Origin of the sequence: Christensenella hongkongensis, from assembly GCF_000981035.1 — a bacterium.
Lineage (GTDB): Bacteria > Bacillota > Clostridia > Christensenellales > Christensenellaceae > Christensenella > Christensenella hongkongensis.
Genome location: NZ_LAYJ01000033.1, coordinates 1 through 57,671, shown reverse-complemented (window position 1 = coordinate 57,671; position 57,671 = coordinate 1). Strand labels below are relative to the sequence as shown.

Annotated in this window: 50 protein-coding genes, 2 tRNA genes and 1 riboswitch; of the genes, 43 read left to right on the top strand and 9 right to left on the bottom strand. The window is 45.9% G+C overall.

The genetic code is table 11. The features are described 5' to 3' along the window. Nucleotides 1–34: 34 nt before the first annotated feature. Nucleotides 35–979: a sugar kinase gene (locus tag CHK_RS01430; protein ID WP_046442297.1), complete on the bottom strand. Its 945-nt coding sequence runs from the start codon at nucleotides 977–979 to the stop codon at nucleotides 35–37. A gap of 418 nt (nucleotides 980–1,397) precedes the next feature. Here CHK_RS01430 and CHK_RS01425 point away from each other — a divergent pair, with 418 nt between their 5' ends. From CHK_RS01425 to CHK_RS01375, 11 genes are all read left to right on the top strand, one after another. Beyond that, nucleotides 1,398–2,348: a glycosyltransferase family 2 protein gene (locus CHK_RS01425; RefSeq protein ID WP_046442296.1), complete on the top strand. Its 951-nt coding sequence runs from the start codon at nucleotides 1,398–1,400 to the stop codon at nucleotides 2,346–2,348. Continuing rightward, nucleotides 2,329–3,690, top strand: a complete 1,362-nt coding sequence (locus tag CHK_RS01420; protein ID WP_046442204.1) for an ArnT family glycosyltransferase — start codon at nucleotides 2,329–2,331, stop codon at nucleotides 3,688–3,690. Before CHK_RS01425 ends, CHK_RS01420 begins: the two co-directional genes overlap by 20 nt. 15 nt (nucleotides 3,691–3,705) lie before the next feature. Beyond that, complete coding sequence (gene rffA / locus CHK_RS01415; RefSeq protein WP_046442202.1) at nucleotides 3,706–4,851, top strand: dTDP-4-amino-4,6-dideoxygalactose transaminase; 1,146 nt, start codon at nucleotides 3,706–3,708, stop codon at nucleotides 4,849–4,851. Next, nucleotides 4,848–5,999, top strand: a complete 1,152-nt coding sequence (locus tag CHK_RS01410; protein WP_046442201.1) for an ATP-grasp domain-containing protein — start codon at nucleotides 4,848–4,850, stop codon at nucleotides 5,997–5,999. The genes rffA and CHK_RS01410 overlap by 4 nt, the downstream gene beginning before the upstream one ends. A 144-nt stretch (nucleotides 6,000–6,143) precedes the next feature. Then, nucleotides 6,144–6,512 carry a CidA/LrgA family protein gene (locus tag CHK_RS01405; RefSeq protein WP_046442293.1) on the top strand — a complete coding sequence of 123 codons (369 nt, stop codon included), beginning with the start codon at nucleotides 6,144–6,146 and terminating at the stop codon, nucleotides 6,510–6,512. Further along, the gene (locus CHK_RS01400; RefSeq protein WP_046442199.1) at nucleotides 6,505–7,185 is read left to right on the top strand and encodes an LrgB family protein; all 681 of its coding nucleotides are present in this window, start codon (nucleotides 6,505–6,507) and stop codon (nucleotides 7,183–7,185) included. Before CHK_RS01405 ends, CHK_RS01400 begins: the two co-directional genes overlap by 8 nt. A gap of 152 nt (nucleotides 7,186–7,337) precedes the next feature. Continuing rightward, nucleotides 7,338–9,860: a DNA polymerase I gene (gene polA, locus CHK_RS01395; protein WP_046442292.1), complete on the top strand. Its 2,523-nt coding sequence runs from the start codon at nucleotides 7,338–7,340 to the stop codon at nucleotides 9,858–9,860. Continuing rightward, nucleotides 9,857–10,456: a dephospho-CoA kinase gene (coaE, locus tag CHK_RS01390; RefSeq protein ID WP_131924902.1), complete on the top strand. Its 600-nt coding sequence runs from the start codon at nucleotides 9,857–9,859 to the stop codon at nucleotides 10,454–10,456. The genes polA and coaE overlap by 4 nt, the downstream gene beginning before the upstream one ends. Beyond that, nucleotides 10,428–11,024, top strand: coding sequence for a lytic transglycosylase domain-containing protein (locus tag CHK_RS01385; protein WP_046442198.1), 597 nt, complete (start codon nucleotides 10,428–10,430; stop codon nucleotides 11,022–11,024). The genes coaE and CHK_RS01385 overlap by 29 nt, the downstream gene beginning before the upstream one ends. Continuing rightward, nucleotides 10,990–12,813 (top strand): ABC transporter substrate-binding protein, encoded by a 1,824-nt coding sequence (locus CHK_RS01380; protein WP_046442197.1) that lies wholly within the window; start codon nucleotides 10,990–10,992, stop codon nucleotides 12,811–12,813. Before CHK_RS01385 ends, CHK_RS01380 begins: the two co-directional genes overlap by 35 nt. A gap of 110 nt (nucleotides 12,814–12,923) precedes the next feature. Next, entirely contained in the window at nucleotides 12,924–14,375 is a 1,452-nt protein-coding gene (locus CHK_RS01375) for an alpha-amylase (protein WP_046442196.1), read from the top strand. Between the two features lie 51 nt (nucleotides 14,376–14,426). On the opposite strand, the gene CHK_RS01370 is transcribed toward CHK_RS01375, so the two are convergent. Next, on the bottom strand, nucleotides 14,427–15,173 hold the full coding sequence (locus tag CHK_RS01370) for a peptidoglycan-binding domain-containing protein (RefSeq protein WP_160295566.1): 747 nt from the start codon (nucleotides 15,171–15,173) through the stop codon (nucleotides 14,427–14,429). Between the two features lie 76 nt (nucleotides 15,174–15,249). Here CHK_RS01370 and CHK_RS01365 point away from each other — a divergent pair, with 76 nt between their 5' ends. The 6 genes from CHK_RS01365 (at nucleotide 15,250) to CHK_RS01340 (ending at nucleotide 20,672) form a co-directional block, all read left to right on the top strand. Then, a complete protein-coding gene (locus CHK_RS01365; protein ID WP_160295565.1) occupies nucleotides 15,250–15,861 on the top strand; it encodes a RecX family transcriptional regulator in 612 nt (203 codons plus the stop codon). Next, complete coding sequence (locus CHK_RS01360) at nucleotides 15,858–16,832, top strand: biotin--[acetyl-CoA-carboxylase] ligase (protein ID WP_046442193.1); 975 nt, start codon at nucleotides 15,858–15,860, stop codon at nucleotides 16,830–16,832. Before CHK_RS01365 ends, CHK_RS01360 begins: the two co-directional genes overlap by 4 nt. A 20-nt stretch (nucleotides 16,833–16,852) precedes the next feature. Further along, nucleotides 16,853–17,866, top strand: coding sequence for a P1 family peptidase (locus CHK_RS01355; protein WP_082103335.1), 1,014 nt, complete (start codon nucleotides 16,853–16,855; stop codon nucleotides 17,864–17,866). After that, complete coding sequence (gene acpS / locus CHK_RS01350; RefSeq protein WP_046442192.1) at nucleotides 17,772–18,134, top strand: holo-ACP synthase; 363 nt, start codon at nucleotides 17,772–17,774, stop codon at nucleotides 18,132–18,134. The genes CHK_RS01355 and acpS overlap by 95 nt, the downstream gene beginning before the upstream one ends. Continuing rightward, nucleotides 18,131–20,152: a bifunctional ADP-dependent NAD(P)H-hydrate dehydratase/NAD(P)H-hydrate epimerase gene (locus tag CHK_RS01345; protein ID WP_052740136.1), complete on the top strand. Its 2,022-nt coding sequence runs from the start codon at nucleotides 18,131–18,133 to the stop codon at nucleotides 20,150–20,152. The genes acpS and CHK_RS01345 overlap by 4 nt, the downstream gene beginning before the upstream one ends. 13 nt (nucleotides 20,153–20,165) lie before the next feature. Then, nucleotides 20,166–20,672 carry a flavin reductase family protein gene (locus CHK_RS01340; protein WP_046442191.1) on the top strand — a complete coding sequence of 169 codons (507 nt, stop codon included), beginning with the start codon at nucleotides 20,166–20,168 and terminating at the stop codon, nucleotides 20,670–20,672. A 44-nt stretch (nucleotides 20,673–20,716) separates the two neighbouring features. Here the strand turns inward: CHK_RS01340 and CHK_RS01335 are convergent, their stop codons facing one another. The 4 genes from CHK_RS01335 to CHK_RS01320 form a co-directional block, all read right to left on the bottom strand. Next, nucleotides 20,717–21,598: a GGDEF domain-containing protein gene (locus CHK_RS01335; RefSeq protein ID WP_160295564.1), complete on the bottom strand. Its 882-nt coding sequence runs from the start codon at nucleotides 21,596–21,598 to the stop codon at nucleotides 20,717–20,719. Nucleotides 21,599–22,085: 487 nt separating this feature from the next. Continuing rightward, a tRNA-Leu gene (locus CHK_RS01330) sits at nucleotides 22,086–22,169 on the bottom strand. Between the two features lie 57 nt (nucleotides 22,170–22,226). Continuing rightward, nucleotides 22,227–23,483, bottom strand: a complete 1,257-nt coding sequence (locus tag CHK_RS01325) for a hypothetical protein (RefSeq protein WP_046442190.1) — start codon at nucleotides 23,481–23,483, stop codon at nucleotides 22,227–22,229. A 153-nt stretch (nucleotides 23,484–23,636) separates the two neighbouring features. Continuing rightward, nucleotides 23,637–25,058, bottom strand: a complete 1,422-nt coding sequence (locus tag CHK_RS01320) for an alanine/glycine:cation symporter family protein (RefSeq protein ID WP_046442188.1) — start codon at nucleotides 25,056–25,058, stop codon at nucleotides 23,637–23,639. A 130-nt stretch (nucleotides 25,059–25,188) separates the two neighbouring features. Beyond that, nucleotides 25,189–25,309: riboswitch (FMN riboswitch) on the top strand. Between the two features lie 63 nt (nucleotides 25,310–25,372). Here CHK_RS01320 and CHK_RS01315 point away from each other — a divergent pair. The 20 genes from CHK_RS01315 (at nucleotide 25,373) to CHK_RS01220 (ending at nucleotide 48,666) form a co-directional block, all read left to right on the top strand. Next, nucleotides 25,373–25,963 (top strand): ECF transporter S component, encoded by a 591-nt coding sequence (locus CHK_RS01315; RefSeq protein ID WP_046442282.1) that lies wholly within the window; start codon nucleotides 25,373–25,375, stop codon nucleotides 25,961–25,963. A 134-nt stretch (nucleotides 25,964–26,097) separates the two neighbouring features. Next, nucleotides 26,098–26,523, top strand: coding sequence for a tRNA (adenosine(37)-N6)-threonylcarbamoyltransferase complex ATPase subunit type 1 TsaE (gene tsaE, locus CHK_RS01310; protein WP_046442187.1), 426 nt, complete (start codon nucleotides 26,098–26,100; stop codon nucleotides 26,521–26,523). After that, nucleotides 26,520–27,200 (top strand): tRNA (adenosine(37)-N6)-threonylcarbamoyltransferase complex dimerization subunit type 1 TsaB, encoded by a 681-nt coding sequence (gene tsaB, locus CHK_RS01305; RefSeq protein WP_046442186.1) that lies wholly within the window; start codon nucleotides 26,520–26,522, stop codon nucleotides 27,198–27,200. Before tsaE ends, tsaB begins: the two co-directional genes overlap by 4 nt. Continuing rightward, nucleotides 27,197–27,682, top strand: a complete 486-nt coding sequence (rimI, locus tag CHK_RS01300; RefSeq protein WP_200896511.1) for a ribosomal protein S18-alanine N-acetyltransferase — start codon at nucleotides 27,197–27,199, stop codon at nucleotides 27,680–27,682. Before tsaB ends, rimI begins: the two co-directional genes overlap by 4 nt. Before the next feature lie 67 nt (nucleotides 27,683–27,749). Next, nucleotides 27,750–28,967 carry an NADP-dependent isocitrate dehydrogenase gene (locus CHK_RS01295; RefSeq protein WP_046442185.1) on the top strand — a complete coding sequence of 406 codons (1,218 nt, stop codon included), beginning with the start codon at nucleotides 27,750–27,752 and terminating at the stop codon, nucleotides 28,965–28,967. 1 nt (nucleotide 28,968) lies between these two features. Continuing rightward, nucleotides 28,969–29,472, top strand: coding sequence for an SEC-C metal-binding domain-containing protein (locus CHK_RS01290; protein ID WP_046442184.1), 504 nt, complete (start codon nucleotides 28,969–28,971; stop codon nucleotides 29,470–29,472). A gap of 339 nt (nucleotides 29,473–29,811) precedes the next feature. Further along, complete coding sequence (locus CHK_RS01285) at nucleotides 29,812–32,184, top strand: diguanylate cyclase domain-containing protein (RefSeq protein ID WP_160295563.1); 2,373 nt, start codon at nucleotides 29,812–29,814, stop codon at nucleotides 32,182–32,184. A gap of 199 nt (nucleotides 32,185–32,383) precedes the next feature. Continuing rightward, nucleotides 32,384–33,859, top strand: a complete 1,476-nt coding sequence (gene malQ / locus CHK_RS01280; RefSeq protein WP_046442183.1) for a 4-alpha-glucanotransferase — start codon at nucleotides 32,384–32,386, stop codon at nucleotides 33,857–33,859. After that, complete coding sequence (locus CHK_RS01275) at nucleotides 33,853–34,734, top strand: hypothetical protein (protein WP_046442181.1); 882 nt, start codon at nucleotides 33,853–33,855, stop codon at nucleotides 34,732–34,734. The genes malQ and CHK_RS01275 overlap by 7 nt, the downstream gene beginning before the upstream one ends. A gap of 58 nt (nucleotides 34,735–34,792) precedes the next feature. Continuing rightward, on the top strand, nucleotides 34,793–36,181 hold the full coding sequence (locus CHK_RS01270) for a glucose-6-phosphate isomerase (RefSeq protein ID WP_046442180.1): 1,389 nt from the start codon (nucleotides 34,793–34,795) through the stop codon (nucleotides 36,179–36,181). 39 nt (nucleotides 36,182–36,220) lie between these two features. Further along, nucleotides 36,221–38,110, top strand: a complete 1,890-nt coding sequence (glgB, locus tag CHK_RS01265; protein WP_052740129.1) for a 1,4-alpha-glucan branching protein GlgB — start codon at nucleotides 36,221–36,223, stop codon at nucleotides 38,108–38,110. A 14-nt stretch (nucleotides 38,111–38,124) separates the two neighbouring features. Then, nucleotides 38,125–39,327: a glucose-1-phosphate adenylyltransferase gene (locus CHK_RS01260; protein ID WP_046442179.1), complete on the top strand. Its 1,203-nt coding sequence runs from the start codon at nucleotides 38,125–38,127 to the stop codon at nucleotides 39,325–39,327. A 2-nt stretch (nucleotides 39,328–39,329) separates the two neighbouring features. Beyond that, nucleotides 39,330–40,457, top strand: a complete 1,128-nt coding sequence (glgD, locus tag CHK_RS01255) for a glucose-1-phosphate adenylyltransferase subunit GlgD (RefSeq protein ID WP_046442177.1) — start codon at nucleotides 39,330–39,332, stop codon at nucleotides 40,455–40,457. Next, complete coding sequence (glgA, locus tag CHK_RS01250) at nucleotides 40,454–41,893, top strand: glycogen synthase GlgA (protein WP_046442176.1); 1,440 nt, start codon at nucleotides 40,454–40,456, stop codon at nucleotides 41,891–41,893. Before glgD ends, glgA begins: the two co-directional genes overlap by 4 nt. An 83-nt stretch (nucleotides 41,894–41,976) precedes the next feature. Then, the gene (locus tag CHK_RS01245) at nucleotides 41,977–42,321 is read left to right on the top strand and encodes a hypothetical protein (protein WP_131924889.1); all 345 of its coding nucleotides are present in this window, start codon (nucleotides 41,977–41,979) and stop codon (nucleotides 42,319–42,321) included. A 177-nt stretch (nucleotides 42,322–42,498) separates the two neighbouring features. Then, nucleotides 42,499–44,949 (top strand): glycogen/starch/alpha-glucan phosphorylase, encoded by a 2,451-nt coding sequence (locus CHK_RS01240; RefSeq protein ID WP_046442172.1) that lies wholly within the window; start codon nucleotides 42,499–42,501, stop codon nucleotides 44,947–44,949. Nucleotides 44,950–44,968: 19 nt separating this feature from the next. Then, nucleotides 44,969–46,978, top strand: coding sequence for a glycoside hydrolase family 13 protein (locus CHK_RS01235; RefSeq protein WP_046442171.1), 2,010 nt, complete (start codon nucleotides 44,969–44,971; stop codon nucleotides 46,976–46,978). Beyond that, on the top strand, nucleotides 46,975–47,628 hold the full coding sequence (locus CHK_RS01230; RefSeq protein WP_052740127.1) for an HAD hydrolase-like protein: 654 nt from the start codon (nucleotides 46,975–46,977) through the stop codon (nucleotides 47,626–47,628). Before CHK_RS01235 ends, CHK_RS01230 begins: the two co-directional genes overlap by 4 nt. Nucleotides 47,629–47,786: 158 nt before the next feature. Continuing rightward, nucleotides 47,787–48,233 (top strand): LytTR family DNA-binding domain-containing protein, encoded by a 447-nt coding sequence (locus CHK_RS01225; RefSeq protein ID WP_160295562.1) that lies wholly within the window; start codon nucleotides 47,787–47,789, stop codon nucleotides 48,231–48,233. A gap of 4 nt (nucleotides 48,234–48,237) precedes the next feature. Further along, complete coding sequence (locus CHK_RS01220) at nucleotides 48,238–48,666, top strand: DUF3021 domain-containing protein (RefSeq protein ID WP_046442170.1); 429 nt, start codon at nucleotides 48,238–48,240, stop codon at nucleotides 48,664–48,666. 74 nt (nucleotides 48,667–48,740) lie between these two features. Here the strand turns inward: CHK_RS01220 and CHK_RS01215 are convergent, their stop codons facing one another. Both CHK_RS01215 and ppk1 read right to left on the bottom strand, forming a co-directional pair. Continuing rightward, nucleotides 48,741–49,163 (bottom strand): PPC domain-containing DNA-binding protein, encoded by a 423-nt coding sequence (locus CHK_RS01215; RefSeq protein WP_046442168.1) that lies wholly within the window; start codon nucleotides 49,161–49,163, stop codon nucleotides 48,741–48,743. A 24-nt stretch (nucleotides 49,164–49,187) separates the two neighbouring features. Beyond that, the gene (gene ppk1, locus CHK_RS01210; RefSeq protein WP_082103332.1) at nucleotides 49,188–51,326 is read right to left on the bottom strand and encodes a polyphosphate kinase 1; all 2,139 of its coding nucleotides are present in this window, start codon (nucleotides 51,324–51,326) and stop codon (nucleotides 49,188–49,190) included. A gap of 127 nt (nucleotides 51,327–51,453) precedes the next feature. Between ppk1 and CHK_RS01205 the strand changes: the two genes are divergently transcribed. Genes CHK_RS01205 through CHK_RS01195 form a run of 3 tightly spaced genes read left to right on the top strand, consistent with a single transcriptional unit; the run spans nucleotide 51,454 to nucleotide 55,409 of the window. Further along, nucleotides 51,454–51,639, top strand: coding sequence for a hypothetical protein (locus CHK_RS01205; protein ID WP_046442166.1), 186 nt, complete (start codon nucleotides 51,454–51,456; stop codon nucleotides 51,637–51,639). 21 nt (nucleotides 51,640–51,660) lie between these two features. Next, a complete protein-coding gene (locus CHK_RS01200; protein ID WP_046442165.1) occupies nucleotides 51,661–54,297 on the top strand; it encodes a valine--tRNA ligase in 2,637 nt (878 codons plus the stop codon). Then, nucleotides 54,297–55,409: a bifunctional folylpolyglutamate synthase/dihydrofolate synthase gene (locus CHK_RS01195; RefSeq protein ID WP_046442164.1), complete on the top strand. Its 1,113-nt coding sequence runs from the start codon at nucleotides 54,297–54,299 to the stop codon at nucleotides 55,407–55,409. Before CHK_RS01200 ends, CHK_RS01195 begins: the two co-directional genes overlap by 1 nt. Here the strand turns inward: CHK_RS01195 and CHK_RS01190 are convergent. After that, nucleotides 55,392–55,919: a DUF4364 family protein gene (locus tag CHK_RS01190; RefSeq protein ID WP_131924886.1), complete on the bottom strand. Its 528-nt coding sequence runs from the start codon at nucleotides 55,917–55,919 to the stop codon at nucleotides 55,392–55,394. The two genes, CHK_RS01195 and CHK_RS01190, sit on opposite strands and share 18 nt — an antisense overlap. A 208-nt stretch (nucleotides 55,920–56,127) precedes the next feature. Here CHK_RS01190 and CHK_RS01185 point away from each other — a divergent pair. From CHK_RS01185 to CHK_RS01175, 3 genes are all read left to right on the top strand, one after another. Further along, nucleotides 56,128–56,205 (top strand) — tRNA-Val (locus CHK_RS01185). 393 nt (nucleotides 56,206–56,598) lie between these two features. Beyond that, nucleotides 56,599–57,480, top strand: a complete 882-nt coding sequence (locus CHK_RS01180; protein WP_052740122.1) for a ParA family protein — start codon at nucleotides 56,599–56,601, stop codon at nucleotides 57,478–57,480. After that, a partial coding sequence (locus tag CHK_RS01175; RefSeq protein WP_046442160.1) for a ParB N-terminal domain-containing protein occupies nucleotides 57,467–57,671 on the top strand: 205 nt, incomplete at its 3' end. The genes CHK_RS01180 and CHK_RS01175, both read left to right, overlap by 14 nt.

The following is a 57,671-nucleotide window of genomic DNA, read 5'->3' as shown; positions in this document are numbered from 1 at the left end:
TGTTCCTCTTTCCCGAAATAATGTATTCCGTAACTTAATTTGTCGTTGGGTTGGACTGGATCATATCGCGTACGGTCTCGATGGAGATATTTCCCTCCATAGGACCAAATGCGCTTGTATTAAGCGCCGCAGCAGCGGAAGCAACCTTTGCGCACTCAAGCAACGGCTTTCCTTCGAGCAGCGAGCATATAAATCCAGCGTCAAATGAATCTCCGGCGCCGGTCGGATCAACCGGCGAGATTTTATAAACGCCGAAATCAAATGGCGCTTCATCGCGTGAATATACGGTGCAGCCGCGTGATCCGCGTTTTAATGCAAGAATTTCCAGTTTTTCGTTTTCAAACATTTTTTTGACTGCCAGATCAAGATCTTGCTCCTGAGCTATAATCTGGAGCTCTTCTTCGCCGGGGAACAGGACAGAACAGTTATCTATGATCGGCTTAAGCACCGCGGAAGCTGCCCGGCTGCGCAGCATTTCAGGACGGATATTTGGATCAAGCGATAATTTTGCCCCGTTTTTCAGGAAAAGATCTACAGTTTTCAGCACCTCTTTGGTAAAATTCTCGTCATAGCTCACAGCGGTTCCCATCAAATGGAAATACTTTGGAGCCCCGCCCGGGATAGCCGAAGGCGCTTTCGTTTTTATAACGGGAGACAAATGATAAATAAACTGGCGTCCTCCGTCGCTGAAATTCGTGTTGAAGGCAACGGCGGTTGCCAATTCATCATCAACTCCAATCAGGTCGCAATTCACGTCGTGTGAACGCAATCTGTCTATAATGCACCTTCCAAAATCATCAGGGCCGACTTTGCTGATAATGCCGGTCGAGTGCCCAAGCCTTGCCGCCGTATCGATAAAGATTGCAGGCGCGCCGCTGGGATAAGGGCCCAAAAATTCAGCGGGATCATAAAAGTTCTGGTCAATTTCAGGACGCATGATCTCTACGAGAACCTCGCCCATTGTCCAAATTTCAGCCATTTGTAGTGTTCCTCCGTAAAATTTTTTTATTATTTGCAGAAAATAGTAATCTTCCGCAATCATAGATACATTTCAGATACAAGTGTATCATATAATACATTATGACAAAATAAAATGTCATAAACAATACAATTTAACAATAAATAAAATTGCGAAAAAAGTCAATGTTTGATGGAAAATTAGAGATTGTGAAAACAAATGTTAAATTTTTCTTAAAAAGGGGAGAGCAACCATATTTTTTGGGGGAAATGCAGTAAAATTAAATTGATCATATGCCGGGTATGTGATATCGTTAAACGCGTGTGAAAAAATAGCTGTTTTACAAAAAATGGTTGGTTTTATCTTATGGACATCAGAAATTTTTACAAGGAAGGGCGGAGAGCTTCTTAAGTTGCATGAAACAAAAAAGCCTTATTATATGAAGAAATTATCGATTATTATACCAATTTATTTTAATGAAGAAAATCTGGACGCCATGTATGCGGAACTGAAAGAAAAAGTACTGGATCAACTGGCGCAGCGGGATTACGAGTATGAAATTATCATGGTGGACGACGGCTCTGGAGACGGATCTTATACCCTGATGGAAAAATTTGCCAGAGATAATCCACATATTATACTTGTTAAGTTATCCCGTAACTTTGGGGAGCACGCGGCGCTTCTGGCGGGGCTTAATGTGTGCAGCGGTGATTGTGCCGTCAAAAAATCGGCAGATGCACAGGAGCCTGCGGAGCTGATTCTGGCAATGCTTGAAAAATACGGGGAAGGCGACGACGTTGTGCTTGCGGTAAGGCAGGACAGGAACGAGCCTGCTCTGCAGAAATTTTTATCGAAACGGTATGCCTGCATGATGCGCAAGGTTGCCCTGCATAATATGCCGGACGGAGGCTTCGACAGCTTTCTCATTGACCGGAAGGTGATCGATGTCCTTGTGTCTATGGACGAACTCAATACCTCGCTCATGGGCCAAATTTTGTGGAGTGGTTTTAAGACAGGGCAGGTTCCATATACACGGCTTGAACGGACGGCAGGCAAATCAATGTGGAGTTTTTCCAAAAAAACAAAACTTGCGGTGGATTCTTTGCTGGGCTTTTCTTCCTTTCCGATCAAGTTGGTTTGGATTACAGGAAGCATCTCATTCGCCGTATCGCTTGTGTGGCTTGTATGCTATCTGGTTTACAATGCGGTAACCGCCCAGCAGCCGGGGCAGTTTGCCATTATCATGCTTGTGCTCTTTTTATTGTTTGGAATTCTGATGATTACAGCCGGCATTCTCGGAGGTTACATTTGGCGCGCTTTTGAAGCGGCGAGAAAACGGCCTGTATTTATCATAGAAAAGGTTCGGAAAAATGACGAAAATAAAGACTGATAAAAGGTCGGTATGGGAGTTTGTGAAGCAGGAGCACATCCTGCTGATTCTTGTAATATTTATTTGTTATTATATATGGAGCCTTTTGTTGCCGCCGAATGTTGCGCCGGATGAAGGAATGCGGTATCAAATCCCCGCTTTTATTTATCAAAACGGTTATTTGCCCCATGGGGCGGATCCGGCGGTCAGAGATCCGCTGTGGGGAATATCGTATGGCTTTGCGCCGTATCTTGCGCAGATCATTGGCGCGGGTTTTATGAAGATTACGAGCGCTTTTACGATAGATGGATTTGCGCTTCTGATGGCGGCCAGAATGGTAAATGTATTAAGCGCGACAACTACGGTTTGGTTTGCGATTAAGATTTCGCAAAGAATATTCCGCGGCGTACACCGCTGGGTATTTGTAATACTGATTGCCGCGCTGCCGCAATTTATTTTTCTTGGGAGCTATGTGAATAACGATTGCTTCGCTATTTTTGCAAGCTCGATCATTTTTTATGCGTGGATTATTGGGCTGCAGGAAAACTGGCCGGTAAAAAGCTGTGTGATGCTTGGTATTGGAATGGGCCTGTGCGCGATGTCTTATTATAATGCCTACGCATGGCTTCTTACGAGTGTTATTTTGTTTTTCTTTTCAGCGCTCATCATCGACAGGGAGCATTGGCGGGATCGGAAATTTCGTATTAAAATATACGTGATTGCGGGCATCTTTGTTGCGATTGCCGCGTGGTGGTTTATCCGCAGTTATATTATTTACGACGGTGATTTTCTGGGGCTGAATATAACAGAACATTATAAAGAGCTGTATGCGGTCGACGATCTCAAGCCATCCAACGTACAGACGGTTCAGCAACAGGGAATTTCTGTTCCTAGTATGCTGATCAGCATGAAATGGCTTCTGTTGACCTTTTGCAGCGCAATCGGCTGTTTTGGATCGATGGATATGTGGATTCCATATTGGATTTACGTTGTTTATGGAATTATTTTCGTTTTGGGATTTATTGGAATGCTCATGCGCTTCGTTGCGTTTGTCAGGAGTAAAGGAGAAAGAGATAAAGCTAAAAAATGGCTGCTTGGTATTTGTATGCTGCTGACAATGGCAATACCGGTTGCGCTGAGCATATACTATTCTTACACAAGCGATTTTCAGCCGCAGGGCAGATATGTCCTGTCTATGCTGCTACCATTTATGGCGTTCGTAACACTTGGACTGAAAACATTGAGCGAAAAAATAATACGAAAACAAAAAGCGCAAAGAAATGCAGCGGTTTGTTTTTGTGTGGGAATGATACTGATTACAGCATATGTGTTTGTTGGGACATACCTGCCTGCATATATATGATTAAAAGGAGTAAACATGATTGATTTTAATATTCCGCCATGCGGACCGAAAAGCATGAAATATATACAGAAGGCTATTGCAAACCACCAGATTTGCGGAGACGGCGAGTTTACGCAAAAGTGCAGTCAATGGCTGAAATTAAATTGTTCCATCTCAAACGCTTTCCTGACCACGTCATGCACGCATGCACTGGAAATGGCGGCGCTGCTCTGCAATATTGAACCGGGTGATGAAATTATCATGCCGTCCTATACTTTCGTATCCACGGCGGATGCGTTTGTCATGCGCGGCGCAAAGATCGTATTCGTGGATATACGGCCGGATACAATGAATATCGATGAAAATTTGATTGAGGACGCAATTACTGAGAAAACAAAGGCGATCGTTCCCGTTCATTATGCGGGCGTTTCGTGTGAAATGGATCAGATACTCGAAATTGCGAAAAAGTATGACCTGAAAGTAATTGAGGACGCAGCGCAGGGAATAAAATCCTTTTATCATGGAAAGGCGCTTGGTACGCTGGGCCATTTTGGCTGCTTCAGTTTTCATGAGACAAAAAATTACAGCATGGGCGAAGGCGGGGCGCTCCTGTTCCACGGAGCCAAGTATACGGAACGCGCTGAAATCATTCGGGAAAAGGGAACGAACCGCAGTAAATTTTTTCGTGGACAGATCGATAAATACACATGGGTAGACTGCGGATCGTCTTACCTGCCAAGCGATCTGAACGCTGCGTATCTTTTGGGCCAGCTTAAAATTGCAGATCAGATTTTTGACGACAGGATGGCAAGCTGGGAACGTTACTACAGCGGGCTTTCAGACCTAAAGGAACAGGGCTTGCTAGAGCTTCCGGTTGTGCCGGAAGGGTGCGGCCATAACGCCCATATGTTCTATATTAAAGCAAGGAATCTCGAAGAGCGTACGGATATCGCTTCGTTTTTGAAAAGCCGCTATATTGAAACGGCGTTCCACTATATTCCGCTGCACACTTCTCCGGCAGGAAAGCGGTTTGGCAGGTTCCATGGTGAGGATCACTATACAACGGCGGAAAGCGAACGGCTGCTCAGGTTACCGATGTACTACCAATTATCACGCAACGATATCGATTATGTAGTCTCAACGATTCACGAGTATTTCAGGCATAAAGAGGAAGCGCAGTGAAAAAAATTGTAATTATCGGCGCGGGGGAATTCCAGAACCCGCTGATCGAGAAGGCAAAGAAGCTTGGTTATGAAACGCATGTCTTCGCATGGAAATGCGGGGATATAGGAGAGCGCACAGCGGATTATTTTTATCCTGTAAGTATTACGGAGAAGGAAGTGATACTGCGGGAATGTGAACAGATCAGGCCGGATGCGGTTGTGTCGATCGCTTCAGATCTCGCCACCCTTACCGTAGGGTATATTGCGCAGCGCCTTGGACTGCCGCATAACAGCGAAGCCTGCATCCAGTGCTCCACTGATAAATTTAAGATGCGTAAGGCATTTCGCGCAGCAGGAATTTTAACGCCGGAGTTTGCACAGGTCAGCGGGCAACAGGGCGCTTTGAAATTGGAGGGGATGTCTTATCCGCTTATTGTTAAGCCTACAGACCGTTCCGGCAGCAGGGGAATCACAAAGGTGTGGGAAGAAAGCGAGGCTGCCGAAGCGGTGAAGCGTGCGATTGATTGTTCCTTTGCAAAGGCCGCGATTGTAGAAGAGTTTATTGAAGGCGATGAATACAGTTGTGAATGTATTTCACAGGACGGCGTACACCACCTTCTGGCACTGACGAAGAAATATACCACCAATGCCCCCCATTTTATTGAAACAGGGCACATTGAGCCTTCCGGTATTGAAGACAGTATGTTGCAAAAAATAAAAGAGACGGTTTTTGCAGGACTGGACGCCCTTGGAATTAGGGTAGGGGCCAGCCATACAGAATTCCGGATATCACCCAAAAATGAACCGGTCATCATTGAAATTGGAGCGCGTATGGGCGGGGATTGTATCGGATCGCATTTAGTGCCGCTCTCAACAGGATACGATTTTACAAAAATGGTAGTTGAAGCCGCAGCAGGAATACCAATCTCCTTAGAACGCCATGCGCACTATAAAACGGCTGCGATACGTTTTTTACTTGAACCGGACGACATCCGGAACATGCAGTCGTTCGAAAGGGATTTTCCTGAAATTGTTGTGGAAAAAAGCCCGTTGCATGAGGAAAATTTGAACAAGGCGGCGGATAGCTCTACACGCGCAGGTTATTACATCATGGCCGGCAATGACCGTGAGGCAATGGAAAACATGTTGAAAAGCGACAGAAATTAGCAAAGCGCTTCCAATTATAGGGAGCGTTTTTTATTTTATATTTTCGGCACAATTTGTATTATTTCGCCGGAAAGGTTGTTCTGGTAAAAGAACAGGTTTATAATCCGTATGTATGAAATTTTTTGCAGGATGGAAAGGACGGTTATGAAATACTTATTTCAGGCAGGAATCGTGTTTGGCGTTTGTCTGTTGGGCGAATTGCTTTCTAAAGTGATTCCAATTCCAACGAGCGTATTAAGCATGGTGTTATTGTTTGTTTTATTGCTTTTGAAATGGATCAAACCAAGGCATATCGAGCATTTTGGTGATTTTTTACTGAAAAACATGGCCTTTTTCTTTATACCGGCAGGAGTGGCAATCATGGAGCAGTTTGACCTGTTAAAAAATTACCTCGTCCCGTTTCTCCTGATTTGTTTTATTACGACGATTATTACGTTTCTGGTAACGGTCTATACGGTCAAGGGCGTTATGGCGATACAAAAAAAGGTTAAGGAGAAATATAAACATGAATGATTTTGTAGCTTCTCCATTTTTTGGCGTCGTGCTGTGTGTTGGGACCTATGCGGTTGGGTGGTGGATTAACCAAAAAACCAAATCGCCGGTTGCCAATCCGCTTTTGATCTCTATGGCGCTTGTGATTGTCGTCTTGACGGTATTTCATATTCCGCTTGAGGATTTTAACCGGGGCGGAGATTTTATCGGCTTCTTTTTGATTCCTGCAACTGCAGCCCTTGCGCTTTCGATTTACCGGCAGCTATGGCTGCTGAAGCGTAATTTTCTGCCGATTATTATTGGGGCGGCGGTTGGCTCGCTTGCCTCTATGGGCAGTGTGTACGGCCTTTGCAGACTGTTTGGCGTAGATCAGGTGATGGTGAGCTCGCTTATTCCCAAATCAGTGACTACGCCGATTGCAATGGATGTTTCGATCAGGCTTGGGGGAGAACCGTCGATCACTGTAGCGGCTGTCATTATTACCGGCATCATCGGGGCTATTCTCGCTCCGGTCATGATCAAGCTCTTTCGTGTCAAAAATCCAATAGCGGCAGGCGTTGCCATTGGTACAAGCAGCCATGCCCTTGGAACGGCAAAGGCGATTGAGATTGGCGAGGTTGAGGGCGCGATGAGCGGACTTGCGATTGGAATTTCAGGAATCCTTACGGTATTGTTTGCACTCATTATTTCCTGAAATGGCCGATGGGGAATATGCAGGCTCCGGTTTGATTTTAGGCTGATATCATGGTAAAATGAATGACCGGATAAAATTGGTAAACAAACCGCTTGTCGCCGGTTTCAGGAGAAGGACGTATGGCGCAAGGCGCCGCGTTACAGGAGGACTTTATGGCAGAAAAATTGTTGGCTATCGATGGAAACAGTCTTGTTTTCAGAGCGTATTGGGCACTGCCCACAACCATGCAGGACAAGGACGGCAGGCCGACCAATGCTGTGTATGGCTTTTTTACAATGTTGTTTCGCGTGGTAGAGGAATATCAGCCAACACATATTGCCGTTGCGTTTGACCGGAAGGAAAAAACATTCCGGCATGAAAAATATGCTGAATATAAAGCAGGCAGGCGGAAAACGCCGGAAGAGCTTTTGGACCAGATACCAATGCTTCAGGATGCGCTTAGCAAGGTGGGGATACATTATGCCGAGCAGGCGGGATATGAAGCTGATGATATCATTGGCGCGCTTTCCAAAGAAGCTGAAAGCGCAAATATGGAAACATATATTTTTACAGCGGATAAGGACCAGCTGCAGCTCATTGACGGTCATGTAAATGTTGTGCTGACCAAAAAGGGCGTGAGCGAAACAAAGCTGATGACAAGGGAAACGCTGTTTGAAGAAATGGGCATTACGCCTGCACAAATCACTGATTTGAAGGCGCTCATGGGGGACGCTTCCGATAATATACCGGGGATTGCCGGGATTGGGGAAAAAACAGCGTTGAAGCTGTTGCACGATTATCCGACAATCGAGGAGCTGTATGAGCATATTGACGATTTGCCGAAAAATAAGCTTCACGAAAAGCTTGTGAACGGGAAAGAATCAGCCTTCCTTTCAAAGGATCTGGCGACAATCGAGGTGGATATGCCGCTTAAGGAAGATGTCGCTTCCTTTTCCTTTGCAGGCTTTGATATGGACGGGTTGCGCTCCATGAGCGAGAAATACCGTTTCAATTCCTTCCTGAAACGTTTTGATTTAAAAAGGGAAGAAGAAAAAACGGTTGTACAAAAAACGGTCGCTCCCACAGAGCTTGGGTTTCTTGACGATGTTTTTGAGTTTGCGTTGCTTGTAGACGCAGGTGCAGGCGTGCGTCTTGCGGTAGATGGAGAAACGGAATACCTGATTCCTCTAAAGCTGACATTGCTTGACGAGGGATATGACTTAAACGACGTTTTAAAGGCACTCAAACCTTATATGCAGGATAAGAAGGTAATCGCGCATGATGTAAAAAAGCTGATGCACGAATGGGGCGGTGATTTTTTCAACGAGTTTTATGATGTGATGCTTGGCGCTTGGGTACTGTATCCGGCTCATGCAAAGTATGATATGGCAAGCATCATGAAACGTGCAGACTTGCAGGAAAACGCAGCGGACCTGTTCGTACTGTCCCAGCGTCAGCGTGATGAAATTGAGCGCAATGAGCTCGAAGAAGTGATGTACCACATCGAGGAACCGCTTTTGAGGGTGCTTTACGGCATGGAGCAGGAAGGAGTCCGGGTAAACGACGACGAGCTGAAAAGGCTTGGAGAGGAATATAATCAAAAAATCGAGGAGCTCTCTTCTAAAATTTACGGGCTTGCAGGAGAAGAATTTAATATCAGCTCCACCAAGCAGCTTGCCGAAATATTATTTGAAAAACTTAAATTGCCGGTTGTAAAAAAGACGAAGACTGGCTATTCTACAGACGTGGAAGTGCTGGAAAAGCTGGAACAAAAACATGAAATCATTCCGTATATTATGGAGTACAGATCGCTCACCAAGCTAAAGGGCACATATGTGGACGGACTTCGTGCGCTTATCCGCAACGGGATGATCCATACCACGTTTTTACAGACGGCGACTGCCACGGGCAGGCTGTCAAGCGTGGAACCAAACCTGCAGAATATCCCAATCAAGTCGGCAATGGCAAACGACATCCGCAGCGTGTTTGTAGCGCCGGAAGGATATCAGATTGTCTCTGCGGATTACTCGCAGATCGAACTGCGGATTTTGGCTGCCATAGCGGATGATAAACACCTTAGGGACGCGTTTTTAAAAGGACAGGATATTCACGCCAGGACTGCGGCAGAGGTTCTTGGAAAGGACATTGAAGATATTACGCCGGCTGAACGCGCCAGCGCCAAGGCAGTCAATTTCGGTATTGTTTATGGTATCAGCGATTACGGACTGGCGCACAATCTTGGAATCAGCAGAAAACAGGCGGCGGATTATATTGCCAGATATTTTGAAGAATTCGGCGGCGTTCGAAAATATATGGATGAAATCATTGCACAGGCGCACGAGGACGGCTTTGTTCGTACGATTTGCGGGCGCATCCGCTATATTCCGGAGCTATCCTCAGGCAACTACAATATTCGTTCGTTTGGCGAACGGGCCGCGCTCAATACGCCGATACAGGGAAGCGCTGCGGATATAATCAAAATTGCAATGAACCGGGTGGCGGAGCAGCTTAAAGAGAAGCAGTATGACGCAAAGTTTATTTTGCAGGTGCACGATGAACTGATACTTTATGCAAAGGACGAGCAGTGTGGCGAGATAAAGGAAATGCTGCGCGAATGTATGGAAAACGCCGTAAAGCTTAGTGTACCGCTGCGTGTGAACGTGGCGCAGGGAAAGACGTGGGCGCAGGCAAAATGAAACGGATGATTGGACTGATGGGAAACAGCGGTGCGGGAAAGAGTACCGTTGCATCTTTTTTAATGGAGCTGGGCGCGGATGTAATCGACGCGGATAAAATATCGCATGATATCTGTGAACCGGGAAACGCGGGTTATGACGCGGTCAGAAAAGGCTTTGGAGAACAGTTTTTTGGCACTGACGGGAAGCTTGACAGGCGGAAGCTGGGAGCGTATGTATTTGCCAATCCGCAGGAATTAAAAAGGTTGGAGCAAATACTTCATCCCTTGGTTCTGGAGGAAATGGATAAAAGGGTTGCGGCTTCTGCAAGCGGCACAATAGTAGTGGATTGTGCTCTTTTGATTGATGCGGGGCTCGAATCGTGGGTGGACGAAATCTGGCTTGTAACAGCAGCACACGAAAATAAGAAGGAACGTATTAAAATGCGTGACGGAATTGATGAAGAACACGCAAAAAACAGGCTTGGAAGTCAGAGAAAGCAGGATGAGCTTCTGGGGTATGCGGATGTCGTGATCCATAATGACGCAAGCCTTTCGGAGCTGAAAAAACAGGTGGGAGAAAGTTTCTATGGGACGAACAACGAGCCGCAGGAATAGCGGAAAGAAAAAAGTTATTATTATCATTGTCTGCGTCATTATCGTGGCAGTGGTTGGCATTGTAGGTTTCACGCAATTATCGGAGTCATGGGAGAAATCAAAATATCCGCTCGAATATCAGGATTTGATCGAAAAATATGCCGCACAGTATGATCTTGATCCCTATTTTATTGCGGCAGTGATCAATACGGAAAGCGGTTTTGACGCTTCAGCGGTTTCATCTGCGGGAGCACAGGGACTAATGCAGATCATGCCTGAAACAGCGGAATGGATTGCAGGAAAATTGGGTGACAAAGAACTTGATCCAAAAAATCTTACAGATCCGGAAACCAACATTGAGATGGGGTGCTGGTATCTGCAGTTTTTAAAGGAACGGTTCGATAACAACCTGCCGGTAATGATGGCGGCGTATAATGCCGGTCACAACAAGGTAAGGTCATGGCTCGACGATCCACAATATTCCGATGGGGAAAATTTGACAAACATTCCCTATCCGGAAACAGAGAATTATGTTAAAAAGGTAACGAAAGCATATGAAGAATATCAAAAACTATATCAGCTTGGGTAAAAAAATTGTCTGTATTTTACTTGCCGGAGCGCTCCTGCTTCTTTTGGGAGCATGTGGCGGCGATCAGGCCACACAGAGCGGGGATGTGACTGTAAAAAGCAGCGCCGATGCTTCTGCAGATGCAACGCAAACGGCGCAGGGCGACCTGCAAAAGCAGGGCGGGGATTTATTTATTGCGATGCCGGAAGGAATTACCTCTCTTGATCCGCTTGCAGCGACAAACGAGGATCTGATCAACCTTCTGACTCTTATTTACGATCCGGCGATCAGGATTGATGGGAGTGGAAAACCGCAGGCCTCTGTAATAGAATCATGGGAAGTGGACGAAAGCGGCTCGGTTTATACCTTTCACATCCGGCAGAACGTAGTTTTTGTTTCCGGTGATGAAACAATTCCGCTTACGGCTGACGATGTAATTTATAGTGCTCAAAAGGTTGGGGAGCTGACGGGAACCCAATTCCCGGTGACAGATGGAACAACGCCGGAACCCCAGCCCACTGATGTGCCTGAGGAGGGAGACAGCGGAGAAAGCGGCGATACGCCTTCTGCAAGTCCAAGTCCAAGCAGTTCGGCGTCTGCAAGTGCAAGCCCGAGCTCCAGCGAAAGCGGATCTGCGGATCCCAGCGCCTCGGCTACAATCGATATTCCGCAAACAAATCGATATACACAGTATAATTCACTGGTAAGCGGATTTGAAAAAATTGACGATCATACGATAAAGCTTACAATGACAAAGCCGGGGATGGAGGCGCTTTATTTTATGGCGTTTCCCGTACAGTGTGAAGGACAAAATAATGTGGGGAGCGGCCCCTATAAAATAAGCAGTTTTGATGCGGAAACAGAAATGGAACTGAACGTTAATGAGAGCTGGTGGGGGACAAAACCGAATATTACGAGAATTGTTGCAAAGGCCACAACTGGTAATTCGGCAAAGCTGGATGCGGTTTCAACCAGTATCCTTGATTTTGTTACGACAGATGTGTTGTATTCCGGTAAGTATAAGCTTGCAAATAAAACGCAGGTAATCGACTATATGACAAATTATTATGATTGCATCGTTCCCAACCTTGGCAATTTCAAGTTGGAGGACACAAATGTGCGTCAAGCCATATCCTATGCGATTGACAGGCGGGAAATAATTTCGACGGTTCTTTTGAATCATGCGGTGCCTGCCAATCTGCCGATTTCGCCTGATTTTTATGCGTATGATACGAAATATACACAGGATGACGACCTGAAAACAGCACGTCAGCTGTTGCAGGAGGCAGGGTACCGGACGGATGAGATACAGGAGGGCAGCGAATTAAGCCTTACGCTGATTGTACCAAACGACAGGGATATGTCTTACCGGATGGAAGCCGCTAAAATGATCAAGAAACAGCTTGGCAGGGTAGGAATTGTTGCGACAATCGAGGAGCTTGAGGCGGTGGATTATTATGCAAGGTTGCAAAACAGAGATTTTGAGCTTGCATTCTGTAGTTTTTACCTTGACGATAATCCGTCTCTCGGCTTTTTATTCAATAGCGATGGCAGCGCCAACTATGGCGGGGTAAACAACCAGGAGATTACGGATGCGATCACTGCCGTGGAAAATGCCTTTACGGAGGACGCGGTAGAAAGCGCATACAGCGAGCTGCAGCGTATCCTTGTAGAACGCGTCCCGCAGATAGGGCTCTATTTCAGAATGAATTCCGCTGTTTGCAATGAAACGCTTACAAACATAAACGGTATGCACCAAAATGATGTTTTTTATCACATCAACGAATGGTATTACGAAAAGGCATACTGACGAAAACAGAATAAAAACGGCCGTTTTGGTTTATTAATATCATGTCCAATTTTTACCGGACACGAGAAGGCGGGGGCTGGTAAAAGATATTAGCTGGAAAGGATGCTTTTATGGATGCGGACAAAAACGGCACGATGATGCAATATTTTGAATGGTACATGCCGTCCGGCATTTTGTGGAAACAGGCTGCCCAAAATGCAAAACAGCTGGCGGATGATGGGATTACGGCAGTATGGCTCCCACCGGCTTATAAGGGCAGCGATGGGAAAAACGATGTTGGGTATGCAGTATACGATCTCTATGATCTGGGAGAATTTGACCAGAGGGGCTCGATTGCAACCAAATATGGCACGAAAGAAGAATATTTACAGGCGATAGACGCTTTGCATAATGCTGGAATTCAAGTATATGCAGATATTGTGCTTGACCACAAAATGGGTGCGGATGAGCTGGAAATGGTCTCAGCACGGGAATTTGCACAGGAAAACCGGTGTGAACAGATAAGCGGGGAAGAAGAAATTGCCGCGTGGACAAAATTTACGTTTCCCGGAAGAAACGAAAAGTATTCGGATTTTAAATGGAACAGTACACATTTTGCGGCGATTGACTGGGATGAAAAAAACCAGCGAAGCGCGATTTTTCAATTTAACGGAAAACGGTGGGAAGATCAGGTAGACAAAGAGTTTGGCAATTTTGATTACCTGATGGGAGCCTGTATCGACCTGTGCCATGAGGAAGTTGTTGACGAGTTGAAGCGGTGGGGCCTCTGGTATTTGCGTGAAGTGCCTGTAGATGGCTTTCGGATCGACGCGGTCAAGCATATGCGTTTTACTTTCTACAGTGATTGGCTGGACACGTTGCGCAGGGAAGCGCGTGAGGAACTTTTTGCAGTTGGCGAATACTGGAATGGCGATGTAAATGCGCTCAACAATTATATTGATACGACTAAGGGAGCATTATCGCTTTTTGATGTACCGCTCCATTTTCGATTTGTAGATGCGTCAAACGCAGGCAGCGCATTTGATATGCGGACGATTTTTGATCGAACGCTTGTACGGGAAAATCCTCTCAAAGCGGTTACATTTGTTGATAATCATGATACGCAACCGGGACAGTCGTTGGAATCGTGGGTGCAGGGATGGTTCAAGCCTTTGGCTTATGCGATGATACTGTTGCGCCAGGAGGGTTATCCGTGCGTTTTTTATGGAGATTATTATGGAATTCCACATAACAACATAGCGCCTATGAAGGATACGCTTTTACCGCTCATCAAGGCGCGGGAGCTTTGCGCCTATGGCGGTCAAATTGACTATTTCGATCATCCAAACATCGTCGGATGGACTCGCATGGGCGATGATGCACATCCTGACTCCGGACTTGCAGTGCTCCTCACCAATGGTGATGGCGGTGTAAAGGTAATGCACGTCGGAGAGAAGTTTGCGGGAAATAGATTTTACGATATATTGGATGCAGGTAAAGAAGATGTTACAATCGGCGGCGACGGAAACGGCGAATTTTCTGTAGACGGCGGATCGGTCTCCGTATGGATAAAGCGGCAATAAACAAATAAAGCGCGGAAGCTTCAAGTTTCCGCGCTTTATTAAACTTCAATTTTATTTTCCTGATGCTTTCATGATAGCAAGAATATGCTCGTCATCTGAAAGTGAATTCACATCTGTTTTGCTATTGTTAAAATAAAGGACCGTATATCCATTCATCCCGCTGCCGGTTGTATCCGCGCCGCCTGTGGGCATACCAAAAAGGGAAGCCGCATAAACACGTTCTCCAATGGTGACAAGCACAGGGCGGTGCTCCCAGGTATCAGCGCCGCCAAAGGCTTGCAGATACGCCTCGTGATCTGCGGCGGTGGGCGTCACAACCTGCGCGCTGTTCACACCGCCTGTACGCACAAGATTAAAGGTGAGGCCGCTGTTATAGTCCTGAACGGAAAATTCCGTGCCAACGGGAAGAAGCGGATTGATTTCCTCCCAGGAAGAAAGCTCACCATGCGCGGTAACCTTGCCTGAATAACTTGGGCCGGCTACTTTTTTAATCTGGGGGTTTAGCGGTGCGCGTACGACATTTGTAGAAAAAAGGGCTGCAAATGTATCGTCGCCAACCTGCCCGTCGGGATCGATGCCGTTTTGCTGTTGGAATTTACGCACGGCTTCAACCGTGAGGTCGCTGAATTTACCGGTAGGCCGGTAATTGAGGTAACCAAGGTCGCGCAGGCGCGTCTGTACGACTGTGACGCGGTCGCCCATATCCTTCTGTTTGATTGTGGAATCTTCTGCGGATGCGCTCAGGATGGGAACCATGAGCAGCAGGCACAAAAGTATGATACTTACAATTCGTTTCATATCGCTTATTTTACAAAAAAAACAGAAAAAATGCAAATCGGTTTTCAATTTCCAAGGTTTCCAGTATAATAATAACATGGGAAAAATAACGGATATCAAAGAGGGCGTAAAAAATAAAGAGCGGTTGAATATTTTTGTAGACGGAGCGTTTTCATTTGCCGTTTATATTGATACTGCGCTGATCCATCACCTGAAAATCGGCATAGAGCTCAGCGACGCTCAAATGGAAGAAATCAGGCGGCAGGACAGCGAGAAATATGCGATTGCCATTGCAATGGATCAGTTGTCGCACAAAATGCGTACAGAGAAAGAACTAAGGGACAAGCTTCGTTCTAAGGAAATACCGGAAGGCAGCGTTGAAAGTGCGATTGAAAAGCTCAAAGAGCTGGGTTACATCGACGATACAAATTATGCGCAGCTGTTCGCGCAGGAGCTTTTGCAAAAATACGGGAGCCGGATGGCGGTCCAAAAGATGATACTGAAGGGTGTTCCGCGGGAGCTGGCTGAGGAGACGGTGAAAGGAACTGCGCAGGATGATGATGTGATTGCAGGTTATGTAGCGCGCTTGAGGCAGAAATACAGAAATGAGGAGCCCTATAAAGCGAAGCAAAAAATGATTCGGGCGTTGATGGGCAAGGGCTTTGAGTATGATGACATCAGAAGAGCGATTGGCGGAGAAGAAGAATGAAAAAAGAGATTTTGGAATTATTGTTCCATGCAGGCGATTTTATGTCTGGAGAACAGATCAGCGACGCGCTGGGCGTTTCAAGGGCGGCAGTTTGGAAACATATCAAGGCGATCAAGGAAGAGGGCGGCAGTATCGAAGCGCAGACCAACAAGGGATATCGGCTTACCGCATTGCCGGATGTGTTGAAAAAGGAATATATCGATTTATGGACCAAAGAAGATCACGAAAGGATTCATTATCTGCAGGAAATTGATTCTACAAACGAATACGCAAAAAAAATGGCGCGTGACGGCGCGCCGGATGAAAGCGTCTATATTGCGGAATTACAAACCAAAGGAAAAGGCCGGTTAAACCGTGGCTGGACTGCGGGGATAGGGGAAGCGATCCAGATGAGCGTTTTGCTCAGGCCGGGTTTTGAACCGGCAAAGGCTCCCGCGATTACCTTTGCAGCGGCTTTGGGCGTTATTTCAGCTATCAGGCAGGTCTGTGGGTTGGAGGCGAAAATAAAATGGCCCAACGACGTCGTATTCGGCGGAAAGAAACTGTGTGGAATTCTGACGGAAATGTCCTCGGATATGGACCAGGTTGAATATATTGTATGCGGTATGGGGCTGAATGTGAACCAGGAACGTTTTCCGCCGGAAATTGCAGACAAGGCTGTGTCGTTGCGTATGATTACCGGAAGGCGCATCGACCGTGTCAGATTATGTGCCGCGATGATCGACAGTGTAACCAGCTATTTCAGAAAGTATATTTTGCATGGGATTGATTCGATTTTTGATGAATATTGCAGTAATAGTGTTATAATAGGAAAAGAGATCAGGATCGTAGGCGGAGCAGAAACAATGACAGGCTTATGTGAAGGATTTTCAAAACAGGGTGCGCTTATTGTGCGGACTGCGGAAGGAATCAGGGAATTTTTAGCTGGAGAGGTTTCGGTTCGTGGAATGGAACAATATATTGAATCATAAATTTTTTATTGGGAGTATTTATGTATAGCGGAAGTATAACTGACATCAAGGGGCTATTGGTAGGCCATGCGCAGGATACGGCAGGAATGACCGGTATCAGCGTTGTTCTTGTGCCTGAAGGCGCTGTATGCGGCGTGGACGTTCGCGGCAGCGCGCCGGGTACGAGGGAAACGGATTTTATGGCGCAGGCGAAGACAGTACAGCAATGCCAGGCAGTATTGCTCGCAGGCGGAAGCGCTTTTGGTTTGGCGGCTGCCGACGGGGTTATGATCTATTGTGAGCAGCAGCAAATGGGGGTGCGTACAGCGGATGCGGTCGTACCGATTGTTCCTGCCGCTGTTATTTATGATCTGGGATTCGGCAGGAGCGATATCCGCCCAAACGCCGGGATGGGATATGCAGCCTGCATTAACGCAAGCACCACTGTTCCGCAAGGCAGCATCGGCGTTGGAATTGGTGCAACCGTAGGCAAACTGTTCGGGATGCAAAATGCACAAAAGGGCGGCGTAGGAACGGCAAGCATAAAGCTTGCAAACGAAATCGTGGTCGGTGCGCTGGTGGCGGTTAATGCGTTTGGCGATGTTGTGGAGGACGGAAGGATACTTGCCGGCACCCAGAAAAAAGGAGTACACATCGGAACTGCAAAATATATACTGGAGAATGGCGCGCAGACGCAAACAATGCTGGGACAGAATACGACGATTGGAATCGTAGCTACAAACGCAATGCTTACAAAGGATGAAGCGGCAAAGCTTGCCCAGGTGGCACACGACGGCCTTGCAAAATCGATAGAGCCGGTTCATACAACCGTTGATGGAGATACGATGTTTGGGTTATCGTATGGAAATAAAAAGGCAAATATGGATGTTTTGATCACCGCGGCGGTAGAAGCGACGCGCAGGGCTGTAATCAATGCGGTCACTGCAAAGGCANAGAAATATGATTTTGGGAATTGGAACGGACAGCCTGCGGATAGAACGTATGAAAAAGGCGATGGTCAAGGAAGCTTTTTTGAAAAAGGTATTTACCGATAAAGAACGGAAATATCTTGAAGAAAAAGGAATCCCGGAGCAAAGCGCGGCTGGGATGTTTTGCGCGAAGGAAGCGGTTTTAAAGGCAATGGAGCTTGGAATCACGGATGTCTCGTTAAAGGACATTGAAGTGTTGCACAAAGAAAGCGGCGCTCCGTACGTAAAACTGTACGGAACACTTTTGGGGCGTGGAAAGCTGTATGTCAGCATCACACATACAGAGGACACGGCAAGTGCATTTGCCGTACTGGAACAGGAGGACGAAAGATGAGAACAGCGTTAACACCTGCACAGATGGGTGCCGTAGACAGGTTTATGATGGACAGGATGAAAATACCTGGCCTTATATTGATGGAAAATGCCGCGCATGGCGTTTTTGAAGCCATACGCGAAGAAATACAGCCGTGTTCCGTACAGGTGTTTTGCGGTACCGGAAACAACGGAGGGGACGGATTTGCTGTCGCGCGTATTCTGATCGCAAATGGATACGACGTTCAGGTGATCGTTTTAGGGGATACGAAAAAGCTGCCGGCGGACGCGGCGACGAATTATTCGTTCTTTGAAGAGAATGGGGAGTATTGCCGTGTAATTCAGTCTGAGACCGATTTTGAAGAACTTGCACAGGCTGAGGTATATGTGGACGCACTGTTTGGAACAGGACTCACGCGTGACGTGAGCGGAATTTACGCAACGGCAATCGAACATATCAACGCACAGGATTCGCTTGTGGTAAGCGTAGATATTCCCTCAGGCATTCATGCGGAAAGCGGCGCGGTAATGGGCGTTGCTGTGGAAGCGGATATCACTGTAACCTTTCAATATCCCAAAATTGGACATTTCCTCTTTCCGGGCAGAGAATACGCAGGGGAATTGCAGGTCGTCAGGATTGGCGTAGACGAAGGCTGCGACGTTCCATTGCAGTCAAACGTATGCGTATATGAAAGCGACGACGAGGATATGTGTCTCGGTCAGCGTGATCTCAATACCAATAAAGGAAGCTATGGAAGGTTGCTGCTGGTTGCGGGAAGTTATGGCATGGCCGGCGCGGCAGTGCTGTCGGCAAGGGCTGCATCCCGCGCGGGAGCAGGTCTTGTGACGCTTGCTTCGTGTAAAGAAGTGGTGGATGTTTTACAGCAAAACGTTCCGGAAGCGACTTGCGTACCGCTCCCGGGAAAAAATGGCTCCATATCCGGTGAAGCCGCCGGTGAACTTGAACGCCTTTTGGAAGGGAAAACAGCAGTGGCAATGGGGCCGGGGCTTGGCTCAGGCGACAGTGTTGCAGCGGTGATTGGAGCGTTAATCACGAATTATGATATTACAAAGGTAATCGACGCAGATGCGATCAATGCTCTGGCTGGTCATATGGAGTTTTTGGATCATATGAAGGGCGAGGCAATTCTGACGCCGCATCCCAAGGAGTTTTCCAGGCTGTCCGGACTGGAACTGCAGGAGATTCTGCAAAATCCGCTTAAAGCGGCTGTTGATTTCGCGGTGGAATATGAGGTGACGCTTGTACTCAAAGGAAGCACAACGATAATCGCCGATCAATTCGGAAATGCGACGCTGGTATGCGTTGGTACGCCGGGAATGGCAAAAGGCGGTAGTGGGGACGTACTCACTGGCATTATTGCAGGATTTGCAGCGCAGGGTAAGGATCCGTACGAAGCGGCGCTTGCAGGCGTTTATATTGCCGGAATGGCAGGGGAACGGGCGGCGGAGCTGGAGGGCGAATATTCCATGACTCCAATGGATGCGGTCAATTCAATCGGTTATGCCATCGACCAGATAACTGTGGATTATATTACGGCTGACACCGTAAAAAAGCGCGAAAAATCTGTGAAACCATCTGATTTGCAGGAAGCTCTCCCAAAGGAAGAGAAACCGGAGAAAAGGAAGGAACAGGAAGAGGAACCAGCAGAGGAAATGCCGATAGAAGAACCGGAACTGCCCGAGCCGGAGGTGGAAGAGCCGCCGGAAGAGGAATTTTCAGAAGAGGTTGTAACAGGGGAAACAAAGGTTGTCAGGGAGCCTGTAAGGGAAAAAATTCCGGATTTCCTTGAAAAATATGCGGATGATCCGCAAGAACCGGTTTTCGAAGAACGTCCAACGCGGGTGCAGCAAAGGAAAGCAAAAGAAAGAAAGCCCCTTTTCCCACGCAGGGCAAAGGAGATAGTTGAGGAGCACAGTGTGGAGGAACCGGAGGCAACCCCGGAGGCTTTGCGGCGGGAGGTCATGAAAGAGCTCCCCAAGACGGACGGTGATAAACCGACGCGGCGCAGAATTGGTTAAGGAGGAATGAGAAATGGCAGAATGGAAAAAAATTGAGGCGGATCAGTTCAATGAGAGCCCGTTTCGCATGATTGGCAAAGAATGGATGCTTGTAACGGCGGAGAAAGACGGAAAAGTAAACGCCATGACCGCTTCGTGGGGTGGCATGGGCGTGATGTGGGGCAAAAATGTTGCGTTTGTCGTAATACGTCCGACAAGATATACAAAAGAGTTTATCGACGCCTCAGAAACTTTTTCACTTGCTTTTTTACCTGAGAAATACCGCAAACAGCTCAGCTATTTTGGAACTGTTTCAGGGCGTGACGAGGATAAAATCCAAAAAGTTCAGTTCAGCGTATCACATGAAGGGGCAACACCGTATTTTGACGAAGCAGACACGGTGATGATCTGTAAAAAGCTGTATGCGCAGAAATATGATCCCGCTTGCTTCATCGAGCAAGGGATTGATGAAAAATGGTATCCTGAAAAGGATTACCATACGCTTTATATCTGTGAAATTGAAACGATATTAAAAAAATAAACGAATTTACATAAGAAGGCCGGATTGTTCCGGCTTTTTTTGTTTCAAAGCTCGTCCTGTATCACAACACGATTTTTACCATTGGCTTTTCCAAGATAAAGCCTTTTATCCACACGCTTGATCAGATTTGAGAAATCTTCGCCATCGGTGCGCTCGCAAACACCAAAAGTAATTGTAACATGGAAAGGTTTTCCTTCGTAAATAAAGGTGAATCGATCAACGCCTTCGCACAACTCAGATACTTTCAGGCATGCCTCGTCAAAGGACAGGGAGTGAAACAAAAACAAAAATTCTTCTCCACCCCAACGGCAAATATAGGAAAAGCCAATACAACAATTTTTCATGATGGAGGCGACTGTCTTCAAAACGTAATCTCCACAATGATGCCCATAAGTATCATTGATGATCTTAAAATCGTCAATGTCACCCATTGCAAGAATAATGGTTTGATGTTTATAGTCGCCCAATTTATCAAGGAAACAATGGCGGCTCAAAAGCCCGGTGAGTTGGTCATAATTGGCAAGCGAGCTTAGGCTTTCGTTTTGATCCTCCAGCTTTTTCTTTGTAACGGAAGCGGATACGTTGGATGCAAATGCGGCAAATAGAATAATGATAAAGCTTGCGCAGATGTTGTAGACATTCAGCCCTGTCAGGACGGATTGGCTCAATGGGGGATAAATTCCGCTACTGCTAAAATAGACCTTCAACAGGAGAAAAAGCAGCAACTCGCCGCAGGAAAATAAATAGGGAATCCATTTGTGGTCAAAGGGGCAAAAGTACACCAAGGACGATATTGCTATCAGATACAATTCAATTCCGGTATTACTTCCAAGCAATAGATAAGTGACTGAAACAAAAATACATACTTCAAGATGGACAAGAGATACCGCGACACGATAAAAACCATGCTTTACGATCTGGCTCATTGCGATATAAAAACATACGCTTATGATATTATAAATACAAAGCTCCCAAAAAGAGAGAAAGGCAAAAATAACGATAAATGAGAGATGAGCGGCCAGTGCAAGCAGAATAATCTGAAAATATGTTTTTCGAGCGTAGGTTTCTTCAGTATGGATTTGCGAAGTTCGAAAAATTTTCATTGCTTTTATCTGCCTTTTTATTTTTCCTGTAATGTATGTATATTATAGAAGATAACGATTAGAAAAGCCAGAAAAATCGCTCTATAAAGTCACGTTTTATTAAAAAACAAGTGTATAGTCATACCTTGCGGCCGTAACGAGCACACAATGATACAAATGAGACTCAACACAATTCTCAGAAGGTGGGATATACGAATTTTTCCGGGAAAAAAATGTAGTTTTCAGAGTTAGAAAATTCATCATTTATCAGGGATCAAGCCACGGCCGGTCCCAACAAAAAAGTCCCATGCTTTGCATGGAACTTTTTTGTTGGTGCGGTAGATGGGACTTGAACCCATACGTCATAGACACACGCCCCTCAAACGTGCCTGTCTGCCGATTCCAGCACTACCGCGCGACAAATGATATTATATTATATCAGATTCATGAAGTCAAGAAATTTGATGCAAACTTATCTGCCTTTTTTCTTTTTTTTCTGTCTGTTCCGCTCAACGCGCGAACCGACATGGGGAATACGCGCGCCGGAGGACGGTGTTTCCATGCGGCTTTCTTCCGTATGCAGGGAAGAAGGCGGCGTTTGCTCCTGGCTTGGAGCAATCGTTCGCTCATCTTGTTGCGGCACATATTTACTGATGTCGCCATATGGACGGTTTTGCATATCCCGCGACAGGCCGGAATTTTTTTGTTCGTTTTCAAGACGGCTGGAAACGTCGGACGTTTCCCCCGCAGCAGAGACAGGGGATGTGGATTCGGCAGCCTGATCTTTTTCTTCTGGGCGGCTTATATTCAGATTGCGCAGTGCCTTCTGCTTACGGCTCTTTAAAAGAATGATCAGAATAATGATGATGGCGACGATAACCATGATGCCAACCACATATAAAAAGAAATAAGGATCATTGTTGTAAGCATTTTGAAGCTTTGCGCCAATGCTGCTAAAAAAGTTTTCTTCCGTTGGTGCAGGTTGGGACGCAGGCACTACGCTTGCTGTAGCCGTGGCGGTTACGGTCGGAAGGGCAGACGCCGTAGCAGTAGGCTCTGGCGTCGTTGCGGTTGCAGGAACGGCGTCTGAGAACTGCAGAGTATTCATAATGCCGGATACAGCTGTGCCATATGTATTTCCTGCATCATTTTTGTAGATGGCGGTAACTGTATACAGTTGATTGTTGCTGATGATAAAGTAAATCTTTGTTGTAAGCGTATCGTCTCCGGTTAACCCTCCCTGTAAAGTCAGGGCCTGTTTACCATTTAATGATTCAGTCGAATAATTACTGAAGGAATAATCCGCGCCATATTCTGCTTTTTTTGTAGAGACAATCTGATCGAGCTGTCCCTGTGTGAGCTGAGAAATATCGGTGATTTCCGGAACAGGCGCTGAATCATTGGAAGGCGAAGCAGATTCTTCCGAAGCGGAAGTATCGCTTGCCACGTATGTTGAAAGCGGCTCGGCAATCATCTTAACCGAGTAAGCAAACGCATTGTCTGGCGTATAATAACAGATGCTGAATTGAACGTCCTTGTTATCAGGATTAACGGCATTGAGTAATTCTTCACCCATATTAGAACCGGCAGGCGTGTAATAATAAAGTCCGGCCTCCTCTGGAATATCAACAACGAAATAATTTGCGCCGTCGGTATAAGGAGCGGCAAAGGCAGTAAAGGGAAGAACAAATAATATGATTGAGATAATAGCAATCGTAAGTTTTTTCAAAACAAAACCTCCGTGTGATTTCCTTAAGGTCAAGATACGGTACTTAATTTTGTCCCATTATAAACTATTTTCACCTTATTTTCAATGAAGAGCAGCTTTTGTTATCATAAAAAATCCTTTCCATCATTTTACGGAAAGGATTTGTGGCAGGATTCAGATATGGTGCTTTTTTTGTTTTCGCATCAATTTTTCGCGCTTCAGGAACTTTTCATCGAAATCATTTGTCTGTTTCACAATTACGTTACTCAGTACAAGCAGACATATAAGATTGGGAATCGCCATCAGTCCATTAGCAGTGTCCGAAAAATCCCACACAATTTCAAGCGTGGTTATCGCGCCGATAAAAATAACAGCTGCAAAAATACAGCGGTAAACAACACGCGCTTTAGGGGAACGCGCCAGGTATTCAAGGCTCTTTTCACCGTAATAGCTCCAGCCCAGAATGGTTGAAAACGCAAACAGGATAAGGCCAATCGTTACGACATATCCGCCTACCGGGCCAAGCGTGTTCGTAAAAGCGGTAATCGTTAGGGAAGCCCCGGTAACAAGTTCGCCATTTGCATCCAGCGTGCCAAGCGCACCGGAACAGGCGATCGCAAGCCCGGTCAGCGTACATACGATGATCGTATCAAAAAAGGTTCCGGTCATGTTGATGTATCCCTGACGGCTTGGATGATCCGTTTTGGCCGCAGCAGCGGCAATGGGCGCGCTGCCCAGTCCGGCTTCGTTGGAAAAGACTCCGCGCGCAACGCCAAAACGCATGGCTGTTGCAAACGAAAAACCTGCAACGCCTCCCAGAATGGAATTTGGCGAAAATGCGCTTTCCATAATCTGCGAAAGACCTGCGGACATATTGCCTGCGTTTATAATAATAATGATAAGGCAGCCAACTCCATAAAAAACTGCCATGACAGGAACAATTTTAGAAGATACTTTTCCAATCGACTGGATACCACCCAAAAGAACAATCCCTACGAGTACTGCAATCACAAGCCCGGTGATCCAGGTGGGAATCGAAAATGTGTTTTTTACTGCGTCGGCAATGGAATTGATCTGTGTCAGGTTTCCAATTCCAAAAGAAGCGATCACAGCAAAAACAGCAAAAGCTCCTGCAAGAATTGTACCAAGCCATTTGATTGTAAAACCGTTTTTGATGGAAAACATTGGCCCGCCGGACATTTCGCCGTTTTGGTTCTTCTCGCGGTAAAAAACGGCAAGGACGGATTCGCCGTATTTGGTAGCAAGGCCAAAAAGGGCGGAAATCCACATCCAGAACAAAGCGCCCGGGCCGCCGAGCGTCATAGCGGTCGCTACGCCGACGATGTTGCCGGTGCCGATTGTAGCTGCCAGGGCTGTCATAAGGGACTGGAACGGGGAAATATCTCCCGCGTCGGCATTGTCTCCTTTTCCAAGGCTGTGTCTTGAAAAAACCTGCCTTAGCGCATAGCCTAAATTACGTATCGGTTTGAACCGCAGGCGGATCATCAAAAAAATACCGGTTCCCACAAGGAGAACAAGCATGACCGGTCCCCACACGAAATCGTTGACTTTGCTTATTATGTCTGCGAAAGTCATAACTAAAAACTCCTGTTTGTTTATTTAAGGGATAAAGTTCGTTATTCATATTATACAAAAAGTGTTTCACTGTCAAATAAGCGGTGGTTGACAGAGCCTTTTAAAAGGAATATAATCATATTAAAAGTGAATAAATCTTCGGGGCAGGGTGTAAATCCCTACCGGCAGTATAGCCTGCGAACTCTTGAAAAAGAGCCGATACGGTGTGATTCCGTAGCCGACAGTTATAGTCTGGATGAGAGAAGAATAATATGGTCACATATGATTTCCGGGGATTATTTATTCACGGAAATTTTTTTGTGGAGGTATTACTTATGAATTCACTCGTAGAAAAACCCAAATTTACAACGCGCAACATTACCTCAATCGCGGTAATGGCGGCACTCTCAATCGTACTTGTGTATCTGGTCAGGATACCGATGTTCCTTCCTTTTCTGGAATACGATCCGGCAGACATTCCGATTTTTATTACGGCGTTTGCATTTGGGCCGGGCGTAGGTTTTATTTTAACGGTCATCGTATCGGTTTTACAGGGGCTTACAGTAAGCGCGTCTTCCGGTGTGATCGGAATATTGATGCACATCGTGGCGACGGGATCGTTTGTGCTGGTTGCAGGTAATATCTACAAACGCAATAAAACGAGAAAAAATGCGGTTGTCGCCCTTGCGGTAGGCGTGGCAGTATGGACGGTGATGATGGTCGTGTGGAATATTATTATTACGCCGATTTTTATGGGCGTTCCGCGCGAACAGGTACTGACCTTGATTGTACCGGCGATCCTGCCGTTCAACCTGATCAAAGCGGGTATCAACGCAGCCATCACGTTTGCATTGTATAAATCGGTTGGAAAGCTTTTCCGGATTCCGGAAACACCGCCAAAAAAGCAGTGCACTGCTGAAGAGTAACACAGGCAGCAGAGAAGATTACTGATGCGACTTGCATAATTGCCGTTTTTTCGCTAAAATATAACAGGCGATATATTTTATCAAAATTTGATTTTAGCGAACGTTGCCCAAAAGCAAAAGGAAACCGGACGTTTATGCAGGAATATTTCAGTGACAGTGAGCAAAATACAAAAGAAATTGCAAAAAAGCTGGCTTTCCATCTGGGTAAGGGCAGCTTTCTTGCCGTTTATGGAGATCTTGGCGTGGGCAAGACAGCATTTGTGAAAGGGCTTGCGGAAGGGCTCGGCGTATCAGAAAATATTGTAAGCCCTACATTTACAATTCTGAGGGCGTATGAAAGCGGGAAGCTGCCGCTCTATCACCTTGACGTGTACCGCATTGCAGACGAGGACGAATTATTCGAGATTGGCTTTGACGATTATGCTGAAGGGGATGGCATATGCGTATGTGAATGGGCGAATCTCATCCCGGACGCGCTCCCTGAAAAGCGGCTGGATATCACCATTGAACGGATCAGCGATCATGAGCGAAGAATCGTGGTTGAAGAGGTAGCGGCATGAGGGTTTTAGGAATCGATACAACGGGAAATACGCTTTCTACAGCTGTAAGCGAGGATGGTATATTGCTTTCCGAAGTGTATATCAATACGGGAAAAAAGCATTCAAGAACATTGATGACGGCTGTGAATAATGTGCTTGCCGATGCGGAATGCGAAGTAAATGATATAGACGTTTTTGCTGTTGCGGCAGGGCCCGGTTCATTCACGGGAATACGGATTGGCGTAGCTGCCTGCGCGGCAATGGCTCATGCCGCTGGAAAACCTGCGGTTGCGGTCAATACGCTTGAAGCGCTGATTAAAAACGCAGGACGTTTTGGCAGTATTGTATGCGCGGTGATGGACGCCCGCAGGGGCGAGGTATATACGCTTGCAAAACAGGGGGACAAGGTAGTTGTGCCGGAATGTGCGGTTTCGCTGCATAAGCTTTTGACGGAGCTTTTGCCGGATGAGCGTGTTGTATTTGCAGGCGACGCCGCCTTGAATTTTGACGAGATAATTCGCAGGGAGCATCCGGACAGCGTTTTTTTACCGCCGCAGTTTATTATGCAGCGCGCTTCTTCTGTATGCGAGATTGCTTATGAGGAAAGCTTGAAGGGAAACCTGCTTTTTTATGATGGACTAAAGCCCCATTACCTGAGAGAAAGTCAGGCGGAACGGTTAAGGAAGGAAAGAAATTGAGAGAACTGAAGGACATTGTCATTCGGCGCGCGCGAAGGGAAGACCTGGAAGACATCCATTATTGTGAGAACAGCAGCTTTGATTTGCCATGGTCTTACGCGATGCTGTACGACGATATTATTGAAAATGACAACACGGTTTACCTTGTCGTGGAAAAGGACGGCAGGATCATTGGTTATGGTGGAATGTGGATCATTTTTGACGAGGCGCATATCACAAACGTATGTATTTTGCCTGAGTATCGCGGAGCAGGTTATGGATACCGGCTGATGCAGGAATTGATCGAGGTATCCAAGGAGTTTGGGGCGGATGCTATGTCGCTCGAGGTGCGCGTCTCAAATAAAACGGCTATGAAGCTTTATAAAAAATGTGGTTTTTCCGTTCACGGTATCCGTAAGCGCTATTATTCCAACAATGGCGAGGACGCGTATGTAATGTGGACAGAGCGTGGGCCGGGGCTTGAAACCAGCGTAGGCCAGTAATTATAAGTATACCATGCGGAGACGCAAACAATAAATGACTGGAAGAGGAACAGGAGGAAGAAAATAGATGCAGAAAATCAAAATGCCCGTCCCCCTCGTGGAAATGGACGGAGACGAGATGACCAGAATTATATGGGATATGATCAAGCAGGATCTGATCCTTCCCTATATTGACCTGAATACAGAATACTATGATCTTGGACTTAAATACCGCGACGAAACGAACGATCAGGTAACCTATGATGCGGCGAATGCAATCAAGAAATATGGCGTGGGTGTGAAATGTGCAACAATTACGCCCAACGCACAGCGTGTTGAGGAATATGGATTGAAGGAAATGTACAAGAGTCCAAACGGGACGATCCGTGCGATTCTTGACGGAACAGTTTTCCGCGCGCCAATCGTAGTCGATGGTATTTCGCCTTCGGTGAAAACCTGGAAAAAACCAATCACTATTGCGCGTCATGCGTACGGGGACGTATACCGTAATACGGAATACCGCGTGCCTGCAAATACAAAATTTGAGATGATCTTTACAACGGATGGAAAAGAAACGCGTTTACCCGTTTTCGAATATGAAGGCGGCGGGGTAGCGCAGGGCATGTATAATACCGACAAATCAATCAGCAGTTTCGCACGCAGTTGTTTCAACTATGCGATCGATACCAGACAGGACTTGTGGTTTGCGACAAAGGATACGATATCAAAAATCTATGACCACACGTTTAAAGATATCTTTCAGGAAATATTTGATGAGGAATACAAAGAAAAGTTCGATGAACTGGGAATTGAATACTTCTATACGCTGATTGACGATGCGGTAGCCCGTGTGATCCGTTCTGAAGGCGGATATATCTGGGCATGTAAGAATTACGATGGCGATGTCATGAGCGATATGGTGGCGACTGCGTTTGGAAGCCTCGCAATGATGACGTCCGTGCTCGTTTCACCTGATGGAAATTATGAATACGAAGCTGCGCACGGCACTGTGACAAGGCATTATTACAAGCACCTTGACGGCGAAGAAACATCTACAAATTCAATGGCTACAATTTTCGCATGGTCCGGAGCGCTCAGAAAACGCGGCGAGATGGATCAAAACGATGCGCTTGTAAAATTTGCAGATGCGCTTGATAAAGCATCGATCCGTACGATTGAGGAAGGCGTTATGACAAAAGACCTTGCGCTTTTGTGGGAAAAGGGAAACAAAAAGGTTGTCAATACCCATGGTTTTATCAAAGAAGTTGCAACGCGACTTGATCAAGAGCTAAAGGAGATCATGTAATATGGCGTTATACGAACAATGGAAGCAGTTGGCGCAAATGGCGCAAACGCCTCAGCAACAGCAGGCATTCTGGGATGATTACTTTGCCGCCGAAGCAGACGTCTATGAAAAAATCCTGGATGATACCAGCATAATCTATGAAGGTACGGAAAAAGAAGTTGCCGGGCAATTCGAAATGGATCCGGTTGTATTTTGCGGTTTTATTGACGGGATCAACACCAGCCTGAAAAAAGAAATCGATATCGACAGTCTGGAGGAAGATACGCCAATCAAGCTGGATATCGATTTTGAAAAATTGTTTTTTAATATGAACGACGCCAAAGCAAAATGGCTGTATACGCTTCCTCAGTGGGATAAGGTTTTGACGAAAGACAAGCGTGATGAAATCACGCGCGAATGGCGCGCTTCCAAACAGGCCGTAAGTGAGAAAACGGTAGGAAGAAATGATCCTTGTCCGTGCGGCAGTGGGAAAAAGTATAAGAAATGCTGTGGAAAAGACAAATAGACCTTGTTTTTACAAGCAGATGTGGCAGCTGCAGCAAAGGCCGGCTTTCGAATGAAGGCTGGTCTTTTTTATATGATGAAACCATGTAAAACGAAATACAATAAAATTGCCTTCTGTGTAATGAAGGAGTATAATTATAGCATTATTGATAAGGGAAGATATTTGCGGGATTGGTTTGTTTATGGCAGCTGCAAAAATCAGGAAACAGGTTTGAATTGTTCAAAAGGAATTTTCCACAGCAAAAATTGTTGTCGTGTGTTTATATGTTTGATTGTTGTATGTATTTTTTTTGCGGCCTTCCCAAAAGCGGTATATGCGAATAAAAACGAATACAATACAGTGCGGGTTGGGTATCCGATGCAGACGGGCCTGACCGAAATCGACGAAAATGGAAACTATTCAGGATACACCTACGAATACCTGCAGGAAATGGCGCAATATAACGGTTGGAATTTTGAATTTGTTACCGTGGAAGGCACACTGGATGAACAACTTACAAAATTGCTGGATATGCTTGGAAAAGGCGAGATTGACATCATGGGTGGAATTGTATATAGCGACGAGCTTGCGCAGGTGTATGATTATCCTGGCTACAGCTACGGAACGGCATATTCCACACTTAATGTTTTGCAGGAAAACACCAAAATTAATGAAGCAAATTACCAATCGATAAAAGATTTAAAAATTGCGCTCCTGTCAAAAGCGAAAAACAACAATGCAGCGCTCGAGCAATTCTGCGAAATGAATGGTATTTCACCACAGATTACTTATTGCGATGACGAGCAAAGCATGATGGAAATGCTTTCTAATGGCACTGTGGACGCCGTGCCGGGAGTAGACATGAGCCCGATGAACGGGACGCGTGCAATCGCAAAATATTCTCCCAAGCCTTATTACTTCATAACGACCAAAGGAAATTCACAGCTTGTCAATGAAATCAGTTCAGCTATTTTAAGGGTGAATGAAGCAGATCCATATTTTTCTACAACGTTGTATGAAAAGTATTTTGAAACAAAAAACGATACGTTGATATTCTCTGATGAAGAACAAGCATATATCGATCAGGCCGGTGTAATCTATGTCGGAGTTCCATTGGGGCGTGCGCCCATTCAGTATATGGAAGAGAATACGGGTGAGCTAAAGGGAATTTCAAAAGATATATTCGATCATATTGCGGAAAGCACTGGACTCAAATTCGAGTTTGTCCCAGTTGGCAGCTATGATGAATTGCAGCAGATGATGCAGGAAAAGAAAATAGATGTGATTGCGGGCGCAAACTATGATTACAATGCTGCGGAAGAGCAGGAACTGTCGCTTACACGTCCTTATCTTACTTCACAGATTATTATGGCGGTAAATAAAAACGTTGATTCCGATCATATCAAAGGCAAGAAGCTTGCTCTACCGGATGGTGTTGTCTATGAAGGAAAGTATGCAAGCGAAGTACAACGCTACCGGTCGCCGGAGGATTGCCTGCAGGCTGTCGCAAAGGGCGATGCAGACTATACATATGGTAACGGTCATATTTTTCAATATTACGCCAACCAATCGCAGTACGGAAACCTGTACCTTGTGCCGCAGTCTGATTTGACAGAGAAGGTCTGTATTGGAGTGCTCAAGCCTGCGGATGTCAGTTTATTAACGATTATCAATAAAGCGGTACGCAATATTCCTGATGAGACGATGAACGAAATCATGAACAAGAATACCGTTATGCAGCCGGAAAAGATTACTCTGACGGCTTTTCTGGATTCCAATCCAAGGGAGGCGGTTTTGTCTGTCAGTATCTTTGCCGCAGTTATAATCGTTATTTTGATTGTATATTTCAATCGGCGGATGAAGCTTTCCAGAAAACTTATGATCGAAAACGAGCGGTATCTGCAGCTTGCGGAATTATCCAACGAGTATATTTTTGAGTATGACTACACCAAAGATGTATTGAAGCTGTCTGAAAAATGTGCAAAATATTTTAACGTGGATCGGGTAACGGAGCATTACAGCAAAACCATGGAGCATTTGCCTAAGGCGCAGGAGATGATGTGTGCGTTCGAAAATGGAAATAAAAATGAAATGGTCGAGGATATGGAAATGATGCTCCCTGACGGCAGTAAGCGGTGGATACGCGTTACAGCAAAAGTGATTTCTGACTTCAATGGAAAGCATGTGCTCACAGTTGGGAAAATATCGGATATCCAGAAGGAATGGGAAGAAAAGAAAGACCTTTTGTTGAAGGCACAAAACGATAGCCTGACCAATATATATAATGGAGCGACCTGCAAAAAGCTGATCAATGAGCATTTGCAGCATTCGTCTGAAGAAACGCCGGGCGCGCTTTTTGTTATGGATATTGACAATTTCAAGAGAATTAATGATAAATATGGGCATTATACCGGAGATAAGGTATTGATCAATGTTGCGGATATTATCCAGAGGGTATTTCGTAAGGATGATATTGTCGGCCGCCTGGGCGGGGATGAGTTCCTTGCGTTCATGAAAAATGTCCGTAACAGGGATATGGTTGTAAACAAATGCGAAGCTTTACGCAGGGAAATAAAAAAAGATATTGTTTTGGGGCAGGGAGAAGCCGCAACGCTAAGCATGGGGGTTGCTTTTGCCCAAAAAGGGCAGGATTATATGATGCTTTATGAAAAGGCCGATACAGCTCTCTATGTTGTAAAAGAACATGGCCGCAATGGCTTTGAAATCGTCTGATTTGTTTTGCTGCAAGATAGCGCCGGGCTTCATAAAGCTACGGTGCTTTTTTTGCTTCCAGGGAATAAAAATGTTTGCGTGACCGTGGAAACGTCAATAAACATAGAAAGCATTATCGTATGAATTTTCATGAAATGCTATACTTTTAATGACAAAAAATATATAATGAAGGTGTAAATAAATCTATGGAGAAAAGCTTATGAAACGAGGAAATGGGATACTGTTACACATATCGTCCTTGCCGTCTCCATATGGTATTGGTACGCTTGGGAAAGCGGCGTATGATTTTGTAGACGCCCTGAAAGCCGCCAAACAATCCTATTGGCAGGTATTGCCATGTACTCCAACCGGCTATGCCGATAGTCCCTATCAGGGAACGAGCGCATTCGCCTACAACCCTTATTTCATTGATTTTGATATGCTGGCGGAGGATGGCCTCCTTCAAAAAAGTGATTATGACGGTCTCTCCTTTGGTGACGATGAATCCTGTGTTGATTACGACGCTCTTTTTCGTTTAAAGATCGATATTTTAAAAAAAGCCTGTAAAAAAGGGATTGAGAAATATACGCAGGAATTTTCGGCATTTCGAATTGAAAATTCAGGTTGGCTGTTTGATTATGCGATGTTTACCGTACTGAAAAAACACTTTCACTATCTTCCTTATCAACAATGGGATGAATGTGTGATCGAGCGGGATCCTGCCACAATCATGGAATTGACGCAAACTTATGAAAAAGAAATTGAATGCGTCGAATTTATGCAGTTTTTATATGAGCGGCAGTGGTTTGCACTCAAAGAATATACAAATGCAAACGGAATACAGCTGATTGGCGATATTCCGATTTATTTGTCCGGAGACTCCGCGGAAGCGTGGGCGCATCCAGAGCTTTTTGTAAAGGATGGCAGCGTGGCAGGCACGCCGCCGGATTATTTTTGTGATACTGGCCAGCTATGGGGAAATCCGCTTTACGACTGGGATTATATGCGCGAGCATGGCTACGAATGGTGGGTGCGGCGTATGGCGCGCAGCCTTACCCTGTATGATGTACTGCGTATCGATCATTTCAGGGGCTTTGAAGCATATTTCAAAATTCCAAAGGGTGGTACGCCCAAGGATGGGGAATGGGTAAAAGGGCCTGCGGGCGCGCTTTTTGATGCGATCAAAACTGCGCTTCCCATGCCGCCGATCATTGCTGAGGACCTGGGACAGATTGACGACAACGTCAAAGGCTTCCTTGATTACTGTGGCTTCCCGGGGCTGAAAGTACTTCAATTTGCGTTTGACGAACAGGACAGCACTTATTTGCCGCACAATTATCCGCGCAACAGCGTTGTTTATACTGGCACTCATGATAATGATACGACAAAAAGCTGGTTTTTACATCAGGATGAGGAAACCAAAGAATATCTTTTCTCCTATATTGGGAAAAGTACGGAAAACGACATTGTGGAAAAACTGATTCGGCTTGCGATGATGAGCGTTTCAGACATAGCGATTATTCCAATGCAGGACGTTTTGAATCTGGGCGGTGAGGCGCGCATGAATTATCCGTCAGTGGCGCTGGGGAACTGGAAATGGAGGCTTAAGAAGGGACAATTTTCACAAGAGCATATTAAATGGATGAGAAAGCTGACGGAAACGTATGGAAGGACAGAGGTTGAAAATCAATGCTGAAATCGAAAAAGGCACTTGGGGTTTTCCTGATCATTACGCTTATCTTAATTTTGGGCATACAGGTATCCTGCTTTGCGCAAAGTTCAGACGCGCAGTCAGGAGATGAAATTATTGGTGATACGCGGCAGATGCTGGAAGCAATCAGCCTCGGAGAGCAGGACAAAATTGCAGAAATGGTGACCGAAGACGTGAAATCAGGACTTAGCGCTGAGGTGGTCACACAGATGAGGGACTACCTTAAGGGAACCGTGCAGGATATTGCGGTCTCTGATGTTGCGTTTTCGACGCTGAATGCACAGGACGGAACGCCGCTTGAAACGAGAAGCGCAGACGTTGTGGTTACGACAGACCAGGATGAGTATCACATCAATGTAACGCAGATCAATCAGGACGGAAATTGGCAGTTTCACGTGTTTAACCTGATTAATTCAAGTGATTATGCCGCGGTTACGCAGGTAGAGAACGATCAGTCAAGGATGATGCAGGGCGTGATGGTTGCGGTGACGGTCATATTCTATGCTGTGATTGCGTGGGCGATTGTTGCCTGTATCCGTGCAAAAATCAAGATGAAATGGCTGTGGATTATTCTCATCATCCTGCTGTGCATCTGTATTACGGTTGCGTCGAATGGAGCGGGCATTGTTCGGGCAACGGTATCCTTTAATATTTATATCGCGTCATTTTCAAGCGCTTATTACTTCATGAACGGTGGATATCAGCTTAATTTCATCCTTCCGGTTGGAGCGGTACTGTTCCTTGCACTGAAAAGAAAGCTTGAAAAAAACTATCGTGAAAAGCTTGCGGCAGAGCAGCATACGATGTCTGAGGCAGCGGCGTTCGGACGTGAAGAGGAAGAGAATGGACAAACAAAATAGTAATAAGCCCAACAGGGATTATAATAATTTTTAGTAATGAAAAACGGAGGGTAAAAGTATGAAAATTGATTTTAACCATATGTTGCAGGCAAGCATAGGAGAGCATGGTATCTCAGGACAGGAAATTGAAGTCATGGCAGCCAGGGTGCCGCAGGTACATAAAAATATGTGCGACAAAAAGGATGCGATGGCGTGGAGGAATCTCCCGTATAACCAAAGCTCGGTTGTAGAGGAAATCAACAAAGAAGCAAAACGGATCAACGATCACTTTGAAAATTTTGTAGTGTTGGGAATTGGCGGAAGCGCGCTTGGATCAAAAGCCCTTTTTACGGGCGTGAAGCATCTGAAATATAACGAGCTTTCCCGTGAAAAACGCGGCGGCGTAAGGTTTTATGTCGTTGATAACGTAGATCCGGACGGAATCAATGCCCTGTTTGACGTTATTGATGTGAAGAAAACATGCTTCCATGTAATCACAAAGAGCGGAAACACAGTGGAAACAATGTCGCAGTTTATGATCGTTCTGGATAAGCTGCAAAAGGAGATGGGCGATCATTTTAAAGACAACATCGTCTTCACGACGGACAAGGAATCCGGCATTCTGAAAAAGATATCCAATCAATATGGCTTTAAAACATTTACCGTGCCGGACGGCGTTGGCGGGCGTTTTTCCGTATTATGCCCGGTAGGTCTCCTCTCCGCCGCCGTGCTCAATATCGATATCAACGAGTTGTTTGCAGGGGCAAAGGAAATGGATGCGGCATGCACCAAAGAAAGCCTTTGGGAAAATCCGGCCTATATGTACGCTCTGCTTTATTGTACGGCAATGAATAAAGGAGTCAATATCTCTGTTATGATGCCATATGCAGACGGTCTGCTGAACATGGCTGAATGGTACGCCCAGCTTTGGGCAGAATCTCTTGGAAAACGCTATGGAAACGATGGAAGCATTGTAAATAAGGGGCAAACACCCGTTCGTGCGCTTGGCGTAACAGATCAGCACTCCCAGATACAGCTCTATGCGGAAGGCCCGTTTGATAAAATTATTTCTTTTATCGATGTGGAGAATTTCCATACGCAGCTCAAAATTCCGCAAGCGCCAATCGACATGCTGGACGCGGCATATCTGCAGGGGCAAACGGTTAATAAGTTGATTGCGTCTGAAATGCGCGCTACGGAATATGCGGTTACGCAGGCAGGCAAGATGAACATGCGTATTACATTGCCGGAAATGAACGCAAAGGAGATTGGCGCATTATTCTTCTTCCTTGAGATGGCGACGGCTGCGGCGGGAGAATTCCTCGACATCAACGCATTTGACCAGCCGGGCGTTGAAGCAGGAAAAATTGCGACCTTCGCATTGATGGGCAGGGAAGGCTATGAGGAGAAGGCGGCGGAGCTCAGCAAGGCTTCGGGAAAGGATGATCAATTCATCTACACGGTATAAAACGACTGAATCAGGATATTGAAAAGAGGCGATGATCAAGTGAAAGAAAAATTCTTGAAATATTTGCCGGAAAATGATATTTATTTATTTAATATTGGTCAGGCGCAGAAAGCGTATGAGTTTTTTGGATGTCACTATATCCATGAGCTTAAAATGCACCGGTTCTGCGTGTGGGCGCCAAATGCCAGGAACATTAGCCTCGTGGGAGATTTCAACAGCTGGAATGCTGCTGAAACCCCCATGGAGCTGTATAAAAACGGCGTATGGGTATGCTTTGTTCCCGGTCTTAAGGATGGGGAAAATTATAAGTATATGGTTCATGGCTATGATGGCAGCACTGTTTTGAAGGCGGATCCGTTCGCATTTCACTGCGAAGTGAGACCGCAGACAGCGTCTAAAGTGTGGGACCTTGGCGGCTATGAATGGCATGATGATAAATATGTCCAGCGCAGGATCAAAAAAAATGTGCTGGAAAATCCGGTTTCGATCTATGAGCTGCATATCGGTTCATGGCGCACAAAGGAAGGCTACCGCTTTCCGAGCTTTCGGGAGGTGGCGGACGAGCTTGCAGACTATGTAAACGATATGGGCTATACGCATATCGAGCTTATGCCGGTTGCAGAGCATCCGTTTGACGGATCGTGGGGCTATCAGGTAACTGGTTTTTATGCGGTTACATCACGATATGGTACCCCGCAGGATTTTATGTATTTTGTGGATAAGATGCACTCGCGTGGTATTGGCGTCATCATAGACTGGGTACCCGGGCATTTCCCAAAGGACGCACAGGGCCTTGCGAAATTTGACGGTACGCATCTTTATGAGCATGAGAATGTACTCCAGCGGGAACATCCGCAATGGGGAACGTTGATTTTTAATTACGGTCGTCCGGAAGTGGTCAGCTTTCTGGTTTCGAATGCAGTGTTCTTTATGGACCAGTTTCATATAGACGGGCTGCGCGTGGATGCCGTTACATCGATCCTCTATCTTGACTATGCCCGCGACGGGTATTTTGTACCCAATGAGGAAGGCGGCAATATTGATAACCACGCGGTTGAGATGCTCAGGCGGGTAAATAGCGTAGTCCTTACGAAATACGCGGGGACTATGACCATCGCAGAAGAAAGCACCGCTTATCCGATGATCACAAAACCGCCATATGACGGCGGTCTGGGATTTACTTTTAAATGGAATATGGGATTTATGCACGATACGCTTGCGTATATGAGTATGGATCACTATTTCCGCCAGTTTGACCACAATAAAATGACTTTCTCCATGTTTTATGCCTTTCGCGAAAATTATATTCTGGCTTATTCTCATGACGAAGTTGTTCATGGGAAGAAATCAATGGTCGACAAAATGTTTGGCGATTATTGGCAGAAGTTTGCATCGCTGAGGGCACTGTATTCCTTTATGTTTGCACACCCGGGCAAAAAACTGATGTTCATGGGAGATGAATTTGCACAGTTTATTGAATGGGATTATAAGAAACAGCTCGATTGGTTTTTACTGGAATACGAGTCGCATGCAGGGATGCAGAAATTTGTAAAAGAATTGAATGAAGTCTATACGGGAAATCCGGCCCTTTACAGGATCGACGACAGCTGGGAGGGGTTTACATGGCTCAACGTGGACGATGCGGAGCGCAGCACGTTTGCCTTTATGCGAAGCGCAGGGGAAGAACGCATAATCTGCGTCGTAAACTTTACGCCGGTGGTAAGGGAAAATTATTGGGTTGCGATCCCGCAGGAAGGAAAGCTGGAGCTGCTTCTTAACAGCGACGAAAAGAAATACGGGGGCTCGGGCGTCGGGCCTGAGCAAATAATTAAAACACAAAAAAAGGGTATTAATAAGATGGATTATAGCGCAGCAATGACGCTGCCACCGCTTGGAGCGGTTTATTATAAATTCACCTTAAAAAAGTAAGGGGATGACGAAAAATGTTTAAGAAAAGAAAATGTGTGGCAATGCTGCTCGCCGGCGGGCAGGGAAGCAGGCTTGGAGTACTCACAAAGCATCGCGCAAAACCTGCGGTGACATATGGGGGAAAATACCGCATTATTGATTTTCCACTTTCTAATTGCGTGCATTCCGGCATCGATACGGTTGGTGTGCTGACGCAGTACGAACCGTTGGAATTAAACGCATATATCGGTACGGGAGCGCCTTGGGATCTTGACGGAATTACCGGCGGGGCGTTCGTGTTGCCGCCATATGTGAAAGGAGAACGTGGCGAATGGTATACCGGTACCGCAAATGCGATCTACCAGAATATCTACTTTATCGAGCAGTATAACCCGGATTATATTCTGGTGCTTTCCGGCGACCATATTTATAAAATGGATTACAGCCAAATGATCAGTGCGCATGAAGCGAATAAAGCGGACGCGACGATTGCCGTAATCGAGGTTCCAATGGAGGAAGCCTCGCGTTTTGGTATCATGAATGCGGATGAAACGTTGAGGATCAATGAATTTGAGGAGAAACCCAAAAAACCAAAAAGCAACATGGCCTCTATGGGCGTGTATGTGTTCAGTTGGCAAAAAATACGTGAATACCTGGTTGCGGACTCCAAGGATGAGAAATCGAGCAATGATTTTGGAAAGAACATCATTCCCAAAATGCTGGATAACGGCGAACGGTTATTTGCATATCCCTATAAAGGCTACTGGAAGGATGTTGGTACCATCAATTCCCTTTGGGATGCAAATATGGAGCTTTTGCACGATAGCCCCGGTCTTAACCTCTACGACGACGCGTGGCGTATTTTCTCGCGAAATCCAAATAAGCCGCCGCACTTTGTGGATCAAAACGCAAAAATTAAAAATTGCCTGATTTCAGAGGGCTGCTATATCTATGGCGAGGTAGAGAACAGTATCCTTTCCGCAGGAGTCACGATTGAAAAGGATGCGTTTGTAAAAGACAGCATTATTATGCAGGATACTATGATCAAAAAGGGCGGCAGGGTGCTTAAAAGCATTGTGGACGAAGAAGCGGTCATTGAAGAGAATGCAGTTGTCGGCGGTGAGAAAGAGATCACGGTAATCGGCAGCAAGGCAGTGATCAAAAGCGGCGCGCAGGTTGGTGAGGGCGATAGCGTTCCTGCCAAGCGAACCATAAAAGCTGCGAAGGGAGGGGCCTGATCATGTTAAGGGATACGTTTGGTTTGATCTATGCAGGCGAACAGAATATAAACCTGAGGGAGCTCGTTTATTTAAGGACTGTAGGCGCTCTTCCGGTGGGCGGCAGGTACCGCGCAATCGATTTCATTCTTTCCAATATGGTTAATTCCGGGATACGGAATGTTGGAGTAATTGCACAGCGCTCGTACCATTCCCTGATGGACCATCTTGGTTCAGGGAAGGAATGGGATCTTTCCAGGAAAGAGGACGGATTGTTTATCCTTCCTCCGTTTTCAAGCGCGGACAACATGGGGACGTACCGTGGACTCATCGATGCGATCAAGGGAGTAATGGGATATATTACCCGCTCCAAGCAAAAGTATGTCATCTTGTCGGGCTCCTACACAATTTATAACCGCGTTTTTGACGACATGATCCAATACCATATCGATACAGGCGCAGATATCACGATGCTTTACAACCAGGAGGAAGCTGAATTTTTCCAAGGAGAGCGTTTTAAAGACGTACGTATTCATGTCAATGACGCCGGAAGGGTAATCGATCTTGAAATCAATGCGTCTACGAGTGATTCTTCAAAGGTTGGAATGGATACCTATGTTATGAGGAAAGACCTTCTGGAATATCTTGTTGAGGATTGCATGTCGCGCGGCAAGTACAATTTTGTCAGCGATTTACTCATGAACAACCTGGAACGCATTAAAATCATGGGTTACGAGCACAAAGGATATGTCGGCAGGCTGCATTCGGTCGCCTCGTACTACAAGCTGAATATGGATTTCCTCAATACAGATATACAGAAGAATCTTTTTTACAACGGAAATCAGGTTTACACCAAAATAAAAGACGAGGTTCCGGCAAAATATCTAAAGACAGCCAGCGTGAAAAATTCCCTGATCGCAAATGGCTGCATCATCGAAGGCGAAGTGGAAAACAGCATTTTATTCCGTGGAGTTTATGTAGGGAAGGGAACGAAGATCAAAAACAGTATTATTATGCAGAACAGTGAAATATACAACAATTCTGATCTGGAATACGTGATCCTCGATAAATCGGTCAATATCCGTCAGGGACGCAGGCTGATCGGGGATGAGGGATTCCCTGTAATCATTCGTAAGGGGGCAATCGTATGAAAAAGCACAGGGTTTTGATTGTCGGTGCAGAGGCCGCTCCCTTCGCAAAGACGGGCGGGCTTGCAGACGTTATTGGCGCCTTGTCCAAGACGCTCGTAGCGCAGGGCGTTGACGCGCGCGTTATGATGCCGGGGCATAGTGTGATCAAGGAGAAATATGCGGACCGTTTGCGGGTACTTGCGACGATGAACATCCAGATGGGCTGGCGTACGCTGTATCTGGGCATCGAGACGATGGACCTTGACGGCGTAACCTACTATTTCATCGACAACGAGTATTACTTTGGTTATTGTATCTACAAAGGCGGTCAGGACGAAATCGAACAATACGCATATTTTTGCCGTGCGGTTCTGGAGGCAATTCCGTTTCTTGATTTTGAACCGGAGGTTATCCACGTCAACGACTGGCATACGGCGATGATTCCGTTCCTCCTGAAAACGCAGTATCAGGACAGGTCGCAGGGAAAGGCTAAAACAGTTCTCACAATTCACAATCTCCAGTATCAGGGACAGACCTCTTTTGATTTTGCAAAAGACGTCCTGAGCGTAGATGAGCGTTATTTTACTTCGGAGTATATTGAGGCCTATGGCAGCGCGAATATGATGAAAGCCGGACTTGTGTTTGCGGACAAGATTACAACGGTAAGCCCAACCTATGCGCGTGAAATTTTGGATCCATATTATGGCCGCGGCATGGAAGGAATTTTGAATGCGCGTAAAGACGATCTTTATGGGATTGTGAATGGAATCGATACGGTTGAATTTGATCCGGAGACAGACAAAAACCTGAAATGCAACTATACGCCGGACGATCTTGCGGGAAAATATGTAGATAAGACGGAACTGTTTGGGGAGCTCGATATTTCTATCGCGCCAAGCGCGCCGCTGATTGGAATGGTCACGCGTATGACCGAGCAAAAGGGACTTGACCTTGTTCGCGCCGTACTGGAAGAACTGCTATATGAAAACGTGGCCTTTGTGCTGTTGGGGAGCGGAGACGAGCAATATGAGAGTTTCTTCAAATATATCGCCGGCAGGTATCCGCAAAAGACAGCGGTTTGCCTTGGATACAGCGATCCGCTTGCGCACCGGATTTATGCGGGATGTGATTTTTTCCTGATGCCTTCTATGTTTGAACCGTGCGGTATTTCGCAGATGATTTCGCAGCGGTATGGAACGCTGCCGATTGTGCGGGAAACAGGCGGGCTTGTAGATACGGTGAAGCCGTATAATATCTATACGCAGGAGGGGGACGGATTTTCGTTTACAAATTATAATGCGCACGATATGCTTAATGTGATCCGTTTTGCTCTGAACGTTTATCAGGACAAGGCGGCTCTTGCAAGCCTGATCCAGACTGCAATGGCGATTGACAACAGCTTTGATAAATCAGCGAAGGAATATAGAAAAATATACGATATGCTGGTTGCAAAATGAACCGGCAGCATTGACGAATGATAAAATAAAGGATAAAATAGCAATCACTTATTACTGAAATGAAAGGCGCGATCAATTTAACTATGCAGAAAAAGTCTAAGTTATTGAAAAAGGCTGCTTCCATTGATGAGCTTCCGATTGAAGAAAATCCGTTTTTTCTGGATGCCGCGGAGGACGACGGGCAGGAGGACGAAGAGCCGATACAGGAAATTGCACAGGAGCTTGACGGACAACTGGAATCTGAGGATACGGTTGAGCCGGTGCATATAGACGACTTCGTAATTCCGATGGCGCACGGGCAGGAAGCACGCGAACAGCCCGGAGAAGCATCTGAATACTGCGGAAGCTTGCTTGAAGAAGCAGAGCCTCCCGCTGAAGAAGAAATTTTCGCCGTTCTGGAAAACCAGATCGATGATGAAAAGGAATAATATGATGAAGCGGAAAACGGTACGTTCGATATGAAAAAGTGACAAAAACTGTTATACATTGTATTGCTGTAACAGTTTTTTTCATATGGGCGGGCAAGTGTAAAATTATTATGAACCCGCGTGCATGGCAGGCGAATATGCTATAATAAGAATAATTGATTTCATAAGGAGGTATTTATGGGATACGATCTTTCGAAAGAAGAAATAAAGGAAAAAATCCTGGGGAAGCTTAAGCGTAATTTTGGTAAAACGCTGGAAGAAGCAACACAGGATCAGATATATAAATCCTGCGCGCTCAGTATTCGCGATGTAATCGTGGAGAAATGGACGGACGCAAACAAACAAATGCTCAACCAGGGACTGAAACGGCTGTATTATTTGTCTGCTGAATTTCTGATGGGGCGGGCGCTTGTCAACAATATGATCAACCTGCATCTGTTAAAGGATTACCAGGAAGTACTCACAGACCTTGGGCTGAATCTTGAAAATATTGAGGAGCAGGAGCGCGACGCAGGACTTGGAAACGGTGGGCTCGGACGTTTGGCGGCCTGTTTTCTGGACTCTTTATCCACACTTGACTTCCCTGTAACGGGGTGCAGTATCCGATATGAATTCGGCCTTTTTAAACAACGTATTCTGGATGGGGAGCAGGTGGAAGTGGATGATAACTGGCTGGAAGCCGGAAACGTTTGGGAAATCGCGCGCCCGGAGGAACAGGTAGAGGTTAAATACGGCGGCGAGCTGGAGGAGGTCTGGACAGAGCGCGGGCTGAAAATCAATCACAAAAATTATTACAGCGTGCTTGCGATTCCTTATGACTATCCGGTAATGGGGTACATGAGCGAAATGCCCGCAACGCTGCGCCTTTGGAGCGCAAGAGCCAAAACAGAGCTTGATATGCACTATTTCAACCGCGGCGATTATTCCAAAGCAATGCAGGAGCGGGAGCTTGCAGAGGTTATTTCCAAGGTTTTATATCCGGAGGATAACCACGAGCAGGGCAGGCAGTTGCGCTTAAAGCAGTTCTACTTCTTTACCTCCGCGACAATGCAGCATATCGTTCGTAAGCATAAAGCGAATTATGGAGACCTGCATACGCTGCCAAACTATTTTACAGTGCAGATCAATGACACGCATCCGACGCTTGCGATTCCTGAGCTGATGCGTATCCTGATGGATGAAGAAGGAATGGGCTGGGATGAAGCTTTTGATATTTGCAGCCGCATATTTAATTACACAAACCATACGATCATGGCGGAGGCGCTTGAGCGTTGGGAAGAGGATATGTTTAAGGCGCTTCTTCCGCGAATCTATGAGATCATTAAAGTAATCAACGATAAATTCTGTGACAGCCTGTGGAAAATCTATCCCGGTGAATGGGACAAAATCAGCAAAATGGCGATTATTTCCTATCATGAAATCAGGATGGCTAATTTGTGTATTGCAGTCTGCAATAAAGTAAACGGCGTTTCAAAGCTCCATGGGGAAATTATCAAGTCGCGTACCTTCCGGGATTTCTATATCGTATTTCCGGATAAGTTTTTGGGGATTACAAACGGGATTACTCCCAGAAGGTGGCTTGCCAAAGCAAATCAACCGCTTACAAAGCTGCTTTGCGATCATATTGGCGACGGTTTTCTCAAAGACTATAAAGAGATGGACCGGATTGAGGATTTGCTTGATAATCAAAAATTCCTTGATGATTTTATGGAGGTCAAGCACCAGAATAAAATTCACCTGCGCGATCATCTGAAAAAGACACAGGGAATCGAGATCAATGAAAATACGATTTTTGACGTACATGCGAAACGTTTGCATGAATATAAGCGGCAGCTTTTGAAAGTACTGCACATCCTGCATTTGTATAACCTGAAAAAGGAAAATCCGCAGGTGCATATCGAGCCGTGTACATTTTTATTTGCCGCAAAAGCATCGCCGGGTTATGTGCGTGCCAAAAATATCATCCGCCTGATTTTGGCGGTTGCGGATCTTGTAAACAACGATCCTGACACCAAAGATATCCTGAGAGTTGTATTCATTGAGAATTACAGCGTATCAGAGGCGGAGATTTTGATACCGGCGACAGATATCAGCGAGCAGATTTCCACAGCGGGGCTTGAAGCGTCAGGTACCGGAAATATGAAGTTCATGATGAACGGTGCGGTAACGCTTGGAACGATGGACGGGGCCAACGTCGAGATTTACGAAGCTGTGGGCGACGACAACATTTTTATCTTCGGCGCCACAGAACAGGAAATCAGCCGTATGGAACGTTTTGGAACCTACAAGCCGGGTTTATATTATGAGCAGAATACGGACCTGCGTCTTGCGCTCAACAGGCTTATCGACGGATCGCTGCACGTTGCGAACGACAGGCAGTTTTCTGATCTGTACCATTCGCTTTTGTTTGGTGAGATGCAGCGTGCGGACCAGTATTACCTGTTGTACGATTTTGCTTCTTATACGCAGGCGTACGAGCAGATCGTAAGCGCATATGTAGACAAAGAACGCTGGAAGCGGATGGCAGCCATGAATACTGCAAAATCCGGGCGTTTTTCTTCGGACCGTACGATCAATGAGTATAATGAGCTCATTTGGCATTTGAGGAAAATGAGCGAACGAAAATAAAATGGTTTAGGGTGGAACAATGCAAACGATTGATTTTTCAAAACAAATCATGCACGACTCGGCAAAGGAGCAATACCGTGCGCCTTCCGGAGCGGTTCCGGCAGGCACAAAGGTTGTGCTGCGCCTTGCGCTGCGGGATGTTTTTTTCAAAAAAATATATCTGGTCGCCGTTGCCGGCGGCGTTGAAGAAAATATTGAGATGTATGAGGAAAATGGCTTTTGGTGTGCGGAATATACCACGCCAATGGAGCCGCAGGCTATTTGGTACTGGTTTTGTATCAGTCTTGATGAAAAAACAAATATTTACTATGGCGCTCGCATAGGGAGTACGAGCGGCGCGGGGGACGTATACTGGAATCCGCCGTCTCCTTTTCAGTTAACGGTCTATGATGAAGCATTCACAACACCAACGTGGATGAAAGAAGCCGTTATGTATCAAATTTTTCCGGATCGGTTTGCGAGAAGCGACGATGCAACCTTTGACAAGGGAGCCGCGTATCACCGTGAGCTGGGCAGGGAAGTATATGTCCACAAGAAGTGGGACGAGCCGGTAGTCTATGAGGCGCTCGAGGGAAGGGAATTTTATGAGCCGTGCGATTACTACGGCGGAACGCTTCTTGGCATTGTAGATTCCCTTGATTACTTAAGGGATATGGGAGTTACTGTTTTATACCTGAATCCCATTGTTGAAGCGGATTCCAATCATCGTTACAATACAGGCGATTATTTGAAAGTTGATCCTATGCTTGGAACGAACGAAGATTTTGAGCTGCTTGCAAAGGAAGCTGGATACCGCGGTATCAGGTTAATGCTTGACGGCGTTTATTCTCATACGGGCGACGACAGCGTGTATTTTAATAAATATGGCAGGTATGATTCCGTTGGCGCGTATCAAAGTAAGGAATCTCCTTATTATAACTGGTACCAGTTTGCAAATTATCCTGACGAATATAAAAGCTGGTGGGGCTTTCAAACGCTCCCGGAGGTAAATGAAACGGAAGCAGACTGGATCGACTTTGTGATTGAAGGCGAAAAAAGTGTGCTTGCGACATGGATCCTTCGAGGGGCCAACGGCTTTCGGCTCGATGTAGCGGATGAGCTGCCAGATGAAACGATCGAACAAATGCGCAGGAAGCTGAAGCATCTATCCCAGGACAACGCCTTGCTGGGGGAGGTATGGGAGGATGCGACCACAAAGCAAAGCTATGGAAAAAACAGGACCTACGCGCTTGGACGCGGACTTGACAGTGTGATGAACTATCCGTTTGCGCAGGCGGTTACTGATTTTTTGACGGGAAAGTCGAATGCGGAAGCATTGAAACGGTTTTTCGTCGGACAAAACCAGAATTATCCAAAGGATATGTATTATTCGTTGATGAATCTGCTTTCCAGTCATGATGTTGCACGCATCAGGACTGTGCTTGGAACGAAAATAGACGCGCACTCTCTTTCGCGTGAGCAGCAGGCGCATTTTGTTGTTTCGGAAGAGCAGGATAAAGCGGGCGCACAGCTGCAAAGGCTCGCGGTGGGAATACAGTTTAGTATTCCTGGAATGCCCTGTATTTATTATGGGGATGAAACCGGCATGCACGGCTTGCTTGATCCGTTTAACCGCGCGCCGTTTGTGAAAAACGATGAACAGATGCAGGAATATTATCGAAAGCTTTCGCGGCTGAGGCGGGAAAGCGACGCGCTTAAAACCGGTAATTGCGTATTCTATGCACAGGGAGAGGATATGCTTGGAATTCTGCGTTTTTGTATTGACGGAAAGGATGCGTTTGGAAACCTGAAAAAGGATGGAATGTACCTGACACTTGTCAACCGCTCAGAACAAAAGCACCAGGCGGTGATCGATCTGTTTGCGGGGGAAGAGCTGATGCCCGCAAAGGCGGTCAATGCACTCAAAGAGCTTGAATTTGTACGCGCTTCCTGTATTTTAACCGGGGAGGATTATTCCGTCGCGGAAGGGCTTGTTCAGGCAGAGCTGCCGCCCAAAAGCATAAAAATCTTGGAGATAGAGTGGATATGAAGTATAAGACAGTATTATTTGATTTTGATGGAACGCTCATGGATACCAGTATTGGAATCCTGCAATGTGCTACAAAGACACTGACAGACCTGGGTGTGGCGATACCGCCAGAAAATATATTTCGTAAATTTATTGGTCCGCCGTTGAAATTGTCTTTTGTTGATGTGTGCGGAATGTCGGACGAGGATGCCGAAAGGGCGGTGACGCTGTACCGGCAGAAATATGCCGAAGGGGGAATGTTTGAAGCGAAGGTCTATCCGGGAATGGTCGATTTGCTGAAAAAACTGGATAATGCCGGAGTGAAATGCGCGGTAGCTTCTGTTAAGATGGAGAAAATTGTACGCACGACAATGCTCAATTTTGAACTCACTGATTATTTTGACGCGATTTGCGGAGCGTCTGAGGATATGAACATCAAGAGTAAGGAAGCGATTGTGAAGGAGGCGCTTAAACGCACCAATTCTTTACCGGAGGAAAGCATCCTGATCGGAGACAGCGATTATGACGCAAATGGGGCAAAGCTTGCCGGTATGGATTTTTGTGCGGTTTTATGGGGATTTGGCTTCAATAAGATGGAGGACGTCGCAAACTATACTTGCCGGTATATAGCGGAAGATGTTCCTGCGCTTGAACGTTTTTTGCTTAAGTAACCGCGGGTAAAAAGCAACATGGAATGCGCGTTACGCAACTTACCCAAATTGCGTTGACGTGCATTTTTTATACCTTTATACTTAAATCAGGAAAAAGAAATCTTGAAATCTTGCGGTCTGCGCTGCATACAGGCAAAAGATTGGCGGGAAGGGAATGTATGATGAAGGTTACCTTGGATATCGATCCGAAATATGAGCAGGATGAAATCATCATCCGTTGTGCGGAAATGTCGGACGAGCTTTTAAAACTCGTGGCGCTTGCCGGCACGTCTCAGAAAAAGGTGATGGGAAATCTGGAGAAACAAACCTTTGTTTTGGAACCGGAGGAAATCTATTATTTTGAAAGCGTGGACGATAGAGTGTATATCTACACCAAAACAGAGGTGTATGATTGTCCGTTGAAGCTGTATGAAATTGAGGAGAAATTCGGCAACGGCAGTTTTTTGCGCGTCAATAAATCTACGATCATCAATCTTTCTAAAGTGAGAGTATTGAATCCGATCCTGAACGGAAAGATAGAAGTGGAACTTGAAAATGGGGAAAAGCAAATCATATCGCGGCAATATGCGCCGGCGCTAAAAGAAAAATTAGGGATTCGGAGGTAATAAAATGAAGGCGAAGCAACTGGCCGCAATGGCTTTTACAGTATTTGCAATAGCATTTCTGATTGCACTTTTTATTTCAAGCTGCATCGTGGTTATAATCGGTAGCGATGCGCTTCCGCTTGTCGAACTCAGAAACGATCTGATTTTCGCGGTGTTCATTGCCTGCGTGCAGCTTATATGGGCGGAATCCGACAAAAACAATAAAACGTATATCATTCGTACGATTGTGCACTTTATCATTTTGATTACGGGTTGCACACTGCTGATGTTATGGTTTGGATGGCTTCCTCCGGGCAACTATATTTTTACTTACTATATAGGTTTCATTGCAGCCTATATTGTAATCTGGCTTATATTCTGGAGAATCAATAAAAGGAAATGGTCGGAAATGAACAGGAAACTAAAGGAATATCAAAAAGACAAATTAAACTAGCCGAAGCGGTACGCAAAAATTGCATATCAAAAAAAGAGACCTTTTAAGGTCTCTTTTTTGTTGATTGCTTTTCTTTAGAACTGCATTAGGTTCAGACCGATCTCATCACTGTATTTTCTATCGATTACACCATCAAGTACGGTAATAAAAATCTCGCCTGTTGCGCTGATTTCCGCTTCATTCAAATGGCCCGCATAAACGTTGCCTTTTTCATCGCCAAATACAGCATGAATATGCAGGTAAACTTCACCATTCATTTGCGAAACGTTTCCGGTAAGCGAGGCCAGCTCCAGATTACCCTCATAATCATGAGGAATATATTCCTTACCGGGAAGATTGTACACACCGAGGGTAGCAGTGCGGCAAGCGCCAAGCCCTGAAATAGTGCCGGCCTTTACAGCCGTTACTCTCGTGCAAATGTCCTTGATACATTCCATAATTTTGTCGCCCTTTTCAAGCCGGAGGGCAATCGTTTCTCCAAATACTCTGTATTTCATAGTGATAATGTTATCCTTTCAAATTTATTGTCTGTTATTGAGCCAGTCGGGTAATGGCGTTCCGGCCTGCCTGTAGGCTTCCCTGAACAGCTCGATCTGGCTGTCGATGCGCGGCGCCCCGGGAACAACAGGCAGTTTTTTGTATACGCCTTTGCCTACCTGGTGCCGTGCCTTTACGTTGTCACGAAGTTGTAATTCCATCAATGCACGAATTTCCTGTTTGAGGTCATCGTCCATGATTGGGGCGGCGACCTCCACACGGCGTTCCGTGTTTCGGGACATGAAGTCGGCCGAGGAAATATAGACCTTTTGCCGATCCGGCGTGCCAAAGATATAAACGCGTGAATGCTCCAGATAACGGCCAACAATACTGGAAATCTTAATATTGCGCGTCCTTCCCGTTTCTTCTACATTCAGGCAGCAAATGCCGCGGATCAGCATGCGGATTTTTACTCCTGCATCCGATGCCTCAATCAGCTTATGTATAATATCGATATCGTTGAGGGAATTGAGCTTAAAAATAAGCTCGGCGGGCGCGCCTGCCCTGGCGAGTAACATTTCCCTGTCTATGCCGCGTAAAACAGCAGGTTTCAAAGTCAGCGGTGAAACCATCAGGATATCGGAATTTTCCACCAGGCTCCCCATACAGAGATTTTTGAAAACATCCTGCGCGTTGATCGCAATATCCTCGTTTGCTGTTATGAGCGAAAGGTCTGTATATAGCTTTGATGTGTTTTCATTGTAGTTTCCGGTGCCAATCTGCGTGATGAACTGGACATCGGAATCATCTTTTTTCATGGTAATCAACAGCAGCTTGGAATGGACCTTATAATCTTCGATCCCATAGATCAGGGATGCGCCTGCGTCCTGCAGACGCTTGGACCAATCGATGTTGTTTTCTTCGTCAAACCGTGCGCGAAGCTCTACAACCGTGATGACCTCCTTGCCATTTTCCGCAGCGCGGATCAGCGCGTCAATCACTTTGGAATTGCGCGCAACACGGTATAAAGTAATTTTAATGGAAATAACGTCCGGGCGATCGGCTGCCTCCTCGAGAAGACGCACAAAGGTACGCATATCCTGATAAGGGTATGAGAGCAGCAGATCCTTTTTTTGTATTTGAGGTATGATAGGCGCAGAAGCGTCTATTTTTCCAGTTGGTTGCGGTTTTAGCGGCGGATAGAACAAAGGACTGAATTTTTCATCCGTCAATGCGTCGCGCAAATCGGACACGAAGGAAAGCACGGTCGGCATTTCATTGAAAAAAACTTCATCGCTTGTCAGGTTCAGGTGCTTCATTAAGCGTTTTGTGATATCGTCGCTCTGGTTACGCGTAATGTCAAGACGTACAGGTTCAAGCTTTTTACGCTTTTTAACGATGATCTCCATGATATCGCGATAGGACATGTCATAGTCAAAGAAAGCCTCATCCGCATCAATATCCGCATTGCGCGTGATAGAGAAAATACTGCGCGCCTCTACCTTATGCTTGGGGAAAACCCGTGCGGCGAAATGATAGATCAGGTCTTCAATCAGCGTGAATTTGATGTATTTACTGGGCAGCAAAAGCAGGCGTTCAAAATAACCGCTTGCAGGAATAATGCCAAGCTGTGTATTTCCGTTTTTGGATTTCAGGAGCACAGCGATATATACCGTGTTGTTTTGTAAAAATGGGAACGGATGGTGTTTATCGAGGATATGTGGAGAAAGCAAGGGAAGAACATTGCGTTCAAAATAACGCTGCATAAAGCGTTCTTCATATTTTGTCAAATGCTTGCCCGGTTTATAAAAAATCCCATAATCTTCCAACTCGTTTAAAATTTCAAGCAGCGCGCGGTTTTTGCGCGGCGTAAGCCTGCGGATTTCTTTGTTGATCGCGCGCAGCTGCTCCGTGGTGGTCATGCCGGACCGCGGATCGATCTCATCCTTCTTGAGAAGGAGCCTGTCGTGAAGGCTGCCAACGCGCACCATCAAAAATTCAGAGAGATTGCTGTGATAAATCGACACAAAATTAAGCCGCTCGAATAGAGGAGTGGAAGGATCTTCAGCTTCCTCCAATACGCGCTCGTTAAATTTCAACCAGCTTAAATCCCTGTTAATCAGATGTTTGTACTTATTTTCACCCATAGATACCTCAACACGTTTACGATAGTTTATATTCATTATAATACGAAATCGATTAGAAAAACATAGAATGCACGAAAATTTTACATTGCGTGGCGATCATCTTGATAATAAGGCGTATTGAGGATATAATATTACAATGAGACAATAATGAAATGGAGAGACCATGAGCTTTTTTGCCAATATTACGACGGTACAGGTTATAGGACTCATTTTGCTTGCGGCAGGCGCTGTTTTCAGCTTTACTGCAAAAGCGGTTGCCGCGCATTTTCAGTATAAACATGCTGACCTTGTTTGTAAATTCATTGGCTTTGGAGTAGCAATAGCGGGGTTTCTTGTGTTTTTTATTTGATAATTTTCTGGAGGAAGAACGATGCAAAAAGAGCTGAGCACCACCTACGATCCAAAACAAACCGAGGAGAAGCTTTATCAAAAGTGGATTGATAAAGGCTATTTTCATGCGGAGGTCGATAAAAAGAAAAAACCGTTTACAATCGTAATTCCGCCGCCAAATATTACCGGACAGCTGCATATGGGACACGCCCTTGACAATATGCTTCAGGATGCAATCATCCGTACCAAGAGGATGCAGGGGTATTCCGCGCTTTGGATGCCGGGAACCGATCACGCCAGTATCGCTACAGAAGTCAAAATTGTAGATGCCCTGCGCGAAGAGGGGACGTCCAAGGAAGAACTGGGACGGGAAAAGTTTTTGGAGCGTGCGTGGGAATGGAAGGCAAAATATGGCGGGAGGATCGTAGAGCAGCTTAAAAAGCTCGGATCGTCGCTTGACTGGGACCGGGAACGTTTTACGATGGATGAAGGATGTAACCGGGCGGTTCGGGAGGTGTTCGTACGCCTTTATGAAAAGGGCCTGATTTATCAGGGGAACCGTATCATCAACTGGTGTCCGGATTGCATGACTGCGCTTTCGGATGCGGAAGTGGAATACGAGGAGCAGGCCTCACACCTCTGGCATATGCGTTACCGCGCCGAGGATGGCGGAGAAGGAATCGTAGTAGCTACGACGCGCCCGGAAACGATGCTTGGCGATACGGCAGTGGCTGTAAATCCAAAGGACAGCAGATATAAAGACCTTGTAGGCAAAAATGTTATATTGCCGCTTCTTGACAAACCGATCCCGGTAATCGCGGATGAATATGTCGACATGGAATTCGGTACAGGAGCGGTAAAAATTACGCCTGCCCATGATCCGAACGACTATGAAGTAGGTGAGCGCCATAGTCTTCCGATGGTTCGCGTGATGAACGACGACGGTACGATGGCTGAAAACGCCGGCAAATACGCCGGGCTTGACAGGGACGAAGCACGCAGGCAGATCGTAGCGGATTTACAGGCTTGCGGCGCAATGGTCAAAATAGAAGACTATACGCATAACGTAGGGCATTGCTACCGTTGCCATACGGTAATTGAGCCGATCATTTCCAGGCAGTGGTTTGTTAAAATGAAGGAACTTGCGCAGCCGGCAATCGAAGCAGTGGAAAGCGGGAAGGTAAAATTTGTACCTGAGCGCTTTTCAAAAATCTATTTCAACTGGCTGTATAACATCAGGGACTGGTGTATTTCCCGCCAGCTTTGGTGGGGGCACCGGATTCCCGCATATACCTGCAAAAACTGCGGAAAGTTAATCGTCGCGCTGGACGAGCCTTCCAAATGTCCGGATTGCGGTAATGAGGAGTTTGTACAGGATGAGGATGTGCTCGATACCTGGTTCTCATCAGGCCTGTGGCCTTTTTCGACGTTGGGATGGCCGGATGAAACGCCCGAGCTAAGCTATTTTTATCCTACGGATGTTTTGGTAACAGGGTACGATATCATTTTCTTCTGGGTGGCCAGGATGATCATCTTTGGCATTGAGATTATGGGAGATGTGCCGTTCCATACGGTAGATATTCACGGTATTGTGCGGGACAGCGAGGGCCGCAAGATGTCCAAGTCTTTAAATAACGGCATCGATCCCCTTGAGGTAATCGATAAGTACGGTGCGGACGCGCTGCGTTTTTCACTTGCGGTGGGCAATAGTCCCGGAAACGATATGCGTTTCTATTGGGAGAAGGTGGAGGCTGCGCGTAATTTTGCCAACAAAATATGGAACGCCTCACGCTTTGTAATGATGAATATCAAAGGAGAGGTAAAACCGATCGACGAAAGCAGGCTTGATATTGCAGACGAATGGATTTTGCTGAAGCTCAACGATGCGATCAGGGAATGTACCGAAAACATTGAGAAATACGATCTTGGACTTGCGGCGCAGAAAATCTACGACTTTACGTGGAGCGAGCTGTGCGACTGGTATATCGAGATGGCAAAACCGCGGTTATACGGAGAGGATGAAGCGGTCAGGGAAGCTACGATCAGCGTGCTTGTGTATGTACTGAAAAATACGCTGAAGCTCCTGCATCCGTTTATGCCCTTTATAACGGAGGACATTTACACGAGCCTGCCGGATGCGGACGAAACCATTATGCTTGGTCCATGGCCGGAAATAAGGTATGAGAGCGGAAGCGCTCAGGCCGAGATGATGAACGGCGTGATGGACCTGATTCGTTCGATTCGTAATGTGCGCGCGGAAATGAATGTGCCGCCGAGCGTTAAGGTAAAGCTTACTGTGCTCACAAAACATAAGGCTGCAATCGAAGCGTGTGCGGAATACCTGAAAAAGCTTGCTTACGCCAGCGACGTTGAAATTATAGAGGACAAAGAACGGATTCCGGAAAACAGCGTTTCTGCGGTCTGTGCCGTTGGAGAGGCGTTTATGCCTCTTGCGGAGCTCATTGACGTTGCAAAGGAAATTGAGCGGTTGAAAAAGGAAGCGGAGAAAAACAGCAAGGAAATCGGCAGGGCTGAAGGGAAACTGAACAATAAAGGCTTTACGGATAAAGCTCCCGCCAAGGTTGTCGAGGAAGAACGCGCAAAGCTGGAAACGTATCTTGAGATGCGTACGAAGCTTAAGGAGAGGATTTCCTTCCTGGAGGGACTGAAAGGCTAATGCAATACGTGCATCTGGCAGGAACAAACGCCAAGGGTTCGACGGCGCAATATATTGCGGACATTATTTCCGTAAACCACTCATGCGGATTGTTTACCTCGCCACACATTATTTCCCCACGGGAGCGGATGAAGATCAATGGGGAAAAGATCAGTCAAACAGAATATGAAACCTATATGGAACGCGTAAGAGGTGACGGGAATATGCACCTCTTTTGCATTTGGACACAAGCGGCGCTTGCCTGGTTTCAGGATAAGGGTGTTTGCTATGCCGTCATGGAAACCGGGCTTGGCGGAAGATGCGATCCCACCAATATTGTCCCTTCGAAAATGCAGGTCATTACGCCAATCAGTTATGACCACATGGCAATTTTAGGGAATACGCTTACCTCTATTGCGCGTGAAAAATGTGGGATCATCAAGGAGGATTCGATTGTAATATCGCATCCACAGGAGGAAGAAGCCCTGCGCGTGATCAGGCAGACCTGCAGGGCAAAAAATGCAAGGCTCGTTTTGTTGAATGAAAAAGAGATTAAAATCAGGCAAAGTGGGACAGCAGGGCAACGTTTTGATTTCGCCTATGATGGAAAACATTACAGGGATCTGCATATTCATGCCGTATCTCCCATGCAGGTTGATAACGCCTGTGTCGCGCTTATTGCTGCGGCAGAGCTGGGAATGGGGGAGCAGGCTATCCGCGAGGGCCTTTCGCATACGGTGATTCCTGCGCGTGTACAGGTCAGCGGAAATGTCATTATTGACGGCGCGCATAATCCTGCCGCACTTGCCGAGCTGAGAAAAACCATCCAAAAATATTACGGTAATACAGATATAACGGTATTGACTGCAATTATGCGTGATAAGGATGTATTTGGCGCTGTATCTGAAATTGAACAATTTGCAGACAGGGTAATTTGTACCTGTGCAAGTAAAAAGCGGGGAATGCCCGCAAAAGAGCTGGCGGATTATTTTGCGAATGCTGCGTCGATAGAAAATCCGGATTTTGCTTTTGAAGAAGGCCGTTGCGTTGCGGACAAAAAAAAAGGCATACTTGTCGTATGCGGCTCTTTTTATCTGGCTTCCTTTGCCCTGAGGTTACTCGCCGAGGCGTAAGATAACATCCTTATAGATCGGAATTGCGTTCCTGGGCCAGTGGTCGACGATGCTTTGCGCTTCCGTTTTTGAATATACGATGCTATTGATTTCAAATATCGTGCGGTCGTGCTCGAGAACCTTTAAAATCACACGAAATTCATTATCGGATAATTTGATGAATTCGCCAATTAACTGTGATTCCATTTCAAGTGTGGTTTTGTTTTTTTGTAAATATTCGTCAATCGTATCGCGAAACGACAAGCGAAGGTCGTTCTGCAAAACCTCCAGCATGTTTGCACCGTTTTCCGTTATACCATATACGATTGTCTGGGACGTAGGCTTGGAATAGATATGCCCGTTTTGTTCCAGTTCGAACATACATTCCTTGAGGTCAAAATAGCCCATGAAAGAAAGCTCGCTCATAATGCGTACCATTTGAAGCTCGGAAAGCTCCAGGTTACCATTTTTGAGCAAGTACAAAAGAAGCAGTTTATTATGCGCCATACTTTGTTTTGGTTTTACTTCCACGACAATTTACCTCTTTTATAATTATACCATATACACGTATTTTTAGAAAGAAACACTTGAATTTTAAACAGAAATCTGTATAATTGTAAAGGCAGTATAGTTATCATTGCAGGACGGCAAATGATAAGGTATATAAATATGGGACTGTAGCTCAGATGGTTAGAGCCATGTGTACCATTTAACTACCAATCAAAAACCGCATAACAGTGGGGCTGTAACTCAGTCTGGTCAGAGTACTTCGTTGACATCGAAGAAGTCGCTGGTTCGAGCCCAGTCAGCCCCACCAAAAATAAGCCGTGAAATCACGGCTTATTTCATTTGTAATTTTGGTTACCAGTTTACCTTTTTGTTCATCAATTATGCTATAATATTTTACGGAGGACAGCAACGTGGAATGTAGTAAGTGTGGTACAACAATGTATGAAAGATCATCAAAAAAAGCTATAAACTCCACAAAGGTATATATTTGCCCGAAGTGCGATAAGATAATATATGTTTGGTCAGATGGAGCAAAACAAGAAGAAAATTAAATTTGAAAACATGCAGGCGCAACCCCAAAAAGGTGAGCGCCTTTTTTTATACCGTTGTTTGTCAACAAACGAGCATGAGACGCGCTTTTTTGCTGTTTTTGTAAGATCGTCTTACAGTGGAAATATCAATAGAAAAGGAGGACATTTCGATGTCAAGAGTGATAGCAATAACGAATCAAAAAGGCGGGGTTGGGAAAACGACAACGGCAATCAATTTGGGTGCGGCGCTGGTGAAAGCGGGTAAAAAGGTTTTGCTGATTGACTTTGACCCACAGAGTAACCTTACAAAAGGCTTGGGATGGGAGCCGCAGCAGCTTGAGCGCACCATCACGGATATTGTCGAAGATTTGGTAAACGGAGAAGATTTTGAGCCTTTCGAGGGTATTCAGCATCATGAGGAAGGAATGGACGTTATGCCTGCGAACCGAAAATTGGCAGGCTTTGAAGCAAACCTGATCAACGAGCTTGGGCGCGAGCATCTTTTGAAGCGGTATATTGAAATGGTAAAGGAAGCGTATGATTACATCCTGATCGACAGCCAACCGTCACTCAATATCCTTACGATCAATGTACTGACTGCGGCGAACGGCATTATCATTCCCACACAGCCGGAGATGTACAGCATGGAGGGCATCATGGAAATCAAGCGCATATTCCAAAAAATCAGGCAAAGCAACCTGAATCCCGCATTAGGGATCGACGGAATCCTTGTCACGATGATGAATAACCAAACCAACTACACAAGGCAGGAGCGTGACGCGATCATAAACGAATTGTGCCGCACTGATCATGTGTATGAAGCCTGTATCCCATATACGGTGAAATTGAAGGAGTGTGGAAAGATAGGAGTCAGCATCATCAGGCATTGCCCCCGCAATAAGGCGGCAGCGCAATATGAATTATTGGCAAAGGAGGTAATTGCGAATGAGCAAAAACGGCGGGAAAGTAAAGATAGATTCGGACAGTTGGTTTCCTTCAACGCTGCCGGAAACAAGCGGAAAAAGGGAAATCGTAGAGTTGCCAATAGATGATTTTTATCCATTTAAAAATCATCCGTTTAAAATACGGGACGATCCAGAAATGCTTGAACTGGTTGAGAGTGTAAAGCGAACTGGACGAATCATTCAACCAGTGATAGCAAGGCCCCGCGAGGGCAAGGAGGGTGTAGAAACAATCGCGGGGCATAGAAGATTACAGGCACTTATCATGGCGGGACTGGAAA

Coding starts and splice junctions, on each gene's coding strand:
- CHK_RS01430 (WP_046442297.1), bottom strand. CDS start 979: ATGGCTGAAATTTGGACAATGGGCGAGGTTCTCGTAGAGATCATGCGT.
- CHK_RS01425 (WP_046442296.1), top strand. CDS start 1,398: ATGAAGAAATTATCGATTATTATACCAATTTATTTTAATGAAGAAAAT.
- CHK_RS01420 (WP_046442204.1), top strand. CDS start 2,329: ATGACGAAAATAAAGACTGATAAAAGGTCGGTATGGGAGTTTGTGAAG.
- rffA (WP_046442202.1), top strand. CDS start 3,706: ATGATTGATTTTAATATTCCGCCATGCGGACCGAAAAGCATGAAATAT.
- CHK_RS01405 (WP_046442293.1), top strand. CDS start 6,144: ATGAAATACTTATTTCAGGCAGGAATCGTGTTTGGCGTTTGTCTGTTG.
- CHK_RS01400 (WP_046442199.1), top strand. CDS start 6,505: ATGAATGATTTTGTAGCTTCTCCATTTTTTGGCGTCGTGCTGTGTGTT.
- polA (WP_046442292.1), top strand. CDS start 7,338: ATGGCAGAAAAATTGTTGGCTATCGATGGAAACAGTCTTGTTTTCAGA.
- coaE (WP_131924902.1), top strand. CDS start 9,857: ATGAAACGGATGATTGGACTGATGGGAAACAGCGGTGCGGGAAAGAGT.
- CHK_RS01385 (WP_046442198.1), top strand. CDS start 10,428: ATGGGACGAACAACGAGCCGCAGGAATAGCGGAAAGAAAAAAGTTATT.
- CHK_RS01380 (WP_046442197.1), top strand. CDS start 10,990: ATGAAGAATATCAAAAACTATATCAGCTTGGGTAAAAAAATTGTCTGT.
- CHK_RS01375 (WP_046442196.1), top strand. CDS start 12,924: ATGGATGCGGACAAAAACGGCACGATGATGCAATATTTTGAATGGTAC.
- CHK_RS01370 (WP_160295566.1), bottom strand. CDS start 15,173: ATGAAACGAATTGTAAGTATCATACTTTTGTGCCTGCTGCTCATGGTT.
- CHK_RS01365 (WP_160295565.1), top strand. CDS start 15,250: ATGGGAAAAATAACGGATATCAAAGAGGGCGTAAAAAATAAAGAGCGG.
- CHK_RS01360 (WP_046442193.1), top strand. CDS start 15,858: ATGAAAAAAGAGATTTTGGAATTATTGTTCCATGCAGGCGATTTTATG.
- acpS (WP_046442192.1), top strand. CDS start 17,772: ATGATTTTGGGAATTGGAACGGACAGCCTGCGGATAGAACGTATGAAA.
- CHK_RS01345 (WP_052740136.1), top strand. CDS start 18,131: ATGAGAACAGCGTTAACACCTGCACAGATGGGTGCCGTAGACAGGTTT.
- CHK_RS01340 (WP_046442191.1), top strand. CDS start 20,166: ATGGCAGAATGGAAAAAAATTGAGGCGGATCAGTTCAATGAGAGCCCG.
- CHK_RS01335 (WP_160295564.1), bottom strand. CDS start 21,598: ATGAGCCAGATCGTAAAGCATGGTTTTTATCGTGTCGCGGTATCTCTT.
- CHK_RS01320 (WP_046442188.1), bottom strand. CDS start 25,058: ATGACTTTCGCAGACATAATAAGCAAAGTCAACGATTTCGTGTGGGGA.
- CHK_RS01315 (WP_046442282.1), top strand. CDS start 25,373: ATGAATTCACTCGTAGAAAAACCCAAATTTACAACGCGCAACATTACC.
- tsaE (WP_046442187.1), top strand. CDS start 26,098: ATGCAGGAATATTTCAGTGACAGTGAGCAAAATACAAAAGAAATTGCA.
- tsaB (WP_046442186.1), top strand. CDS start 26,520: ATGAGGGTTTTAGGAATCGATACAACGGGAAATACGCTTTCTACAGCT.
- CHK_RS01295 (WP_046442185.1), top strand. CDS start 27,750: ATGCAGAAAATCAAAATGCCCGTCCCCCTCGTGGAAATGGACGGAGAC.
- CHK_RS01290 (WP_046442184.1), top strand. CDS start 28,969: ATGGCGTTATACGAACAATGGAAGCAGTTGGCGCAAATGGCGCAAACG.
- malQ (WP_046442183.1), top strand. CDS start 32,384: ATGAAACGAGGAAATGGGATACTGTTACACATATCGTCCTTGCCGTCT.
- CHK_RS01275 (WP_046442181.1), top strand. CDS start 33,853: ATGCTGAAATCGAAAAAGGCACTTGGGGTTTTCCTGATCATTACGCTT.
- CHK_RS01270 (WP_046442180.1), top strand. CDS start 34,793: ATGAAAATTGATTTTAACCATATGTTGCAGGCAAGCATAGGAGAGCAT.
- CHK_RS01260 (WP_046442179.1), top strand. CDS start 38,125: ATGTTTAAGAAAAGAAAATGTGTGGCAATGCTGCTCGCCGGCGGGCAG.
- glgD (WP_046442177.1), top strand. CDS start 39,330: ATGTTAAGGGATACGTTTGGTTTGATCTATGCAGGCGAACAGAATATA.
- glgA (WP_046442176.1), top strand. CDS start 40,454: ATGAAAAAGCACAGGGTTTTGATTGTCGGTGCAGAGGCCGCTCCCTTC.
- CHK_RS01245 (WP_131924889.1), top strand. CDS start 41,977: ATGCAGAAAAAGTCTAAGTTATTGAAAAAGGCTGCTTCCATTGATGAG.
- CHK_RS01240 (WP_046442172.1), top strand. CDS start 42,499: ATGGGATACGATCTTTCGAAAGAAGAAATAAAGGAAAAAATCCTGGGG.
- CHK_RS01235 (WP_046442171.1), top strand. CDS start 44,969: ATGCAAACGATTGATTTTTCAAAACAAATCATGCACGACTCGGCAAAG.
- CHK_RS01230 (WP_052740127.1), top strand. CDS start 46,975: ATGAAGTATAAGACAGTATTATTTGATTTTGATGGAACGCTCATGGAT.
- CHK_RS01225 (WP_160295562.1), top strand. CDS start 47,787: ATGATGAAGGTTACCTTGGATATCGATCCGAAATATGAGCAGGATGAA.
- CHK_RS01220 (WP_046442170.1), top strand. CDS start 48,238: ATGAAGGCGAAGCAACTGGCCGCAATGGCTTTTACAGTATTTGCAATA.
- CHK_RS01215 (WP_046442168.1), bottom strand. CDS start 49,163: ATGAAATACAGAGTATTTGGAGAAACGATTGCCCTCCGGCTTGAAAAG.
- ppk1 (WP_082103332.1), bottom strand. CDS start 51,326: ATGAATATAAACTATCGTAAACGTGTTGAGGTATCTATGGGTGAAAAT.
- CHK_RS01205 (WP_046442166.1), top strand. CDS start 51,454: ATGAGCTTTTTTGCCAATATTACGACGGTACAGGTTATAGGACTCATT.
- CHK_RS01200 (WP_046442165.1), top strand. CDS start 51,661: ATGCAAAAAGAGCTGAGCACCACCTACGATCCAAAACAAACCGAGGAG.
- CHK_RS01195 (WP_046442164.1), top strand. CDS start 54,297: ATGCAATACGTGCATCTGGCAGGAACAAACGCCAAGGGTTCGACGGCG.
- CHK_RS01180 (WP_052740122.1), top strand. CDS start 56,599: ATGTCAAGAGTGATAGCAATAACGAATCAAAAAGGCGGGGTTGGGAAA.